General features: G+C 60.8%; 59 protein-coding genes and 1 other RNA gene (1 of these 60 only partly in view). 28 read left to right on the top strand and 32 right to left on the bottom strand.

Features of this window, described 5'->3' with window-relative positions:
* Positions 1-5 precede the first annotated feature (5 nt).
* Positions 6-476 carry a response regulator gene (locus tag AMC99_RS04295; RefSeq protein WP_061923242.1) on the top strand — a complete coding sequence of 157 codons (471 nt, stop codon included), beginning with the start codon at positions 6-8 and terminating at the stop codon, positions 474-476.
* Here AMC99_RS04295 and AMC99_RS04290 read toward each other — a convergent pair.
* Genes AMC99_RS04290 through otsB form a run of 3 tightly spaced genes read right to left on the bottom strand, consistent with a single transcriptional unit; the run spans position 467 to position 4,376 of the window.
* A complete protein-coding gene (locus tag AMC99_RS04290) occupies positions 467-1,858 on the bottom strand; it encodes an alpha,alpha-trehalose-phosphate synthase (UDP-forming) (protein WP_061923239.1) in 1,392 nt (463 codons plus the stop codon). The two genes, AMC99_RS04295 and AMC99_RS04290, sit on opposite strands and share 10 nt — an antisense overlap.
* Complete coding sequence (locus tag AMC99_RS04285) at positions 1,855-3,648, bottom strand: glycoside hydrolase family 15 protein (RefSeq protein ID WP_061923236.1); 1,794 nt, start codon at positions 3,646-3,648, stop codon at positions 1,855-1,857. Before AMC99_RS04285 ends, AMC99_RS04290 begins: the two co-directional genes overlap by 4 nt.
* The gene (gene otsB / locus AMC99_RS04280) at positions 3,645-4,376 is read right to left on the bottom strand and encodes a trehalose-phosphatase (protein ID WP_061923233.1); all 732 of its coding nucleotides are present in this window, start codon (positions 4,374-4,376) and stop codon (positions 3,645-3,647) included. Before otsB ends, AMC99_RS04285 begins: the two co-directional genes overlap by 4 nt.
* Positions 4,377-4,589: 213 nt before the next feature.
* Here otsB and cysD point away from each other — a divergent pair, with 213 nt between their 5' ends.
* From cysD to AMC99_RS04260, 4 genes are read left to right on the top strand one after another with little or no spacing between them, the layout of a single operon-like run.
* Positions 4,590-5,504 carry a sulfate adenylyltransferase subunit CysD gene (cysD, locus tag AMC99_RS04275; RefSeq protein WP_061923231.1) on the top strand — a complete coding sequence of 305 codons (915 nt, stop codon included), beginning with the start codon at positions 4,590-4,592 and terminating at the stop codon, positions 5,502-5,504.
* Complete coding sequence (cysN, locus tag AMC99_RS04270; protein WP_061923228.1) at positions 5,504-7,423, top strand: sulfate adenylyltransferase subunit CysN; 1,920 nt, start codon at positions 5,504-5,506, stop codon at positions 7,421-7,423. The genes cysD and cysN overlap by 1 nt, the downstream gene beginning before the upstream one ends.
* A 23-nt stretch (positions 7,424-7,446) precedes the next feature.
* Positions 7,447-7,668 (top strand): DUF2061 domain-containing protein, encoded by a 222-nt coding sequence (locus tag AMC99_RS04265; RefSeq protein WP_061923225.1) that lies wholly within the window; start codon positions 7,447-7,449, stop codon positions 7,666-7,668.
* 13 nt (positions 7,669-7,681) lie between these two features.
* On the top strand, positions 7,682-8,422 hold the full coding sequence (locus AMC99_RS04260) for a 3'(2'),5'-bisphosphate nucleotidase CysQ (protein WP_061927708.1): 741 nt from the start codon (positions 7,682-7,684) through the stop codon (positions 8,420-8,422).
* A gap of 6 nt (positions 8,423-8,428) precedes the next feature.
* Here the strand turns inward: AMC99_RS04260 and AMC99_RS04255 are convergent, their stop codons facing one another.
* The 4 genes from AMC99_RS04255 to AMC99_RS04240 are packed head-to-tail and all read right to left on the bottom strand — an operon-like array spanning position 8,429 to position 11,348.
* Entirely contained in the window at positions 8,429-8,788 is a 360-nt protein-coding gene (locus AMC99_RS04255) for a DUF2794 domain-containing protein (protein ID WP_061923222.1), read from the bottom strand.
* Positions 8,788-9,492: a serine O-acetyltransferase EpsC gene (epsC, locus tag AMC99_RS04250; protein ID WP_061923220.1), complete on the bottom strand. Its 705-nt coding sequence runs from the start codon at positions 9,490-9,492 to the stop codon at positions 8,788-8,790. Before epsC ends, AMC99_RS04255 begins: the two co-directional genes overlap by 1 nt.
* 26 nt (positions 9,493-9,518) lie before the next feature.
* On the bottom strand, positions 9,519-10,127 hold the full coding sequence (locus tag AMC99_RS04245) for an HdaA/DnaA family protein (RefSeq protein ID WP_061923216.1): 609 nt from the start codon (positions 10,125-10,127) through the stop codon (positions 9,519-9,521).
* A gap of 12 nt (positions 10,128-10,139) precedes the next feature.
* The gene (locus AMC99_RS04240; protein ID WP_232301507.1) at positions 10,140-11,348 is read right to left on the bottom strand and encodes a heavy-metal-associated domain-containing protein; all 1,209 of its coding nucleotides are present in this window, start codon (positions 11,346-11,348) and stop codon (positions 10,140-10,142) included.
* Positions 11,349-11,489: 141 nt separating this feature from the next.
* Between AMC99_RS04240 and purM the strand changes: the two genes are divergently transcribed.
* The 3 genes from purM to AMC99_RS04225 are packed head-to-tail and all read left to right on the top strand — an operon-like array spanning position 11,490 to position 14,755.
* Entirely contained in the window at positions 11,490-12,587 is a 1,098-nt protein-coding gene (gene purM / locus AMC99_RS04235) for a phosphoribosylformylglycinamidine cyclo-ligase (RefSeq protein ID WP_061923210.1), read from the top strand.
* Positions 12,580-13,545 (top strand): phosphoribosylglycinamide formyltransferase, encoded by a 966-nt coding sequence (gene purN, locus AMC99_RS04230; protein WP_083440085.1) that lies wholly within the window; start codon positions 12,580-12,582, stop codon positions 13,543-13,545. Before purM ends, purN begins: the two co-directional genes overlap by 8 nt.
* A gap of 4 nt (positions 13,546-13,549) precedes the next feature.
* A complete protein-coding gene (locus AMC99_RS04225; RefSeq protein ID WP_061923207.1) occupies positions 13,550-14,755 on the top strand; it encodes a sulfotransferase in 1,206 nt (401 codons plus the stop codon).
* Between the two features lie 4 nt (positions 14,756-14,759).
* Here the strand turns inward: AMC99_RS04225 and mddA are convergent, their stop codons facing one another.
* The 6 genes from mddA to AMC99_RS04200 form a co-directional block, all read right to left on the bottom strand.
* Complete coding sequence (gene mddA / locus AMC99_RS04220) at positions 14,760-15,482, bottom strand: methanethiol S-methyltransferase (protein WP_232301506.1); 723 nt, start codon at positions 15,480-15,482, stop codon at positions 14,760-14,762.
* Between the two features lie 176 nt (positions 15,483-15,658).
* On the bottom strand, positions 15,659-16,081 hold the full coding sequence (gene ndk / locus AMC99_RS04215) for a nucleoside-diphosphate kinase (RefSeq protein WP_061923202.1): 423 nt from the start codon (positions 16,079-16,081) through the stop codon (positions 15,659-15,661).
* A gap of 105 nt (positions 16,082-16,186) precedes the next feature.
* Positions 16,187-16,702, bottom strand: coding sequence for a hypothetical protein (locus AMC99_RS04210; RefSeq protein WP_061923199.1), 516 nt, complete (start codon positions 16,700-16,702; stop codon positions 16,187-16,189).
* 93 nt (positions 16,703-16,795) lie between these two features.
* Positions 16,796-17,239 carry a DNA polymerase III subunit chi gene (locus AMC99_RS04205; RefSeq protein WP_061923196.1) on the bottom strand — a complete coding sequence of 148 codons (444 nt, stop codon included), beginning with the start codon at positions 17,237-17,239 and terminating at the stop codon, positions 16,796-16,798.
* Positions 17,236-17,403, bottom strand: a complete 168-nt coding sequence (locus AMC99_RS13850) for a DUF2256 domain-containing protein (RefSeq protein ID WP_083440084.1) — start codon at positions 17,401-17,403, stop codon at positions 17,236-17,238. The genes AMC99_RS04205 and AMC99_RS13850 overlap by 4 nt, the downstream gene beginning before the upstream one ends.
* An 8-nt stretch (positions 17,404-17,411) precedes the next feature.
* Entirely contained in the window at positions 17,412-18,872 is a 1,461-nt protein-coding gene (locus AMC99_RS04200; protein ID WP_061923192.1) for a leucyl aminopeptidase, read from the bottom strand.
* A gap of 113 nt (positions 18,873-18,985) precedes the next feature.
* Between AMC99_RS04200 and AMC99_RS04195 the strand changes: the two genes are divergently transcribed.
* The 4 genes from AMC99_RS04195 to rsmA all read left to right on the top strand — a co-directional run bounded on the left by AMC99_RS04195 (position 18,986) and on the right by rsmA (position 24,619).
* Positions 18,986-21,259 (top strand): LPS-assembly protein LptD, encoded by a 2,274-nt coding sequence (locus AMC99_RS04195; protein ID WP_061923189.1) that lies wholly within the window; start codon positions 18,986-18,988, stop codon positions 21,257-21,259.
* Between the two features lie 165 nt (positions 21,260-21,424).
* Entirely contained in the window at positions 21,425-22,771 is a 1,347-nt protein-coding gene (locus tag AMC99_RS04190) for a peptidylprolyl isomerase (protein WP_061923186.1), read from the top strand.
* Positions 22,771-23,799, top strand: coding sequence for a 4-hydroxythreonine-4-phosphate dehydrogenase PdxA (pdxA, locus tag AMC99_RS04185; RefSeq protein ID WP_061923183.1), 1,029 nt, complete (start codon positions 22,771-22,773; stop codon positions 23,797-23,799). Before AMC99_RS04190 ends, pdxA begins: the two co-directional genes overlap by 1 nt.
* Entirely contained in the window at positions 23,792-24,619 is an 828-nt protein-coding gene (rsmA, locus tag AMC99_RS04180; RefSeq protein WP_061923180.1) for a 16S rRNA (adenine(1518)-N(6)/adenine(1519)-N(6))-dimethyltransferase RsmA, read from the top strand. Before pdxA ends, rsmA begins: the two co-directional genes overlap by 8 nt.
* Here rsmA and AMC99_RS04175 read toward each other — a convergent pair.
* Together AMC99_RS04175 and AMC99_RS04170 are read right to left on the bottom strand one after the other, a co-directional pair.
* Positions 24,606-25,196, bottom strand: coding sequence for a hypothetical protein (locus AMC99_RS04175; protein ID WP_061923177.1), 591 nt, complete (start codon positions 25,194-25,196; stop codon positions 24,606-24,608). The genes rsmA and AMC99_RS04175 overlap by 14 nt on opposite strands.
* A 42-nt stretch (positions 25,197-25,238) precedes the next feature.
* Positions 25,239-27,335, bottom strand: coding sequence for a malate synthase G (locus AMC99_RS04170; RefSeq protein WP_061923174.1), 2,097 nt, complete (start codon positions 27,333-27,335; stop codon positions 25,239-25,241).
* Between the two features lie 172 nt (positions 27,336-27,507).
* Here AMC99_RS04170 and AMC99_RS04165 point away from each other — a divergent pair, with 172 nt between their 5' ends.
* The 5 genes from AMC99_RS04165 (at position 27,508) to AMC99_RS04145 (ending at position 31,700) form a co-directional block, all read left to right on the top strand.
* Positions 27,508-28,716, top strand: a complete 1,209-nt coding sequence (locus tag AMC99_RS04165; RefSeq protein WP_061923171.1) for a hydrolase — start codon at positions 27,508-27,510, stop codon at positions 28,714-28,716.
* Positions 28,713-29,729: an arginine N-succinyltransferase gene (locus tag AMC99_RS04160; protein ID WP_061923168.1), complete on the top strand. Its 1,017-nt coding sequence runs from the start codon at positions 28,713-28,715 to the stop codon at positions 29,727-29,729. Before AMC99_RS04165 ends, AMC99_RS04160 begins: the two co-directional genes overlap by 4 nt.
* The gene (locus AMC99_RS04155; RefSeq protein ID WP_061923165.1) at positions 29,726-30,982 is read left to right on the top strand and encodes an N-succinylarginine dihydrolase; all 1,257 of its coding nucleotides are present in this window, start codon (positions 29,726-29,728) and stop codon (positions 30,980-30,982) included. The genes AMC99_RS04160 and AMC99_RS04155 overlap by 4 nt, the downstream gene beginning before the upstream one ends.
* Before the next feature lie 133 nt (positions 30,983-31,115).
* Positions 31,116-31,373 (top strand): hypothetical protein, encoded by a 258-nt coding sequence (locus tag AMC99_RS04150; protein WP_061923162.1) that lies wholly within the window; start codon positions 31,116-31,118, stop codon positions 31,371-31,373.
* 87 nt (positions 31,374-31,460) lie between these two features.
* Positions 31,461-31,700: a hypothetical protein gene (locus tag AMC99_RS04145; protein ID WP_157058248.1), complete on the top strand. Its 240-nt coding sequence runs from the start codon at positions 31,461-31,463 to the stop codon at positions 31,698-31,700.
* 44 nt (positions 31,701-31,744) lie between these two features.
* Here AMC99_RS04145 and ssrA read toward each other — a convergent pair.
* Together ssrA and mscL are read right to left on the bottom strand one after the other, a co-directional pair.
* Positions 31,745-32,090: a transfer-messenger RNA gene (gene ssrA, locus AMC99_RS04140) on the bottom strand.
* Positions 32,091-32,115: 25 nt separating this feature from the next.
* Positions 32,116-32,589 carry a large conductance mechanosensitive channel protein MscL gene (gene mscL / locus AMC99_RS04135; RefSeq protein ID WP_061923157.1) on the bottom strand — a complete coding sequence of 158 codons (474 nt, stop codon included), beginning with the start codon at positions 32,587-32,589 and terminating at the stop codon, positions 32,116-32,118.
* Positions 32,590-32,749: 160 nt separating this feature from the next.
* On the opposite strand from mscL, the gene AMC99_RS04130 reads away from it, so the two are divergent.
* From AMC99_RS04130 to AMC99_RS04110, 5 genes are read left to right on the top strand one after another with little or no spacing between them, the layout of a single operon-like run.
* Entirely contained in the window at positions 32,750-33,370 is a 621-nt protein-coding gene (locus AMC99_RS04130; protein WP_061923155.1) for a LemA family protein, read from the top strand.
* Between the two features lie 8 nt (positions 33,371-33,378).
* Positions 33,379-34,194, top strand: coding sequence for a TPM domain-containing protein (locus tag AMC99_RS04125; protein ID WP_061923153.1), 816 nt, complete (start codon positions 33,379-33,381; stop codon positions 34,192-34,194).
* Positions 34,194-34,871, top strand: a complete 678-nt coding sequence (locus AMC99_RS04120; protein ID WP_061923151.1) for a TPM domain-containing protein — start codon at positions 34,194-34,196, stop codon at positions 34,869-34,871. The genes AMC99_RS04125 and AMC99_RS04120 overlap by 1 nt, the downstream gene beginning before the upstream one ends.
* A gap of 10 nt (positions 34,872-34,881) precedes the next feature.
* Complete coding sequence (locus AMC99_RS04115) at positions 34,882-35,424, top strand: NUDIX hydrolase (protein WP_061923148.1); 543 nt, start codon at positions 34,882-34,884, stop codon at positions 35,422-35,424.
* Positions 35,425-35,426: 2 nt separating this feature from the next.
* On the top strand, positions 35,427-36,209 hold the full coding sequence (locus tag AMC99_RS04110) for an SDR family oxidoreductase (protein ID WP_061923145.1): 783 nt from the start codon (positions 35,427-35,429) through the stop codon (positions 36,207-36,209).
* 120 nt (positions 36,210-36,329) lie between these two features.
* Here the strand turns inward: AMC99_RS04110 and AMC99_RS04105 are convergent, their stop codons facing one another.
* From AMC99_RS04105 to AMC99_RS14260, 3 genes are read right to left on the bottom strand one after another with little or no spacing between them, the layout of a single operon-like run.
* Positions 36,330-36,545: a PspC domain-containing protein gene (locus AMC99_RS04105; RefSeq protein WP_061923142.1), complete on the bottom strand. Its 216-nt coding sequence runs from the start codon at positions 36,543-36,545 to the stop codon at positions 36,330-36,332.
* Positions 36,542-36,664 (bottom strand): recombination protein F, encoded by a 123-nt coding sequence (locus tag AMC99_RS14085; RefSeq protein ID WP_198143568.1) that lies wholly within the window; start codon positions 36,662-36,664, stop codon positions 36,542-36,544. The genes AMC99_RS04105 and AMC99_RS14085 overlap by 4 nt, the downstream gene beginning before the upstream one ends.
* 35 nt (positions 36,665-36,699) lie before the next feature.
* Positions 36,700-36,822 carry a hypothetical protein gene (locus AMC99_RS14260; RefSeq protein WP_257719955.1) on the bottom strand — a complete coding sequence of 41 codons (123 nt, stop codon included), beginning with the start codon at positions 36,820-36,822 and terminating at the stop codon, positions 36,700-36,702.
* A gap of 229 nt (positions 36,823-37,051) precedes the next feature.
* Between AMC99_RS14260 and recF the strand changes: the two genes are divergently transcribed.
* On the top strand, positions 37,052-38,128 hold the full coding sequence (recF, locus tag AMC99_RS04100; protein WP_061923139.1) for a DNA replication/repair protein RecF: 1,077 nt from the start codon (positions 37,052-37,054) through the stop codon (positions 38,126-38,128).
* Between the two features lie 3 nt (positions 38,129-38,131).
* Here recF and AMC99_RS04095 read toward each other — a convergent pair whose 3' ends face one another.
* Positions 38,132-38,824: an arylesterase gene (locus tag AMC99_RS04095; protein WP_061923136.1), complete on the bottom strand. Its 693-nt coding sequence runs from the start codon at positions 38,822-38,824 to the stop codon at positions 38,132-38,134.
* A gap of 47 nt (positions 38,825-38,871) precedes the next feature.
* Between AMC99_RS04095 and AMC99_RS04090 the strand changes: the two genes are divergently transcribed.
* Complete coding sequence (locus AMC99_RS04090; protein WP_061923133.1) at positions 38,872-39,567, top strand: ABC transporter ATP-binding protein; 696 nt, start codon at positions 38,872-38,874, stop codon at positions 39,565-39,567.
* The gene (locus AMC99_RS04085; RefSeq protein WP_061923130.1) at positions 39,564-42,095 is read left to right on the top strand and encodes an ABC transporter permease; all 2,532 of its coding nucleotides are present in this window, start codon (positions 39,564-39,566) and stop codon (positions 42,093-42,095) included. The genes AMC99_RS04090 and AMC99_RS04085 overlap by 4 nt, the downstream gene beginning before the upstream one ends.
* Positions 42,096-42,100: 5 nt before the next feature.
* Here the strand turns inward: AMC99_RS04085 and AMC99_RS04080 are convergent, their stop codons facing one another.
* Positions 42,101-42,556 carry a DUF805 domain-containing protein gene (locus tag AMC99_RS04080; RefSeq protein ID WP_061923125.1) on the bottom strand — a complete coding sequence of 152 codons (456 nt, stop codon included), beginning with the start codon at positions 42,554-42,556 and terminating at the stop codon, positions 42,101-42,103.
* A gap of 116 nt (positions 42,557-42,672) precedes the next feature.
* Positions 42,673-45,267 carry a TonB-dependent receptor gene (locus tag AMC99_RS04075; protein ID WP_061923118.1) on the bottom strand — a complete coding sequence of 865 codons (2,595 nt, stop codon included), beginning with the start codon at positions 45,265-45,267 and terminating at the stop codon, positions 42,673-42,675.
* A gap of 261 nt (positions 45,268-45,528) precedes the next feature.
* Between AMC99_RS04075 and typA the strand changes: the two genes are divergently transcribed.
* The gene (typA, locus tag AMC99_RS04070) at positions 45,529-47,349 is read left to right on the top strand and encodes a translational GTPase TypA (protein ID WP_061923114.1); all 1,821 of its coding nucleotides are present in this window, start codon (positions 45,529-45,531) and stop codon (positions 47,347-47,349) included.
* A 57-nt stretch (positions 47,350-47,406) separates the two neighbouring features.
* Here typA and AMC99_RS04065 read toward each other — a convergent pair whose 3' ends face one another.
* From AMC99_RS04065 to AMC99_RS04055, 3 genes are read right to left on the bottom strand one after another with little or no spacing between them, the layout of a single operon-like run.
* Positions 47,407-48,042, bottom strand: a complete 636-nt coding sequence (locus AMC99_RS04065) for a TadE/TadG family type IV pilus assembly protein (protein ID WP_061923111.1) — start codon at positions 48,040-48,042, stop codon at positions 47,407-47,409.
* The gene (locus AMC99_RS04060; RefSeq protein WP_061923108.1) at positions 48,039-48,668 is read right to left on the bottom strand and encodes a TadE/TadG family type IV pilus assembly protein; all 630 of its coding nucleotides are present in this window, start codon (positions 48,666-48,668) and stop codon (positions 48,039-48,041) included. The genes AMC99_RS04065 and AMC99_RS04060 overlap by 4 nt, the downstream gene beginning before the upstream one ends.
* Positions 48,665-50,188: a TadE/TadG family type IV pilus assembly protein gene (locus AMC99_RS04055; protein WP_061923105.1), complete on the bottom strand. Its 1,524-nt coding sequence runs from the start codon at positions 50,186-50,188 to the stop codon at positions 48,665-48,667. Before AMC99_RS04055 ends, AMC99_RS04060 begins: the two co-directional genes overlap by 4 nt.
* 292 nt (positions 50,189-50,480) lie before the next feature.
* On the opposite strand from AMC99_RS04055, the gene AMC99_RS04050 reads away from it, so the two are divergent.
* Entirely contained in the window at positions 50,481-50,858 is a 378-nt protein-coding gene (locus AMC99_RS04050; RefSeq protein WP_061923102.1) for a VOC family protein, read from the top strand.
* On the opposite strand, the gene AMC99_RS04045 is transcribed toward AMC99_RS04050, so the two are convergent.
* Positions 50,855-51,532 carry an SdpI family protein gene (locus AMC99_RS04045; RefSeq protein WP_061923098.1) on the bottom strand — a complete coding sequence of 226 codons (678 nt, stop codon included), beginning with the start codon at positions 51,530-51,532 and terminating at the stop codon, positions 50,855-50,857. The two genes, AMC99_RS04050 and AMC99_RS04045, sit on opposite strands and share 4 nt — an antisense overlap.
* Positions 51,529-51,834: a metalloregulator ArsR/SmtB family transcription factor gene (locus AMC99_RS04040; protein WP_061923095.1), complete on the bottom strand. Its 306-nt coding sequence runs from the start codon at positions 51,832-51,834 to the stop codon at positions 51,529-51,531. The genes AMC99_RS04045 and AMC99_RS04040 overlap by 4 nt, the downstream gene beginning before the upstream one ends.
* A gap of 146 nt (positions 51,835-51,980) precedes the next feature.
* Here AMC99_RS04040 and AMC99_RS04035 point away from each other — a divergent pair, with 146 nt between their 5' ends.
* Positions 51,981-52,661, top strand: a complete 681-nt coding sequence (locus AMC99_RS04035; RefSeq protein WP_061923092.1) for an extensin family protein — start codon at positions 51,981-51,983, stop codon at positions 52,659-52,661.
* A 37-nt stretch (positions 52,662-52,698) separates the two neighbouring features.
* Here the strand turns inward: AMC99_RS04035 and AMC99_RS04030 are convergent, their stop codons facing one another.
* The 4 genes from AMC99_RS04030 to AMC99_RS04015 form a co-directional block, all read right to left on the bottom strand.
* Positions 52,699-53,316, bottom strand: a complete 618-nt coding sequence (locus tag AMC99_RS04030) for a response regulator transcription factor (protein ID WP_061927704.1) — start codon at positions 53,314-53,316, stop codon at positions 52,699-52,701.
* 178 nt (positions 53,317-53,494) lie between these two features.
* Positions 53,495-54,238: a proteasome-type protease gene (locus AMC99_RS04025; RefSeq protein WP_061923089.1), complete on the bottom strand. Its 744-nt coding sequence runs from the start codon at positions 54,236-54,238 to the stop codon at positions 53,495-53,497.
* Position 54,239: 1 nt separating this feature from the next.
* On the bottom strand, positions 54,240-55,055 hold the full coding sequence (locus AMC99_RS04020; protein ID WP_061923086.1) for a transglutaminase family protein: 816 nt from the start codon (positions 55,053-55,055) through the stop codon (positions 54,240-54,242).
* Positions 55,055-55,259 carry the 3' portion of an alpha-E domain-containing protein gene (locus AMC99_RS04015; protein WP_061923083.1) on the bottom strand. 740 nt of this gene lie beyond the right edge of the window, so only the last 205 of its 945 coding nucleotides appear in the window; its start codon lies beyond the right edge, outside the window; the stop codon is at positions 55,055-55,057. Before AMC99_RS04015 ends, AMC99_RS04020 begins: the two co-directional genes overlap by 1 nt.

Here is a 55,259-nt window from a genome sequence, read left to right as displayed (position 1 = left end):
AAGCCATGGCCAGTATCCTGATCGCAGATGACGACGAACTCGTCGCATCCCTGGCGTCCGATGCCCTGATTGCTGCCGGGCATGCTTGCGGGTGGGTGACCGACGGGCTGCAGGCCGAGCGAACGATAGACTGGCGGCGCCCGGACCTGTTGTTGCTGGACCAGGACATGCCGAACATGTCGGGTGCAACCCTGCTACGACGCTTGCGGACATCATCGAAGCACTACGACCTGCCGATCATTATGTTTACCGCGATGAGCGGCGAGCGCGACGAAGAACAGGCGCTTTATGCCGGTGCACAGGAATATGTCCGCAAACCCTTCAGGGCGGAAACCCTGATCAGGGCAGTCGAGCACGTTTTGATGAAACGCCGGCATCGTCCCCGACACGAAGACCTGCGAACGGTGCTGGAAAAGAGCGCCGGGACCTGGCGCGATCCGGAAGAAGAAATCCGCTCCGATCGTCGCTACGTCTGATCGCCGGCTGCTGCCAGGTCGTCGCAGAAGCGTCGTGTCCAGTCCTGAACGTTGTCGTCCCGGATCGTGCCAATCATTGCCTCGTAACGCGCTTTCCGCTCTTCCAACGGCATGTCGAGCGCCACACGGATCGCGTGGCTCAGATCGTCCGGACTATGCGGATTGACCAGCACCGCATCGCCCAATTGCTGCGCGGCACCTGCGAAACGGGAAAGGATCAGCACTCCGGGATCTTCCGGATTTTGCGCGGCCACATACTCCTTCGCCACAAGGTTCATCCCGTCGCGCAGCGGCGTGACGAGGCCAATCTTCGATGCGTTGAAAAATCCGTAGAGTTCGGCATGCGAATAGCCGCGGTTGACGTAGCGGATCGGCACGAGATCGACCTCGGAACGCGCACCGTTGATCTGCCCCGTCTTCTGTTCGAGCAGGTTGCGAATCTTCTGGTAGCTCTCGACGTCCTCCCGGCTGGGCGGAGCAACCTGGATATAGACGAGGTCGCGAACACGCCCCGGATTCTGGTCGAAAAAGCGCCCGATTCCGTCGATCCGTTCAGGTAATCCCTTGGAATAGTCGAGCCGGTCGACGCCGATCATGGCGATCCTTCGCCGGGTTGATGACAGCAGCCGTTGCGCTGCCTGCCGCGCTTCGCCCGTATTACCCTGATCCTGGAAATGGTCCCAGTCGATACCGATGGGATAGGCGCGAGCGACGGTCGTTCGCCCCTCCAGCGTCACTGTCCCGGTCGCGTCATCGACTTCTGCTCCGAGTTCCTTGCGGCAGTAATGCAGGAAGCTTTCAAGCCATTCCCCGGTCTGGAAACCGATGAGGTCGTATTCCAGCATCGTACGCACCAGCCGCTCATGAAACGGGAGCGAGACGAACAGGCGGGTCGGTGGCCACGGAATATGCAGGAAAAAGCCGATACGGTTCTTGAGGCCGCGAGACCTCAGTCGCTCGCCAAGGGGGAGCAAATGATAATCGTGCACCCAAACCAGATCGTCTTCCTCGATCAGCGGGGTGACACATTCGGCAAAGCGCTCGTTCACGCGCTCGTAGCCTTTGCCCGTCTCGCGTTCGTATTCGGTCAGGTCGAGCCGGTAATGAAACAGCGGCCAGAGCGTCGAATTGGCATAGCCATTGTAATATTCGTCCACGTCGCGCTTCGACAGGTCGATCGTCGCAGTGGTTACTCCATCGTTCCGCTGCAGGTTGATATTTCCCGTGCGGTCATCGCTCTCCTGTCCCGACCATCCGAACCAGAGACCGCCGTATTTCTTGAGGGCGGAATTGAGAGCGCCGGCAAGGCCGCCTTGCGCTCCGGCTGCGCCGCGTGCCTTTGGCACTGCAACGCGGTTCGAGATGACGACGAGGCGTTCTATCGGACTTCACTCCATGGTTTGGACAGCAGGCCGGCGCAATTGATGACGCCGACGAGCGAATATGTCTGGGGGAAGTTGCCCCACAACTCACCCGTTTCGTAATCGAGGTCTTCGCTGAGAAGACCCGATTGGGTCGTGTGGCTCAGCATGGTGCAGAACAGTTTGCGCGCTTCGGCATCGCGACCCGCGAGGTGCAGCGCCTCGATCAACCAGAATGTGCAGACGTTGAATGCGGTTTCGGGCGCGCCGAAATCATCCTCGGCCGCGTAGCGGAGCATGTGATCACCGCGTCGCAGATGCTCTTCCACGGCTGCGAAAGTGGACTGGAACCGGTCGTTGTCGGGCGAAAGGAAGCGCAGCTCGACCATCTGGAGCAGGCTGGCATCGAGATAATCGCTTTCGAAGCTGGCACCATAGTGCCCGCCCTCTTCGCCGTTTTCGACCCAGGCTTCGGCCTCGATCTTGGCCCGGACAGCATCCGCGCGTTCGCGCCAAAGCTTCGCACGCTCTTCCTTGCCCAGCCACTCTGCCGTCATGGCAAGACGGTCGCACGCAGCCCAGCTCATGACGGCGGAATAGGTATGAACTTCCTGACGGGTGCGGAATTCCCACAGCCCGGCATCCGGCTGGTCATGCATTGCCCACGCCATTTCTCCGACCTGCTCCAGGCTTTCGAAATCGCGCTCGTCCGCCATGCGCAGCAGTCGGCGATCGATGAAAGCTTGCACGGTCGGCAGAACGATCTGCCCATAACAGTCATGCTGGATCTGCTTGTAGGCGGCATTGCCGACACGCACCGGCCCCATGCCGCGATAGCCGGCAAGATAGGCTGCCGTGGTTTCGTTCAATTCGCTTTCGCCCATGACCGAATAGAGCGGCTGTATCTGGCCGCCTTTGGCAGAATCGACGATATTGCGAAGATATGCGAGATACTTCTCGAGAACGTCGAGCGCGCCAAGCCGGTTGAGTGCCTGGACCGTGTAATAGGAATCGCGGATCCAGCAGTATCGATAGTCCCAATTGCGTTCCGAATGCGGAGCTTCCGGGATGGAAGTCGTCAAGGCAGCAACAATGGCGCCGGTTTCCTCGTGCTGGCAAAGCTTGAGAGTGATCGCGCAGCGGATAACCTCGTCCTGCCATTCGACGGGCGTCGCAAGCCCCCTCACCCATTGCTGCCAGTACTTGCGGGTCGCCTGTTCCATGCGGCGGATCTCTTCCCGCAGGTTACCCATGAAAGGCTCGTCAGGACCGAGGAAGAAATGCGTGTCCTCTTCGATGCGGAACGTGCGCTGTTCGAGGATATAGCCGACCGGGGCATCGGTGCTAAGCCGCAGTGTCTGCCCGCTTACGAGATAGCGAATGTGGTTCGTGCCGTTCGTCGTATCCGCCAGCGATGCGCCGTAATTGTTCATCGGCCGCAACACCACGCGGATGCGCGGGTTACCCGAGATCGGGCGAACGATTCGACCGATACCGACCGGGCGGTACATCCGCCCCTTGTTCTCGTAGCGCGGACAAAAATCCAGCACCTCGACACAGCTTCCGTCTTCCGCTTCCAGCCGCGTCACGAGGATCGGCGTGTTGCGGATATACTCCTGTGAAGAGCTGACCTGACCTTCCAGCTCGAAACGCCAGATGCCGGCATCGCGATGGCTCGAATTAAGAAGAGAACAGAATACAGGATCGCCATCGACACGCGGGACGCAACCCCAGACGATCGCGCCGGTCCTGTCGACCAGCATGCTGACCTGGCAGTTCCCAATCGGCCAGAGCTCAAGGTCGGATTTCATATTTGCAGCCACTCGTGCAGGTCCCCCACGCTCGAAAGTCGATAGCGCGCCTGTGTCGGCGTGCGCTGTCCTATCTGAATGCCGAAGCCCCCCAATTGGTTGCACGCGGCAAATCCATCCTCGTCCGTCACATCGTCTCCCACGAAGATCGCGGTCTTCCCTGCGAAAGGTTCGCGGCCTGCCAACAGTTCCACCGCTCCGCCCTTGTCGATGCCCGGACGAACGATCTCGATCACGCACTTGCCGCTTTTGGTGGCAAGCTGGTGCTTGCCTGCCAGATCTTCTGCGAACTTTCGGACCTCGGCCTCAGCCTCAGGCTTGGCGCGGTAATGGAGCGCTGCCCCGTGCGTTTTCCTTTCGTACAGGATCCCGGCACGCTTCGCATAATCGGCGAGCCCGTCTTTCACTTCACTAGGCAGTGCTGTCGTCTCGCGCAGGACAGCGCCTTTTGCAGACAGGACGTGGCCGCCGTGAGACCCTGCCAGATGAACGCTGACGTCCCCCAGGAATGAAGTCAGATTATCGATCGACCGGCCGGTTACGATGGCCAGAGCACCGTCCAGCCTGCGCGCCAGTTCCTCCAGCGATTTGCCGAGCAGTTCGGGGACTGCAATAGCGTCTGGACCGCTTGCAATCCCTACAAGTGTTCCGTCGAAATCGAGGAACAGCGCAATTTCGCCCAATTCCTTGAGCGCTGGCGGAGCTGGAAGATTGCTGCGTTGCAACATCAACCACAGGCATAGCGCGTTTGCGACGCGGCGCAACCGCAGAGCCCATGCAATCGTATACCGGCTTCCGATTGTTCACTAGGTGGCATAAAGCTGCCATGCCGTGCTTGAAAGAGAGCATTGCTTCCCCCATTAGGCCCCCCCTGCCATTTCGCCCATTTAGTATGGCTCGGTCGACAACACCGGCAAACCTATCAGAGACGACGCAAAGACATGAATGCTCCCCTGACTCACCTGCAAAGGCTTGAAGCCGAAAGCATCCACATCATGCGTGAGGTCGTGGCCGAAGCCGAAAATCCGGTAATGCTCTATTCGATCGGCAAGGATTCAGCCGTGATGCTGCACCTCGCCAAGAAGGCATTCTATCCGTCGCCGCCGCCCTTCCCGCTCCTCCATGTCGATACGACGTGGAAGTTCAAGGACATGTATGACCTTCGCGAAAAGAGCGCGAAGGATGCCGGAATGGAATTGCTGGTTCACCACAATCCCGAAGCCGAGGAACGCGGCATCAACCCGTTCGACCACGGTCCGCTGCATACCGACATGTGGAAGACTGAAGGGCTGAAGCAGGCGCTCGACAAATACGGTTTCGACGCTGCGTTCGGCGGCGCCCGCCGCGATGAGGAGAAGAGCCGGGCCAAGGAGCGCATCTTCTCATTCCGTACCGCTAGCCATGGCTGGGACCCGAAGAGCCAGCGCCCCGAGCTGTGGAACCTCTACAATGCTCGCAAGAAGAAGGGTGAAAGCATCCGTGTCTTTCCCCTGTCCAACTGGACCGAGCTCGACATCTGGCAGTACATCCATCTCGAGAATATCGAGATCGTCCCGCTCTATTATTCAGCCAGGCGCCCGACCTTCGAATATGAAGGCGGGCTGTTCATGGCCGACGATATCGAGCGCCTCGAAAAGGTCATGGGCAAGCGCCCGGAGATCGTCGAACGATCGATCCGTTTCCGCACGCTGGGCTGTTTCCCGCTGACCGGCGCCGTCGAGAGCGAAGCCGCCACCTTGCCCGAAATCATCCAGGAAATGCTGCTGACCACCACTTCCGAACGACAGGGCCGCGTGATCGACAAGGATTCCGGAGACGGTTCGATGGAGAAGAAGAAGCAGGAGGGCTACTTCTGATGACCGATCCCATCTACAAGACCGATGCGCTGATCGCCGATGACATCGAAGCTTATCTCGACCAGCACCAGCACAAGACGATGCTGCGTTTCATCACCTGTGGCAGCGTCGACGACGGCAAGTCGACCCTGATCGGTCGGCTGCTCTACGACAGCAAGATGATCTTTGAAGATCAGCTCGCCGCTCTGGAAAACGATAGCAAGCGCGTCGGCACACAGGGCCAGGAAATCGATTTCGCACTACTGGTGGATGGTCTTGCCGCAGAGCGCGAACAGGGCATCACGATCGATGTCGCCTATCGCTTTTTCTCGACGGAGAAGCGCAAGTTCATCGTCGCCGACTGCCCGGGCCACGAGCAGTACACACGCAATATGGTCACCGGCGCATCGACCGCCGATCTCGCCGTCATCCTGATCGATGCCCGCAAGGGCGTGCTCGTCCAGACGCGGCGCCACAGCTACCTTTGCCACCTGCTCGGGATCAGGAATATCGTCCTGGCGGTGAACAAGATGGACCTGATCGACTACGACCAGGCTCGCTACGATGCGATCGTCGCCGAGTACGAAACCTTTGCGAAGGGTATCGGCATCGAAAGCTTCACCGCCATGCCGATTTCCGGGTTCAAGGGCGACAATATCACGGCGAATTCGCCAAATACCCGGTGGTATGAAGGCGCACCCTTGGTGCAGCATCTGGAAGCGGTAGAGATCAATGCCGCGCATGATGCCGAAAAGCCTTTCCGCATGCCGGTCCAATGGGTCAATCGACCCAATCTGGACTTCCGCGGGTTCAGCGGACTGGTTGCGAGCGGCACGGTTCGCGCCGGGGACAGCATCCGAGTACTGCCTTCAGGACATACCAGCACGGTCAAGTCGGTTGTCGCCTATGGCGGTGACCTGGACATGGCACAGGCCGGCCAGTCGGTAACGATCTGCCTCGAAGACGAGATCGATTGCTCGCGAGGCAATGTTATTGCTGTTGCCGATGCTCCGCCCGAGGTATCCGACCAGTTTGAAGCGACAATCGTCTGGATGGACGAAGAAGCGCTGCTGCCCGGGCGCGGCTACTGGATGAAACTTGCCAGCCAGACCGTCTCCGCGACGGTCGCCGAACCCAAATACGAAATCAACATCAACAACGTCGGCGGTCCGGGAGATCATTTGGCCGCAAAGACCCTCGAACTCAATTCTATCGGTGTTGCCGAAGTAACGACAGACAGGCCGGTGGTTTTCGAGCCTTATGCGGACAATCGCGCGCTGGGCGGCTTTATCCTGATCGACAAGATTACCAACCGCACGGTCGGTGCAGGCATGCTGCATTTCAGCTTGCGGCGCGCCCAGAACGTGCACTGGCAGGCGACCTCGATCGACCGCGACGAACATGCCAATCTCAAGAATCAGAAGCCCAAGGTGCTGTGGTTCACCGGGCTCTCCGGCTCGGGTAAATCGACAATAGCCAACGAGGTCGAGCTGGCGCTTAACGCCATGAACCGCCACACCTTCCTGCTCGACGGCGACAATATCCGTCACGGATTGAACAAGGATCTCGGCTTCACCGATGCCGACAGGATCGAGAATATCCGCCGTATCGGTGAGGTCGCAAAGCTGATGGCCGATGCCGGCCTGATCGTTCTGACCGCATTTATCAGTCCGTTCCGGGCAGAACGCCAGATGGTCCGCGACATGCTGCCCGAAGGAGAGTTCGTCGAGATCTTCGTCGACACCCCACTGGAGGTCGCCGAAGCCCGCGATGTGAAGGGCCTCTACAAGAAAGCGCGCGAGGGCAAGCTCAAGAATTTCACCGGGATCGACAGCCCTTACGAACCGCCGGAAAGGCCCGATATCACGGTCAATACTGTGGAGATGACTCCGTCAGAAGCGGCGCAATACATCGTCAGCAAGATTGCACCTCTCAAATAGACCCTTTTTTCAAGGATTAACGGATGTTGCTTTTCAACGGCCGAGAGGCACATTCACGCTCTTTCGCCAAGGCGGTGAGCTGGCGCATTCTTGGCAGCATCGATACATTCATCCTGAGCTGGCTTTTCACCGATGATGTAAAGGCTGCCGGGGCCATCGCTGTGACCGAAGTCCTGACAAAGATGGTCCTGTACTATCTGCACGAACGAGCCTGGTCATCGATCAGCTGGGGCATAGGGAAATAACCAAGGAAAAATGATGACCGACGCCGAACTCGCAGCGCACCTCGCCCGATGTGCGGGGATTATCCTGACCCAGGTCCGTGACAGCGGAATGTTCGAGGGTAAGGCGCTGGGCAAGGCGGGCGACGCCACGGCAAACGAGTTCCTGTGCCATGCCCTCAGGATGCAGCGACCCGATGACGGCCTGCTGTCGGAAGAAGAAAAAGACTATTCCTCCCGGCTGGAACAGTCGCGGGTCTGGATTGTCGATCCGGTCGACGGCACCCGCGAATATGGTGAAGAGCGCACCGACTGGGCGGTTCATGTCGCCCTGGCCATCGATGGCAAGCCCGAAGTCGGAGCGGTCGCATTGCCGGGTCTCGACCTAGTTCTTCGATCAGATGCTCCCGCAAGCCTTCCATCTCCTGCCGAAAAACCCCGCCTGGTCGTCAGCCGTACCCGTCCAGCCAAGGAGGCCGTCGAAGTCGCCAATCGCATCGGCGGCGAGCTCGTACCGATGGGAAGCGCCGGGGCAAAGGCAATGGCGGTCGTTCGCGGCGAAGCAGAGATATACCTGCATTCGGGCGGCCAGTACGAATGGGACAGCTGCGCGCCGGTCGCCGTGGCGCTCGCCCATGGCCTCCATTGTTCACGTATCGATGGATCGCCGTTGGTCTATAACCAGGCCGACACCTACATGCCCGACCTGCTGATCTGTCGGCCTGAATGGGCGGAGCGCGTTTTGAAGGAAGTCGCTGATATCGACCGGACCGACTAAGCGCGGTCAGGCAGACTTGATTAAACGCCGCTCGATCGGGGCGAGCACTCCCGGCAATTCATGCCCGCGCTTCAAAACCTGCCCGTGTTCGCCAAATAGCGTCCACATCCCCTGCCTATTTCGCAAGGCCGGGCGCTTCTCGATCCTCGCCTGAGGCCGTTCCGCTGCGCGCCGGAACGCTGCGAAGACGGCAACATCTTGGTTGAAATCCATCGCGTAGTCGCGCCACTCACCGGCAGCAACCATACGTCCATACAGATCTAGGATCCGCTGCAGTTCGTCGCGGGCAAATCCGACCTGGTTGGGCGCGCGCCCGGGAAACGCAATGATGGAACCGGTCTGGCCAGTCCCGTTGCCATTCACCATCAGTCGTCAGTCCCGCTGCGACGGGCCGCAACGCCGGCATCGGCTGCCGTTTGCGCTTTCAGTGCCTCGAACTCTTCGCGAAGCGCCTTAAGCTCGGCATCCAGCTTTTCTACGCAATCCCGACTGGGCTGGCACGGATCGTCGCAAGGCGTTCCGTAGGGAATGAATTCCTTGATCCAGTCTTCTGCGGGCACCAGCGTCGATCGCGCCTTGAGCCCGATCATCGTCGCGCCTTCGGGCACATCGTCGGTGACAACGGCATTTGCGCCGATGCGCGCGCGGTCGCCAACGGTAATCGGTCCGATGATCTGGGCACCGGAGCCGATGATGACGTTATCCCGAATGGTGGGATGCCTTTTGCCCCCCTTGCCGTTCGTGGGGTTGGTGCCGCCCAGCGTGACGCATTGGTAGATCGTGACATTGTCGCCGATCTCGACCGTCTCACCGATGACGGTGAACCCATGGTCGATGAAGAAGTTCTTCCCGATAGTCGCGCCGGGATGGATATCGATCGCGGTCAGGAAGCGAGAGATATGGTTCACCAGGCGCGCAAGGAAATAGAGCTTAGCTTCGAAGAGCCAGTGCGCAATTCGGTGGAAGAACAGCGCCCAGGCACCTGGATATAAAAGGATTTCCCAACGGGAACGCGGCGCAGGATCGCGCGCCCTTATGGAGTCCAGATAGGCGATGAGGCCTTGAAACATGTCAGTTTTCTCCCACCAATCGGCGGTCAAAGCAAGCGTTGCTGCTCGGGCCCCTGAATCTGATCGAGGGCATCGCGCCATACCGACATGGTGGCGGGCGTCTTGCGTTCAAGGCTCAGGCGATCGATCACCTCCACCAATCGCTCGATACCGGAGAAGCTACGCTCTATGCGCGGCACGAGATAGGCTGTCGCACCTTCGGAGAGCGACAGGCCGCGTTGTGCGGCCATCGACTCGATCAATTGCGCGACCATGTCATCGTCGGGCGTCCCGATTTCGAGCTGCAGCGAACCACCCAGGCGCGATCTCAGATCGGGCAACGAAATGTCCCAGGGCTGGCGGTTCGAAATGAGCAAGAGCGGCTCGCCGCTTTCCTGTGCCGCATTCCAGCGATGGAAGAGGTCGGTTTCGTCCTCTCTTTCCGCGTCGTCGATGACGGCAACACCCTGACCCGATGCCCATTTGCCGATCAAGCTTTTGCCAGAACGGTCGGGGCCGGTCAGCACCGCCGTTCGGAACGGCCATGCAGCGTGGTCCATCAGCGCCTCGTAAATGGCACGATTGGCATTGCCGATGACAATCGATTCAGGGTCCGATCGACCGCGAAGGTCCAAAGGTAAAGCGATCTGCGACACGGGATCGCGATCCTAGCGGGAAATGGCGAGCGCGTTGCTGCCTTGTGTCACGCTGAAGCCCCGTTGACGCAGGGCAGACGCGAGTTGCTCGAGCGAACCGCCATAGGTGACGCGCATGACGGAAGTTCCACCGATCGCAAGGCTGCTCGTCACTGCGCCGCGCACACCGGCCGTCGAACGCACCGCAGCGAGCGTCTGGTCGATGGTACCGGCATCGGGACTTGCGAACTGGACGACATATGACGCCAGAACGGCCGGTTGATCCGGTGTCTCGCTCGGTGAAGGAGTATCAGGATTTTCCGAAGCCCCCGCTTCAATCGCTGCTTCGCGGCGCTGCATTGCCCGTCCGATCTCGATCAGCCTTTGCAGACCGGGATCCATCGTGCCGCCAGCGCCAAGGCTCAAGGTCGGGTCGGGACGCAGCTTTCCGTCAGCAAGCGCCTTCTCGAAAATCCCGTCAAAGCGCTGCACTGCCTGCGCGAGCATCTGCGGAAGTTCCGCCGGATTGTCCGCCGTCAGCTTGAACCCGTCGAGATAAGTGCTGTCGGGGCCATAGCGCGCCATGAAGGTTCCTTCGACCGGACCACCCGGCCACTGATAATGGAGATCCGCAATAGGCACGATGACGTCCGCTGCGGCAAACTGGTCGAGCACTGCGCGCCACCACGTACGGCTGCGCCTGCCTGTCTGGCCATAGGTCAGCAGAAGCGATTCGCCGCCGCTGCCAGCGGGGCGAACGTAATCGATCTGACTCGTCCCCGGATTGAATTCGGCCCAGGCGCGCTGCCACGGGTTGCGGACCTCGTACATGGTCGCAGTGCCTGCACTCATGGTGACAGGCAGCACCAGCATGGGTGCCGAGCGGCGCCCTTGCGATTCTCCGCCGAGATAGCGTGACGAACGGGCACGGTCGAAAATGACACCCAGCTTCGCGATGTAGCGCTTCGGGCCGATCCGTTCCTGTTCGATGACAATCGCAGACACGAGGCTTTCGAGCTGGCTATCCGAAATCTCCGGGCCTTTCAGCTTCTCCCAAGCCTTTCTCTGTGCCTCTCTCCACCCGTTTTCGCGCGCTTCTTCAGCTGTGTCGCCGCTTGCATCGACTTCGATGCCGGTCACGTCGATGTCGCTGCTGGAAGCAACGGGAGCGATACCGCGATCACCTTCTACCTGTGCCCAGACGACGGCGACCACGCCAGCCAGAAAGCCGAGCGCAAGCACCCACCGAAGCAGTCGGGAGGCAGGCTGCGAAGGTGCGAGAGCCGGTCGGGAGAGGGAAAAAGACAGAGCCATGGGGGAAAACCAGCAGCCTTTTGCCGAAATGCTCGTGCGATTCCAAGCGCTATTGCCTAAGGGATCGGCATGAGCGGCAATAATTCTTCGTACACCTATGCCGATGCCGGCGTTTCGATCGAGGCGGGCAACGCCCTCGTCAAGGCAATCGGCCCGTTGGTGAAGGCGACATCGCGCCCCGGTGCAGACAGCGAGATCGGCGGTTTCGGCGGCTTTTTCGATCCAAAGGCAGCAGGTTTCAAGGATCCGCTGCTGGTCGCCGCCAACGATGGCGTCGGCACCAAGCTGAAGCTCGCGATCGATTTCGACAAGCATGACACGGTCGGCATCGACCTTGTCGCGATGTGCGTCAACGACCTCATCGTCCAAGGCGCAGAGCCGCTGTTTTTCCTCGACTATTTCGCCACCGGCAAGCTCGAGAACGGTGTGGCCGAGCGCGTGATCGCTGGCATTGCCGATGGCTGCAAACAGGCAGGCTGCGCCTTGATCGGTGGTGAAACGGCTGAAATGCCCGGCATGTATGCGGCTGGCGATTACGACCTGGCCGGTTTCTGTGTCGGAGCCGTCGAGCGCGGCGAACAATTGACCGGCGACAAGGTGAAACCTGGCCAGGTGCTTATCGGCCTCGCATCATCGGGCGTCCATTCAAATGGCTATTCGCTCGTCCGCAGGCTGGCGGCGGACAAGGGTTGGAAGCTCGACCGCCCCGCCCTGTTCGATCAGGAGCGCATTCTGGTCGATGCGCTCATCGAGCCCACCAGGATTTACGTCAAAAGCCTGCTTCCCGTCATCCGCTCGGGCCGGATTGCGGCACTTGCGCACATTACCGGCGGCGGCTTGCTCGAGAATATCCCGCGAGTCCTGCCGGAAGGTTCGCATGCCGTAGTCGATGCCGCTGGCTGGGAGCAGCCACGGTTGATGGCATTTCTACAGGCGCAGGGAAATATTGAGCCAGTCGAGATGGCCCGAACCTTCAACTGCGGCGTGGGCATGGTGCTCGTCGTCGACGCTGACGACGTCGAAGGCGTCGCGGCCGACCTCGAAGGTGCTGGTGAGACTGTGGTCCGCGTGGGTGAGATCACTGAAGGCGAACGCGGGTGCACCGTTCGCGGCCCGCAAGGATGCTGGAGCGCGACTTCCGATTGGGAGGCCACGCACCTTGCCTGACAAGGCGAAGATCGCGGTATTCATTTCGGGTAGCGGCACGAACATGGCCGCGCTGTTATATGCCAGCCGCATGGCCGATGCCGCTTACGAGATCGTGCTGGTTGCATCCAACAACCCCGAAGCCGGCGGCCTTTCGCTCGCTCAAGCTGAAGGCATCGAGACTTTCAGCCTGCCGCACAAGGGCATGAGCCGCGCGGACCACGATTCCGCGATGGAGCAAGCGGTGAAGGATGCGGGCGCCGAATATATCGTGCTCGCAGGATACATGCGCATTCTCGGCGCCGAATTCGTGGACCGGTGGGCTGGCCGGATGCTCAACATCCATCCTTCGCTACTGCCGAAATACAAGGGGCTGGACACCCACGCCCGTGCCATTGCGGCGGGCGACAAGTTCGGCGGAGTGAGCGTCCACATCGTGACGCCCGAGCTCGACGATGGTGAAATCCTCGGACAACTAAAGGTTGCTATCCAGCCCGGCGACACGCCTGAAGCGCTTGCCTCGCGGGTGCTGTTTGCCGAACACCAGCTGTATTCGCGCACGCTCAACGACTACGTCTCGCGCGAACGAGATCCGGCGTATCTGCTCGACAAGGTGAGGCAACTTGCGCTCGCCCTTCCGGAAACGCACGAGCGGGAAAGCCACGGCTCGCCCGGCTGGCGCGCCGGCAGCGAAAAATCGGGCAAGTACTTCGCCTATTTCAACGACCAGCATCATGGCAGCGAGCATATCGCGCTGCTCGTGAAAACGGGCAGCATGGACGAATTGCTCGGCCTCGTCGAAGCGCAGCCGCACGCATATTTCAAACCGGCCTATTACGGCGCCAGTGGTTGGATCGGGATCATTCTCAACCGATCGGGAGTGGATTGGGACCATGTGTCGGATTGGCTCGAACGAAGCTGGCGCAGCGTTGCTCCCAAGAGCGCGACGAAACTGATCGACGCCGCTGACGAGTTCTGACCAGATGGCATCGGTCGCACCGTCAAGACCGCATCCCCTGGCAAGAGCGCCGCTTGTCGATCGGCTGGCGCGTTTTCTGGACCACGGTTGGGACAAGGGCTGGATTCCCCCTCCTCCGCTCGATCCTGAAGAATTGATCAGGCGCGGCTCGAAGGGGTTTCGCGCTGAGGACGAGACTTTCGGCAGGTCGCCAGAAAATGTCGAGGACTTCAGGCTCCGGCTCGAGAAGCTTTGCGATGCGGTGGGTAGCGAAGCGCGGCTCAATGCAGTCGGGCGGGCTTTCGCCTACGGCCTGTTGACCCGCGCCATACAGCAGCGCTTCGCGCTGGGAGCGTTGTGGCGAAAGCGGCCAGACTTGCTTTCGACACCGATTGCCCCACCCATCATTGTCGCCGGACAGATGCGCAGCGGCACGACGCGCATTCACAGGTTGCTTGCGGCAGATCCGGCGCATAGTGCGACCCGCTTCTGCGACAGCTGGCATCCTGTCCCCGAACGTCCGGATCTTCGCCCGTTGAGGGGCGGATTCAAGCTGTTCATGGCGAGGAAGCTCGACCCCTGGATCGACTCGCTGCATCCGTTCGGAGCCGCGCGCGCGGACGAGGAGCTCGGATGGCTTGCCAGCGCGCTCGACCATTCTGCTTATGAGGCGCAATGGCATATCCCGTCATATGTCGCTTTCAGCGAAGCACGCGATCCGACGCCGGTCTATCGTGAATTCGAGCGGATATTGCGAACCGATGCGGCGCAGCACGGAAATGCCGACAGACCCCGGGTGCTGAAGGTCCCGCAGTTTACCGAGGACCTTATGGTTCTGTTGGACAGGTTTCCAAACGCCAAGCTCGTCGTTTCGAAGCGCTGCAGCGAAGAAACCTTGCGCAGTTCGGTTTCGCTCGTCGCAAACCAGATGGTTATCCAGTCGGACGAAGTCGATCTCGACCGGATCGAGAACGAATGGCGACGCAAGATCGCTTTACGGCAGCGCCGGTTGGAGCAAGCCCTATCGACCTTTGACGGAACGGTCGCCGAAATCGATTTCGACCGCCTCGGTGAAGATTGGCAGGCCGAGATGAAGCGGCTTTATGACGAACTAGGGCTGCCGCTCGGTGCAGTAGCGCTCAATGCCATGCGCGCAGAAATGGACCGAAGCGAAAATGGGCAGCACAAGGCGCATGCCGCCCATCTCGCCGGCTTCGCGTCTCAGGCTTGATAGGTCAGCCCTGTTTGCCGATGCCCGGGATGATCTTGCCCACTTGCTTGCGGTATTCGGCATATTCGTTCCCGAATACCCTCAGCAGGTCCTTTTCCTCGTAAGCGATGCCGACAAGGATGTAGGCAGTGAAGCCGACTGCAGCGAGCAGATGGCTGTAGGTCATGTCGGGTGTTGCCCAGAACGCGATGAAGAAGCCCGTGTAGAGCGGGTGTCGAACCGACTTGTAGAACAGCGGCGTTCGCATCCGCGGCGGGGCAGCTTCCTTTCCGCGCAGGTGCAGCCACGCCTGTTGCAGGCCGAAGAGTTCGAAATGGTTGAGTAGCCAGGTCGAGATGAACAAGATGGCCCAGCCAAGCCAGAACATGCCCCACAGGATCATCCGCCCCGTTTCGTTCTGCACCGACCAGACCGTCCCCTCGATCGGGCTCCAGAAACGGAACAGGATGAACAGTACGGCGATCGTGGCGAGCAGATAGACACTGCGTTCAAGCACCGGCGAGACCACCTTGGTCCAGCCGTCCTTGAACGATTGCCTGGCCATCGCGGAGTGTTGAATTCCAAACAGTGCGATCAGTGCGATATCGACCAGTGCCGCTGTCGCAGGCGCCATTGCCGGCCCCTTGTCGACATGCGTAGGCATGAAGTCGAAACCGCCGACCCAGCCGACAAGATACAGAAATGTAGCGAAAAACGCGAAGTAGCAGCCTACCGCGAATAACATCATCAAAGCGCGCATATTTCCCTCCCCCGGAAACAGCGACCCTTTGCCAGTCCCCATCCATACACGAAATTGCCGGATTTGCCGAATCCGTGGCTGCGGGACACGTTCGCTGGGACAAAAGAAAAACCCCGTCGCATCGCTGCGACGGGGCTCTCTAGCTCTAGATGAGGCGCGGCGGCTCAGCCGACGATTTCATCCTTGTCGAAGAAGAAATCGATTTCGATGGCAGCGTTTTCGTCGCTGTCCGAACCGTGAACGGAGTTCGCTTCGATCGATTCCGCAAAGGTCTTGCGGATCGTGCCGTCTGCAGCATCGGCAGGGTTGGTGGCGCCCATGATGTCGCGATTGCGCTTCACGGCGTCTTCACCTTCGAGAACCTGGACGACAACCGGACCCGAGGTCATGAAATCGACGAGTTCGCCGAAGAAGGGGCGTTCCTTGTGAACGGCGTAGAAACCTTCTGCCTGGTCCTTGGTCATGTGGATGCGCTTCGATGCGACGACGCGAAGGCCGGCATCTTCGAGCATTTTCGTGACTGCGCCGGTCAGGTTGCGGCGGGTGGCATCGGGCTTGATGATCGAAAAGGTGCGGGTAACCGCCATGTTCGTTTCCTTGATTGAAAAACTGATGTGGGGGAATTGCGCGCGCCGATAGCGCTGCGCGCCTGCAACCGCAAGCCCCGACAGCGATGACGAACCGGGTGGACGCTACTTGGAGAGCTGTTTGCCCACCATCAGTTGCGCGGTAGTCTTGCTGCCTTCGCGGTTGGCGTTGAGGGTAAAGCTCTGCCCGGTCTTGTCCGAACCGCCGATCATCATGCCATCGTTGACGTTCAGTTCGAGCTCGATCTCGATACCCGCTGCCTCGGCCTGCTTGCGGTAATATTCGACCAGTTCGACAGGTTCTGCCCCGCTTTCGAAAGTGAGCAGTGCTCCCTTCGTGTCGCCTTGGGAAAAGGTGGTATTGGAAACCACTTCGGATCCGGGATAAACCGCAAATCCATTGGGAAGGTCGATCGCCACGTTCTTGCCCGAGCGCATGACCGCAGTGCCGTCATCCGTCTCTATCCTCGCGGTCGTTTCACCGGTCGCCTGGTCGATTTCATAGGTTCCCTGCTCGCCGTCCTCGGTTTCGAAGGATCCGGACTTTTCGGACCCGCAGGCCGAAAGAAACAGCGACAGGCCAATTATCGAAGTTGAAAAAAGACAGGTTGCAGCGCGCATTGGCGAACTCTCCAAGCGATTGATTTGATGCAACCGAAGGGCTTTTCGCAGCCTTGTCTTGTTGGTTTCTCTAAAACGGTGGCTCGACGAAGACTAGGCGCCGGCGCGCCATTTTCCACGCTCGTCCTGCTTGTGTATTTCGCGCTGAACCTGATCGTTACCGTCAAGCTCGCGCCACAAATTTCGAGCGGCTTCGGTCTCGTCAGGACCGAACAGGAGCAGAGCACGCTCGAATTGCAGTGCCTCGTCGCGCCATTTCCCGTCCGCCATGATGACGATCTTGGCAGCATTCAGGGCACCTGCACTGTCAGACAACAGGATGGGTTGGCGGTCGGGCCCTGGTTGCGTGACATCGCCATTGGCAAGGAATTCCTCTGCCCCGCTGCGCCACATCTCGCGGCTCAGTATCTTGCGGTGTTCCACATCGGCGCTGACGACCAGCAAGCACTCGCCAAGCTCGGCCACCTTGCGGGCAAGCATGGCGACGACCCGTTCCACCGGATCGCGGCTGAGCTGGTAGAAATCCACACGGGTCATCCGCCGGTCCCCTCTGCCTTCGCTGGTTTATTACGCCGGCAACGATCGGAGCAATAGCGCACCTCGTCCCAGTCGCGCTCCCATTTCTTTCGCCAGGTGAAAGGAAGCCCGCACGCGGCGCAGATCTTCGATGGAAGATCGGACTTGCGACGCATGCGGGCCATTGATCTGTTCAACCCTTGACGGTGGTCCGGATGAAATCGTCCAGCAGGCGTGTGCCGAACCCTGTGGCACCCTTGTCCCAGGTGTGTCCCGGCTTGTCCGCCCAGACCATTCCCGCAATGTCGAGGTGCGCCCAAGGGGTGCCATTCTCGATGAAGCGCTGGAGGAATTGCGCTGCCGTGATCGAGCCTGCACCCTTGGGACCGATATTCTGCATGTCGGCGATCGGGCTGTTGATCATCTTGTCATATGCCGGCGACAGCGGGAAACGCCACAGCTTGTCGCCTGTGCGCTTGCCTGCGTCGAGCAGGTCGCCGGCCAGGCTGTCATCATTCGAGAACAGGCCGCCATGTTCGCTTCCCAGCGAAATGATCATCGCGCCAGTGAGGGTCGCCAGATCGACGATGCGGGCCGGCTTGAACTCACGCTGGACCCAGGTGAGCACGTCGCAAAGGACCAAGCGGCCTTCCGCGTCGGTGTTCAGCACCTCGATGGTCTGGCCGGACATCGACGTAACGATATCGCCAGGGCGCATTGCCTTGCCGTCGGGCATATTTTCGACCAGGCCGACAACGCCGACGACGTTCGCCTTGGCCTTGCGCTTTACGAGTGCAAGCATGGCGCCGACGACTGCACCCGAACCGCCCATATCCCACTTCATGTCGCCCATGCCCGGACCGGGCTTCAGCGAAATGCCGCCGGTGTCGAATGTCACGCCCTTGCCGACGAAAGCGATGGGCGCATCGGAAGGATTGCCGCCCATCCACTTGATCGCGAGGATACGCGAAGGCTGCTCGCTGCCCTGCCCAACGCCGAGCAGCGCGCCCATGCCCAGCTCTTCCATCTGGTCGTCATCGAGCACGACGAGCTCGGCACCGGTTCCGGCAAATGCCTTCTCGCAGCGATGCACGAAGCTGACCGGATAAAGCTTGTTGGCGGGTTCGGCGACCAGGTCGCGCGTAAACTCTACACCTTCTGCAAGAGCAGTCGCATCGACGAGGGCTTCGTCCGTACCCTTTGGCGCGTTCACAACGATGACGCTCGAAAGCGACTTCTTCTGCTCTTCTTTCAGCTTGGTGCGGTAGGCATCGTGACGCCAGCTGCGAAGACGCAGACCAAGCAGTACCGCGCCGGCATCGCTTGCGCTTAGCCCTGCCTGGCCAAGATCGAGGATCATCGACGCTTCGCCCGAACAGAGATATTTCGCAGCCAGTGCCGCGCCTGCTTTTTCAAGATTGAGCTTGCGGTCCTTAGACTTCGCATCGCCTGCGCCAGCGAGCGCGACACGGGTCAGCTTGCCGCCTTCCGCGCTGAAACCTTCGAACGTCTGTCCTGCGCGCCCCTTGAAGCGGGCTGCGTCCGCGCCATCGGTGATGGCGCCGTCGAGTCCCGTCGGCCTCACGCCTTCGTTCACCACGATGGCATGGAGGCGAATGTCGCCGGGCTTGGTGTCGCTAATCTGGATTTGCATGAAGTCTCCGCATACTATGCTCTGGTACGGCAGATGCGGACGTATCCGCGCAGCTTAACCTACCGCTTCCAATGGCGATTGCGATTAGGCGCGAGCGGTGCAATAGGCAACCCATGCTCCCCGACAGCCAACCCTCGAAGCAGGCAGTTCCTTATCGCTTGCAGGCCGTTGCTTTAGCCGCGTTCGTCATCGTAGCGCCGCATTCGGCATTGGCTCAGTCAGGGACGGACATCGCCAGCCAGGATGCGGCCGACAACCCGGTTACCGCCGAAGACGCGCAGGGCACCCGCTCGATCGATTTCGAAGCCGACGAGCTCGCCTATGACAGCGAGGCGGATGTCGTCACGGCAAGCGGGAATGTCGTTCTGCGCAGCGAGGACCGCTCGGTAAGGGCCGACAAGGTTACCTGGAACCGCGAAGGCGGGACGATCCTGGCCACCGGCAACGTCCGCTTCGTCGACGAGCGTGGCAACCAGCTCTACACCGAAAGCGTCGAACTGACCGACACTTTCGAGACCGGCGCAATGGAAGAATTGCTGCTCGCCCTGCGCGCTGGCGGTCGTCTGGCGGCACGATCGGGCGAACGCGGCGAAGACGGTACGGTCATCTTGAAAGACGCCGCCTACAGCGCCTGCGTCGTGCAGAACGCCGACGGATGCGACAAGAAACCCAGCTGGCGCATAACGGCAGATCGGGTCACCTACGACCCCGAACAAAACCGCATCCGCTTCAAGGGCGCGATGCTAGAGTTGTTTGGCGCACGCATACTCCCGCTTCCGGGCCTTGCCGTGCGGAGCGACGGCAGCGCGACTTCGGGTTTTCTGGTCCCCGACCTTCGTTTCTCCGAATCCAACGGGATCGAGATCAGCGGCAGCTATTACATGCGCTTTGCCGAAAACAAGGACCTAACGCTCGGCGCATATCTCTATTCTCAGGCGAACCCGATGGTGTCGGCCGAATGGAGGCATCTGACCGACAAGGGCGCCTATCAGGTCACCGGTTACGCCACGCATAGCAGCCGCATTTCGGATTTCACCGGTGTCGCGACGAGCGAAGCCGACCCCCGCGGCTATCTGTTCACGAATGGCCGGTTCCAGTTTTCGCCCGAATGGAGCCTCACCGGCTCCATCAGGCTGGCAAGCGATCGGACATTCCTGCGCCGTTACGACATCAGCCGCGACGACAGGCTTCGCTCGACCATCAACCTCGAGCGGATAGACCGGGATTCCTATTTCTCGGTCTCGGGATGGGCCACGCAGACGCTGCGGCTGGATGCGGATCAGGGACAGGTTCCCCTCGCCCTTCCGATCATCGATTATCGTCGCCGCTTGGCCGATCCGGTTTTCGGCGGCACGGTCGAATTGCACGCCAACAGCCTGAGCATCGTCCGCAGCGAAGGCCAGGATACGCAGCGCGCCTTTGCAGGAGCGAGGTGGGACATGCGCCGCCTGACCGGCATGGGGCAGGTCGTCACCTTGACAGGCCTCGTGCGCGGCGACGTCTATCACACTGATGAAACAGGGCTGACTTCGACCGCGATCTATCGCGGCAACCCGGGCTGGGAGACACGTGGCGTCGCGCTGGGTGCAGTCGACGTCGAATGGCCTTTCGTCGGAGAAGCGTTTGGCGGAACGCAGGTGTTCAAACCGCGCATCCAGCTTGTCGCATCTCCATCGATCAAGAATTTGGCGATCCCGAACGAGGATGCGCGCGCAATCGATCTGGAAGATTCGAACCTCTTCGCGCTCAACCGTTTCCCTGGCTACGACCGGCTCGAAGACGGGGTCAGGTTGACCTACGGTTTTGACTGGGAGCTTTTCCGTCCCGGCTGGCGCATCAAGTCCACGATCGGTCAGTCCTACCGCTTCGACAAGGATTCGACGATCCTGCCCGATGGCACCGGGCTGTCGGAGCGCGTTTCTGACTTCGTCGGGCGAACAGAGGTCCGTTTCCGCGACTTCGTCAAATTCACGCACCGCTTCCGTCTCGACAAGGACAATCTGGCGATCCGGCGGAACGAATTCGATGCGACGGTGGGCAACCGGCGCACCTACGCCGAAATCGGATATTTGCGCCTCAACCGCGACATTTCGACGGTGGAGGACTTGCAGGACCGCGAGGAATTGCGGGTTGCCGCGCGTATCGCTTTTGCCGAATACTGGTCGGTGTTCGGTGCCGGCGTATTCAACCTGACCGACCGCGAGGAAGACCCCAGCTTCAACTCCGACGGCTTCGAACCGATCCGCACCCGTCTGGGCGTGGCATACCAGGATGACTGCCTGGAATTCGGCGCAACATGGCGGCGCGATTTCGCCACCGCGGGCGATGCCGAACGCGGCGATACTTTCCAGCTGTTCTTCTCTCTTCGCAATCTCGGCGTGCGCTAGTCGGCGCGCGGCGGGCAAAACCCCCTGAATTCAGCAGCGCAGGCGTTGGCTAAGCCGAACAAACACGCTATTCGCCGCCCGCGAAACTCAGGAAATGTTCAGCCGGTCATTGGCATCGGCTCGACCAACCCGGCGCAATTGGCGCGCTGTAAATGGATTGAACGCGTGACACGTAAGATTTTTTCGACCTGCCTTGCTTCATTCGCCGCGATTGCGACCGTGCTTGCTCCTGTCAGTGTGGCGGCCCAGGCGACTGCCCCGATGGGCGACCCGCTGGCACTGCCCTCCGATCTGACGATCTTCGGCAAGGATGATCCGAACGTTCGCACCGCGACCGCCATCGTCAATGGACATGTCATCACCGGCACGGACGTGGAACAACGCCTCGCTCTCCTGCTCGCCGCTTCCCAGAACGAAGTATCGGCCGAAGAAATGCAGCAACTGCGCATGCAGGTGCTCCGCAACCTGATCGACGAGACGCTTCAGATCCAGGAGGCGAAGGCCCAGGAAATTGAAGTCCAGCAACCGGAAATCGACCAGGCTTTCGCTCGTGTCGCGGCGCAGAATTTCGGCGACAATCCCGACGGCATGAACAAGTATCTCGCCTCGATCGGATCCTCGGTTGGTTCGCTCAAGCGCCAGATCGAAGGCGAACTGGCATGGCAGCGGCTGCTCAGCCGCAATGTCGTTCCTTTCGTGAATGTCTCCGAAGAAGAAGTTCGCGACGTCATGAAACGGCTCGAGGAATCGCGCGGCACCGAGGAATACCGGCTTGGGGAAATCTTCCTCTCGGCGAATAGCGAAAACGCCGAGTCGGTCGGACAGAATGCCGTCCGCATTGTCGAGCAGCTCCGCCAGGGCGGCAGCTTCCTCGCCTATGCCCGCCAGTTCTCCGAAGCGACCACCGCTGCGACCGGCGGCGATCTGGGCTGGATTCGCCTGCCCCAGTTGCGTTCGCCCCAGCTCGAGGAAATCGTGCGCGGGATGGAACCCGGCCAACTCGTGGGCCCTGTCGAAATTCCCGGCGGCTTCTGGATCGTTTACCTGATCGACAAGCGGCAGGTCCTGATGGCCGATCCGCGCGATGCCGTGCTCAGCCTGAAGCAGATCTCGATCGAATTCCCAGCTGGGGTGACCCAGGAACAGGCAACGCAGAGGGTCCAGAACTTCACTGCCGGCGTCCAGACGATCAGGGGATGCGGCGATGCTGAAACCGCAGCCGCTCGCATTGGTGCCAGCGTCGTGACCAACGACCAGATTCGCGCCCGTTCGCTTCCCGACCAGCTGCAAACTCTCGTCCTAAACCTGCAGGTTGGTCAGACAACGCCCCCGTTCGGTTCGGTGGAAGAAGGCGTTCGCGTTCTGATGCTGTGCGGCCGCGACGATCCTGTTGCGCAGGGTGGCCCCAGCTTCGACCAGATGATGTCTGAAATCGAAGACGAACGCGTCAGCAAGCGCGCCCAGCGTTACCTCCGCGACCTGCGCAACGACGCCTATATCGAATACAATTGATGCCCAACCCTCCCCTCGATGCACCGATCGCAATTTCGATCGGTGACCCGGCGGGGATCGGACCGGAACTGATTGCCGAGGCCTGGTTGCAACGCAGCCGGGCCTCGCTCTTTCCGTTTGCCGTGATCGGTGGGCATGAAGTGCTTGCGGCAGCGGCACGTGAGCGCGGCATCGACGTGCCACTCGCACCCATCTCCGATTTTTCGCAAGCCTTCGACACATTCGACGAAGCACTTCCGGTCCTGGCCGGGTTAGACGCACGGTATCATCCCGGCCATCCGGACGAAGCGGGTGCCGCGCTTGCGCTGGGGTCACTTCAGCATGCAACCAAGCTGGCCATTTCAGGCGCAGCATCTGCCCTGGTCACGGCTCCGATTGCGAAGGCTGAACTGGCGAAAATCGGCTTCGGATATCCGGGACAGACAGAGTTTCTTGCCGCAGCCTGCGATTTGCCGGCACGCGATGCCGTCATGATGCTGGCCGGAACATCGCTCCGCACAGTGCCTGTCACTATCCATTGCGCTCTGGCCGAGGTTCCCGGCCTCCTGAGCATCGACCTGATCCGTCACAAGGTTGCGATCACTGCACGCGCCCTCGCACGCGATTTCGGCATCGAGCATCCCCACCTCGCCATTGCCGGTCTCAACCCCCACGCCGGTGAAGGCGGGAGGTTCGGAAACGAGGAGTCCACGATCATCGAACCCGCCATAGCCGCGCTGCGCGAGGAAGGTTTGGATGTTTCGGGCCCCTATCCCGGGGATGCTCTGTTCACTCCTCGCGCCCGCAGCCAGTTCCATGCTGCGATTTGCATGTATCACGACCAAGCGTTGATCCCGCTGAAAGCGCTCGAGTTCGATGAAGGCGTCAACGTAACGCTTGGCCTGCCGATTGTCCGGACCTCACCAGATCATGGGACCGCCTTCGACATCGCCGGCAAGGGACTTGCCAGCCCCGATGCGTTCATCGCGGCGGTCCGTATGGCGGGCGAATGTGCCTACCGCCGAGAGGCGCGACACAGACATGGCTGAACTGCCACCCTTACGGGAAGTCATCGCACGTCACGGGTTGAGCGCATCCAAAGCACTCGGCCAGAACTTCCTCTTCGACGCGCAATTGCTCGACCGGATCGCGGCGATACCGGGCGATCTTGCGGACAAGGCTGTCCTGGAAATCGGCCCCGGCCCCGGAGGCCTTACCCGCGCATTGCTCAAGGCAGGGGCCAGGGTCACCGCTATCGAAATGGACAAGCGCTGCCTGCCCGCGCTCGCCGAACTCGGTGATGCATATCCCGGCCGCCTGAACGTCATCCAGGGCGATGCCCTCAAGCTCGACCACGCAGAAATCATGAACGGCGAATCCTTCGCCGTGCTTTCGAACCTGCCCTACAATGTCGGGACTGCCCTTTTCGTGCGCTGGCTAGGAGGTGAAGCTTGGCCGCCGCTCTGGACCAGCCTGACCCTGATGTTCCAGCAGGAGGTCGCCCAGCGCATCGTCGCGCAGCCCGACACATCGGCATACGGCCGATTAGCGGTACTCGCCCAGTGGAGAGCGCGCGCGAAGCTGGCGATGAAGGTTCACCGCAGCGCCTTTACCCCGCCTCCCAAGGTGATGAGCGCGATCGTCCATGTCGAGCCTGCCGCGATGCCGGAGGGCGTAAGCGCCCGCATGCTCGAGCGGCTGACCGAGGCCGCATTCGGGCAGCGCCGCAAGATGCTCCGCCAGAGCCTGAAATCGGTGCCAGGCGCTCTCGAAGCACTCGAATGCCTAGGAATAGATCCTCAAAGGCGCGCCGAGACTGTCTCTGTCGATGAATTCGTGTCGCTGGCACGGGAACTCAGCGCCGGGTAATTCCCCTCAATCGCCAGACGACATCGGCGAACTGAGCGAGGAAATCTTCTTCCAACGCCAGAGCCTTTTCGGCCATTGCTGCCGCTCCATTCGGGTCCTTCCCTGTCTCATGCAGGATGAGCGCGTAACCGGCATTATACATCAGCACCATGTCAGGGGCGGTGTCCGGCGGCTGGCCAATACCATGCAGGATATCGAGCGCAGGCAGGTAGTGCTTCTCCGACATGTAGCGCGCTGCCAGAAATGCAAACTGGATGGGCGAACCGACATAGAGCGCCTGTCCGTCGCCTTTGTCGGAGATACCTTCCAGGTATTCGTCCAGCGCTTTCTCATATCCGCCCGAGGCAAACCTCGCGCGTGACGCTGCCATCCGCGCACGCGCATCATCGAAATTGTCAGTCCGGGTCTCGAAATAGAAATCCACCAGCCGGAGCGCGACTTCGGGAAAGCTTTCAGCGAGGGTCAGCGCCTGAATGACGATATACTGGTCACGCTGCGCCCGGGCGCGCCGCAGCTTTTCGAAGAAGAACGCTTCGATCTCATCGTTCCATTCGGTTTGACGATACCAGTCGGCCATTGCGGCAGGCTATCCGGGTGACGGCCCGCCGAAAAGCAAAAATCAGTCCGCTTTCTTCACCTGGCGCCAATGGTGGAGCAACGGCTCGGTATAGCCGCTCGGCTGTTGGACGCCCTTGAAGACGAGGTCTTTTGCAGCCTGAAAGGCAGGGTGATCCTCGTTGCCGACCAGCGGCTCGTAGAACGGGTCGCCGGCGTTCTGCTCGTCGACCTTGGCCGCCATCCGGCGGAGGCTGTCCATCACCTGCTCTTCGGAAACGACGCCGTGCAGCAGCCAGTTGGCCATGTGCTGGCTGGAAATGCGCAGGGTCGCGCGGTCTTCCATCAGTCCTACATCGTTGATGTCCGGAACCTTCGAACAGCCGACGCCCTGGTCGATCCAGCGAACGACGTAGCCGAGCAAGCCCTGCGCGTTATTGTCGAGTTCCTCGCGCAGTTCGTCCTCCGACCAGTTCACGCCCTTGGCCAGGGGAATGGTCAGAAGGTCATCGAGCGGCGGGATTTCGCCGAGCCCCTTCTGGACCTCGAACACGTCTGTCTGGTGGTAATGCAGCGCGTGGAGCGTTGCAGCGGTCGGCGAAGGGACCCATGCCGTATTTGCGCCTGCGTTGAGATGGCCGATTTTTTCGACCATCATCTGTTTCATCAGGTCGGGAGCGGCCCACATGCCCTTGCCGATTTGCGCGCGGCCCGAAAGACCATGCTTCAGGCCGATTGCCACATTGCGCTTTTCGTATGCCTGCAGCCAGGCAGAGCTTTTCATCTCGCCCTTGCGGACCATAGGACCGGCCTGCATCGAGGTGTGAATTTCATCGCCTGTGCGATCGAGGAAGCCAGTGTTGATGAATACGACCCTGTCGCGGACCGCCTCGATACACGCACCAAGATTGGCGCTCGTCCGGCGTTCTTCGTCCATGACGCCAACCTTGATAGTATGGCGAGGCAGGCCGAGCAGATCCTCGACCGCGTCGAAGAGGTCGTTGGTGAATGCGCATTCTTCAGGCCCGTGCATCTTGGGCTTCACGATGTAGATGCTGCCGCAGCGCGAATTGCCGTATTTTGCATGGCCTTCGACGTCGAGCGTGCTGATGGCTGAGGTGAACACCGCGTCCATGATCCCTTCGGGAATTTCGCCGCCATCAGCCAGAGTGATTGCCGGATTGGTCATCAGATGGCCGACATTGCGCACGAACAGCAGGCTGCGTCCGGGCAGGCTGTGTGTCGAACCGTCCGCCGCCGTATAGGTCTTGTCGGCAGCAAGCGTCCGGGTCATCTGCCGGCCGCCCTTTTCGAAGGAATCGCTCAAATCGCCGCGGATAACGCCCAGCCAGTTTGTGTAAGCGAGCAGCTTGTCTTCCGCATCGACCGCAGCGACCGAATCCTCGCAGTCGCAGATAGTGGTCAGGGCAGCTTCGACGACGATATCGCTGATGCCGGCCTTGTCCGTCCGACCGACGGGTTGCTCGCGATCGAATTGCACTTCGATGTGAAGACCGTTGTCCTTGAACAACAGGCCTTTTTCCGTCTTTCCGACATACTGGCTTTCGTCCTGCAGCTTGCCGTCGTTCTCGTCGGCTAGGTCGGCCCAGCTCTGGTCAACCAGTGGCAGCGCTTGGTCGAGGAACTCGCGGCCGCGCGCGATAACCGCGGCCCCACGTTCCTCGTCATAGCCGCCGGGGCGTGCCGGCGGCGCATCGAGCGCATCGGTGCCATAGAACGCGTCGTAGAGGCTGCCCCAGCGTGCATTGGCGGCGTTAAGGAGAAAACGCGCATTAAGAATGGGTACGACGAGCTGCGGCCCGGCCATGGTCGCAATTTCCGGATCGACGTTCCGGCTCCCGATGGTGAAATCACCCGGTTCAGGGACGAGATAACCGATCTCGCGGAGGAAATCCTGGTATTCGCCCTGGTCGATCGGTTTGCCGCGACGCTCCGTATGCCAAGCATCGATCTGCGCCTGAAGGTCGTCGCGTTTTGCAAGAAGCGCGCGATTGCGCGGTACGAAATCGGCTAGAAGATCTGCGAAACCCTGCCAGAAACCGGCCTGATCGCGGCCAAGCGGCACGAGAACTTCGTTTTCGATAAAGTTGGCCAGTTTGGCATCGACGGTGATGCCCGAACGAGTGACGGTATCGCTCACAGATTCCTCGCGTGTTAAGTCCTGCCAAGCAGCAAGGGACAATTGAAACTCGGGTTTCCCGGGGAGGAATTAGCCCGCCTATGACCAAACACCTGCGCGATTGCAACCGGGCAGGTCACAAACGTCCGTGACGGGTTGGACTTGGCCTCGCCCGCGTCTAAGGCGGTTGCGAATGAAACTGGATGCCACTCAAGAAAAGCTTGTCGAGCCGATCGACCAGGAAGCGATGCTGGCGCATGCCAGGTCGTGGAGCGCGATCAACACCGGGACAGCCAACCTCGATGGGCTGGCGCAGATGGCGCAAGCGCTGGCGAGCGAGTTTTCCGTCCTGCCCGGCGAAGTCGAACTAATAGATCCCGCTCCGGTTAGCGCCATCGACCCCGACGGTACGGAGGTCGAGCGCAAGTTCGGCCAGCACATGGTGCTGCGCGTCAGGCCGGAAGCAGAGCGACGCCTGCTCTTCACCGGCCACATGGATACGGTTTTCCCGAAAGATCACCCGTTTCAGCAGCAGCAATGGGTCGACGACGCGGTTTTGAACGGTCCCGGCCTTGCCGACATGAAGGGCGGTATTGCCGTGATCCTTCACGCGCTTAAGGCCTTCGAACAATCCGAATATGCCGGGCGCATCGGCTATGACGTCCTCATCAATTCCGACGAAGAGACAGGCTCGCTGGCCTCCGCACCGCTGATCGAACAGCTGGCCAAGGGCAAATATGCGGCGCTGACCTACGAGCCGTCCGCCCTGCCCGACGGTACGCTGGCGCATGCTCGCGGCGGCAGTGGCAATTACTCGCTGACAATCACCGGCAAGAGCGCCCATGCCGGACGCAACCCGCAGGATGGACGCAATGCCATCGTGGCCGCGGCAGCGCTGGTCCTTGGCCTCAAGCAACTGCAGAGCGACGAATGTCCGGTCAATCCGGCAAAGATCGACGGCGGTGCCGCCAACAACGTCGTGCCGGATCATGCCGTGCTCCGTTTCAACATTCGGCCCAAGAGCCCCGACGCGGCCGATGCATTCGAAAGCGGCCTTGCCCGGCTGATCGGCGAAGTCCAGCAATCGCACGAGGTCTCGATCCATCGCCACGGGGGGATTACCCGCCCTCCGAAGCCTGTCGATCGGCGCGCGCAGAAACTGTTCGACCTGGTGCGCGATTGCGGGGCGACGCTGGGCCAGGAGATTGGCTGGCAGTCCACCGGTGGCGTTTGCGACGGCAACAATATCGCCGCGACAGGCGTCCCTGTCGTCGACACGATGGGCGTGCGGGGCGGTGCAATCCATAGCCCCCAGGAATTCATGATCGTTTCGTCTTTGTGGGAACGCGCCGCGCTGTCGGCGCTGGTGCTCCACAAGCTTGCTTCGGAGGATGTGTTTTGACCTTTCGCCTGCGCGCGGCCCGCGCCGACGACCTTGAACCGCTGTACGAGATGGCGAAGCTCACCGGCGGTGGCTTCACCAACCTGCCACCCGACCGCAATGCGCTTTCGGGCAAGCTTGGCCGTGCGAGTGCAGCCTTCGCCAACGAAACCGACGAGATTTGCGACGAACAGTTCGTCCTGATCCTGGAAAACGCGCAGACCGGGGCAATCCGCGGAACCTGCCAGCTGATGACGCAGGTCGGCCAGCAGTGGCCGTTCTATTCATATCGGTTGAACACACTGACGCAGTATAGCCAGGAACTCGACCGCACGGTCCGCGCCGAGATGCTGAGCCTGGTGACAGACCTCGAAGGGTCAAGCGAAGTCGGGGGCCTGTTCCTGCATCCCAACGAAAGGGCAGGCGGCCTTGGCCTGCTGCTCGCGCGCAGCCGTTACCTGTTCATCGCGATGCACCGCGCGCGCTTTGCGGACCGTGTGCTGGCCGAACTCCGCGGCATCATCGACGAACGCGGCGGCTCACCCTTCTGGGATGGCGTCGCCGGGCGCTTCTTCGGGATGAATTTCCAGGAAGCCGACTATTTCAACGCCATCAATGGCAACCAGTTCATTGCCGACCTGATGCCGAAGCACCCGGTCTATGTCGCAATGCTTGACGACGATGCGCGCAGCGTGATCGGCGTACCGCATCCGACCGGACGCGCAGCCATGCGGATGCTCGAGAACGAGGGTTTCCATTACGACGGCTATGTCGACATCTTCGACGGCGGCCCGACCATGGTGGCGCGCACCGATGAGGTGGTGAGCGTCAAGAATTCCGAGCAGCGGACCATTTCGGGTATCGAAACGACCGAGGGCGAACGCGCAATCATCGCCACGGGCAAACTCGCGACTTTCCGGGCCTGTTACGGCGCTCGCAAGCTCAACGAAGACGGTACCATTTCCATTGACGCGCAAGCTGCCGACATCCTCGACGTGAAGGGCGGCGACACCGTGTGGAGCGTTGCACGATGAGCGAACTGGTAGAGATCAATTTCGACGGGATTGTCGGCCCCAGCCACAACTACGCCGGCCTAAGCCTCGGCAATCTCGCGGCGACAGCGCATAAGGGCGATACTTCGTATCCGCGCGCGGCTGCGCTGCAGGGTCTGGCAAAGATGCGCGCCAATATGGCTCGCGGCCTTGCCCAGGGCTATCTACTGCCCCTGCCTCGCCCCAACTGGCACCTGTCTAAAGCCCTCGCGCTCGACGAGACCGCACCTCCCGAACTGGTTGCCGCTGCCTGGTCGGCGAGCTCCATGTGGACGGCGAATGCGGCAACGGTGAGCCCGGCTCCCGATACCGGCGACGGGCGTTGCCATCTCACTCCGGCAAACCTTGTCACCATGGTCCACCGCGCACAGGAATGGCCCGATACCAAGCGGCAACTCGAGGTCGCTTTCGGCAACCGGGAACATTTCGCGGTTCACGATGCCGTCCCGCCGACTTTCGGCGACGAAGGTGCGGCAAACCACATGCGGCTGTGCAGCAAGCATGACCAGGCAGGTGTCGAGGTTTTCGTTTACGGTCGGCCGGGCGGCAAGTTTCCTGCACGCCAGCACGAACAGGCCAGCCGGGCAGTCGCCCGCGCTCATGGCCTTGCTCCCGAACGTGCGGTCTTCATCGAACAGAGCCCGATCGCGATCGAAGCCGGCGCGTTTCACAACGACGTCGTTGCGGTCGCAAACGAAGACGTGGTGTTTGCGCACGAACTCGCCTTTGCCGACCGGCAGGGCGCCTATGATGCGATGCGGGCGGCCTTCCCCGCACTGCAGGTCGTGGAAGTGCCTGATAGTGCAGTCAGCCTTGCAGAGGCGATCCGCAGCTATCTGTTCAACGCCCAGCTTGTCACCATTCCAGGCGGTGGGGGCATGGCCCTCGTCGTTCCGGAAGAATGCCGCGAAAGCGCTGCCGTCTGGGGCTGGCTGGAACAGATGCTGGCTGGCAACGGACCCATTCGCGAAGTCTGGCCGGTAGATGTCCGACAATCGATGGCCAATGGTGGCGGTCCTGCATGCTTGCGCCTGCGCGTGGTGGCTGATCCGGCGACCGTCGATCAGCGCTTCATCCTCGACGAGGAGAAGGCAGACCGGATCGAGGCTGTCATCGACAAGTACTGGCCCGAGAAAATCGATGTCTGGCAAATCGGCGACGGCGATCTTGCAGCGCAGGTGATCGAAGCACGAAATGCGCTTCTATCTGTCCTGAATCTGGACGAACTCATCTGATTTCGGCGCCTAAGGGTTAACAAACTGGACACCTTTTGCGGCCTCGGTAGTATTACCGGGACGTTAAGTTCATTCCGACCTGCCGGTTCGATTGGTACCCGGCCCGCAGATCTGGATGCCGCCAGGTGATTGGATGCTAAACAAGATACGCAGGCTGTTTGTGATCAAGACGCGCTTCGAAGCGTATCTGATCATCTACGCCCTTGCTCTTGGTGCAATGACCCGCGGCGCGCACTACACCCTGCAATACCCCGGCTGGGGCGGCTATCTCCTGTGGGCTGCCACTGCCGGCGCGGTATTCCTGGGTGGCGCGAAAATCCTCGACGCTATTCGCTACGAGCAGGAAGCGAAGGCGAAGGCCGAAGCAGAGGTTAACCCGCAAGAGGCCTGAGCTTCCCGCCGCTCGGCAAAAGACCCTGATATTGCGCAAACCAGCCGCATCCGGCAGGATCGTACTTGTTCAAACGGGGCAGGTATTATGGAACGTCACGGCGCTTTGGTCGGTTGGGGTCATCACGACATGGGCAACCGCGTCATGCTGAAACTGCAAAGCTTTCACTCGCTCGAAGAGAAGGAGCAGGACGGCGAGCCCGACCAGTTCCGCTTCATCATGAGCAAGCAGCAGGCCGCCGTGCTCGGCAATTACCTGATGGAAATTTCCGGCCAGACGGCCGCGACCCAAGGTCAGCGAAGCCTGTTCCGGCGATTGTTCGGATAGGAAAGAAGGTGGGGGTTTCTGTTGCTAGCTACCCCCGGAGCCCCGGAATCCGCTTCTGTTGCCCGGTGGGTCCAACCGCGCTTTAGCTTTGTAAATTCAGGCCGTTAGGCCATCGAATTACGCTGCGAGAGCGAGTGCTTCGTTATCGTTGGCACTTGTGTGTTTTGAACAGTTTTACGGGGTACTCAGCCCGGGCGAAAACACTGCCTTTCAGCACACGTCGATCCTAGTTCGGCCCCGTCATAAACCCCCGTTTTCACGGGGCTTTGTGGTGGAGCCGCCGGGTACTGCCCCCGGGTCCGTTGTACCTATTACACAGCGCAGTTTATCGCCATATCCCGCAAAAACGGGCGAGGCCTATATAGGCTCCGCCCGCTTAATGTGAAGTGAAGTACGTGTTTTAATTGGCGGCAGGTCAGCCCATCGGGCCGTTCTGCGGAGCGCCCGGAGCTCCCGATTTCAGGGCATCGCGGATTTCCGCCAGCAGTTCGACCTCGGTCGGACCAGCAGCTTCGGCGGGTGCTTCCTCTTCCTTCTTTTCGAACTGCGCCGTTACCTTGTTCGCGTAACGAACGAGCAGGAAGATGATGAAAGCAAGGATCACGAAATTGAACGCTGCGGTGATGAATGCGCCATAGCCGATCATTGCTGCGCCGGCTTCCTTGAGGGCGGCGTAATCGGTCATCGACCCTTCGTATCCCTCGGGTGCGCTGAGCAGGATGAAATACTGACTGAAATCGGCACCGCCGAAGATCCAGCCGACAAAAGGCATGATCAGATCGTCGGTCATCGAGCCTACGATCGTCGCAAATGCGCCGCCGATAATCACAGCGACCGCGAGTTCCATCACGTTACCCTTGGCAATGAAATCCCTGAATTCTGACAGCATTGAATGTCCCTTCCCACCGTTGAAGTCAGCCGCAGGAATACACGGTTAACAGCGCTTGCCAAGGATAGTTGGGACATTCGTAAGTTCTTGAAATGTCACTGCGGTGTGCTATCTATATAATACAGATTTGCAGACCCCCTGCACTCCAAGGGAGAATTCGATGAATTGGAAATCCGTGCGCCGTTTCGGCGTTGTCGTTCTTGCCTCGATCGGACTTGCAGCATGCGGCATCAACTCGGTCCCTGCGGCCGAAGAAAATGCCAAGGCAAAATGGGCAGACGTTCAGGCAGCCTTCCAGGCCCGCGCCAATCTCATTCCCAACCTTGCAGAAGTGGCACAGGGTGCGGCCGAACAGGAACGCGGCATCCTGACCGATGTGGTCGAAGCACGTGCCAAGGCGACCAGCATCCAGCTTTCAGCGGACGATCTGAACGATCCGGCAAAGATGGCGGAATTCCAGGCTGCCCAGGGCCAGCTGGGCCAGGGGATCGGCCGACTGCTGGCGAATTTCGAAGCCTATCCGCAGCTCCAGTCGATCGCGAACTACCAGATGCTGCAGAGCCAGCTCGAAGGTTCGGAAAACAAGATCCGGATCGCGATCAAGGATTATAACGAGGCCGTGCGCCAGTATAACACCACGATCCGTACCTTCCCGGACACGATCGGTGCCAACATCATCCACGGTGCCGAACCGATGGTTCCTTATGAAGCCGTGACGCCGGGTGCCGAAGTTGCTCCCGAACTCGACATGACGCCGAACAGCTCGACCCAGGCCGAGTAAAAAACCCGATGCGTCAGATCGCTTTCCTGTTCGCCATGCTGGCGGCGCTTCTCGCGTCGCCGGCATTGGCCGCGCCGGACTTTCCGGAACTTAGCGGCCGGGTGGTCGACAATGCCGACCTTCTATCCCCGGCACAGGAGGCGGAACTCACGTCGAAACTCAAAGCGCTGGAAACACAGTCGCAGCGGCAATTCGTCGTGGCGACCATTCCCGACCTCGAGGGCTACGACATCTCCGACTACGGCTATCAGCTTGGCCGCGAGTGGGGCATCGGCGATGCAGAACGCAATGACGGCGCCCTGCTGATTGTCGCCCCCAATGAACGCAAGGTGCGGATCGAGGTCGGGTACGGTCTCGAACCTGTCCTGACCGACGGACTTTCAGGCCTGATCGTCCAGCAGCAGATCCTGCCGCGCTTCAGAGATGGAGACATGGCAGGCGGGATCATTGCTGGCGCCAATGCAGTGGTCCAGCAACTCCAGCTGCCCGACGAGGAAGCACAGCGCATCGCGCAGGAAGCCAATCAGAAGCGCGAGAGTGACGGAGGATTTCCGGTCGGCGCACTGATCTGGATCGTCTTCATCCTGATCTTCTTCATCCTTCCCATGTTGCGTGGCGGACGCCGCCGCCGTCGTTTCGGCGGCGCTGTTGGCGACATCATCCTGTGGGAAGTCGGATCGGCCATCGCGCGCAGCGCGATGAATGGCGGCAACGATTGGGGCGGCAGAAGCTCCGGCGGTTTCGGCGGTGGTTTCGGCGGAGGCGGTGGCTTTTCCGGCGGTGGCGGTAGTTTCGGTGGCGGCGGCGCCTCGGGAGGCTGGTAATGGCAAGATACCTCGACGATACCGGCCACGCGATCGTTTCAAGCGCGGTTGCACAGGCCGAACTGGAAACGTCCGGCGAAATCGTGACCGTGCTTGCCGACCGCTCGGACGGCTATACTGACGTCGCGCTATGGTGGTCCATCGCCGCGGCCTTCACCGCCATGTCGGCGATGACGCTGTTCCCCGAATTCTATCTCGACAAGCTGACCTGGCTGATGGGCGGCTGGAGCCATGATTGGACCAACGGCGAATTGTTCGGCCTGATCACCGGAGTCGGATTTCTCAAGTTCATCGGGATGATGCTGATCCAGCAATGGCAGCCGCTCAAGTTCTGGCTGGTACCGGGACCGGTCAAGCGCACGCGCGTGCGCGAACAGGCGATCAAGCATTTCAAGGTGGGTGCGGAACGTCGGACGCACGGCCGCACCGGCATTCTCCTCTACCTTTCGATGCGCGAACACCGCGCGGAAATCGTTGCCGACGAACCGATCGCGCTGAAGGTCCCTGCCGAAGTCTGGGGCGAGGCCATGGCCGACATGCTGGGCGAGATCAAACAGGGCCACATTGCCCAAGGGCTGGCTGCCGGGGTGCGCGATGTCGGCAAGGTTCTCAGCGAGCACTTCCCGCGCAGCGAAGATGACCAGAACGAGTTGCCTGACCGCCTGATCGAAGTCTAACGCACTCCGAATGAGCGATCCTGATGCCGAAAAGCCGGAGGAAATCGTCTGGCAGGGCAAATTCATCACGACGAAGCGACGCGGCCGCTGGGAATATGTCGGCCGTTCACGCAACATCCGCGCAGCCGTCATCCTCGCGGTCGAAGACGGTCATGTCCTGCTGGTCGAACAATATCGCGTCCCGCTGGGCAGAAATTGCCTCGAATTGCCGGCGGGGCTGATCGGCGACGATGAAGGCGCAGATGGTGAAAGCGATCTCGACGCGGCCGGGCGCGAACTGGAGGAAGAGACCGGGTACCGCGCAGCACGGCTCGAAAACCTCGGTACTTATTATTCCTCGCCGGGCATGGTCAGCGAAAGCTTCACCCTCGTGCGCGCATCGCAGCTGGCGAAGGTCGGCAAAGGTGGTGGAACCGATAGCGAGGACATCACCGTCCACCGCGTCGACCTCTCCTACCTCGAACAATTCATTGCAGCAAAGCGTGAGGAAGGTTGCGGGATCGACGTCCGGCTGCTCTTGCTGCGCGGACACGAAATTCTAGCGGGAGAGTAAAAATGGCAGGACGGGTAGCGGGCAAGCTGGCCCTGGTTACGGGCGCGGCACAGGGACTTGGCGCAGCGCACTCGCGGCGTCTCGCCGAAGAAGGCGCCCGCGTGCTTTGCACCGACATCAACGGCGAAGGGGCTGAAGCGACCGCTGCCGCCATCAATGCCGATCTCGGCGACGGCACCGCCTATGGCATCCAGCATGACGTCACCGATCCTGCTGCGTGGGAGGCTGCCGTCGATGCGGCACGCGAAAACCTCGGCGGGCTCAACGTACTCGTCAACAATGCCGGGATCGGCGTCGGCGGCAATATCGAAACCTGCACGTTTGAGGACTGGCAGAAATGCTTTTCGGTCAATGTCGATTCGATCTTTCACGGTTGCCAGAAGGCGCTGCCCTTGATGCGCGAACACGCGCCGGGATCGATCATCAACATTTCAAGCATCGCCGGCCTGATCGCCAGCGACACCATGCCTGCGTATAATGCGTCCAAGGCTGCGGTATGGATGCTGTCGAAATCGATCGCGCTGCATTGTGCGAAGAACAACATGCAGATCCGCTGCAATTCGGTGCACCCGACATTCGTGGATACGCCGATCCTGGATGGAACGGCCAAGCATCACAATCTCGACAAGGGCGTGCTGCTAGACAAGCTGGCGCGTCAGATACCGCTGAAATTCGTGGGTGAACCGAACGATATCGCCAATGCGGTCCTGTATCTCGCCAGCGACGAAAGCCGCTTCATGACCGGAGCCGAACTCAAGCTGGACGGCGGCATATCGGCGATGTGACCTGCCCCGGGACGCGGACGGCAGATACGAAAGAGGGGCCGCTTGGGCCCCTCCCGGTTTGTTCGACAATGGAGGCGCGGCTGCTCCGTAAACCGGGATGCAGTTGACAGGTGCCGCGCCTTAGTCTGCGATCAGTGCGATCGCGAGATAGATCAGGATGAACGATCCGAAACCGATCAACGTGCCGGCTACGAAGCCGAGGCGGACGATCATTGGGTTGATCCCGAAATAGTTGGCAATCCCGGCGCATACGCCGAACACCTTGCCGTTGCGGCGGTCGAGCTCGAAGCTTTTGCTGGGCGGACCGCTGCGGTCGTTCTTTGCTACCTTGTTCATGCCATTGCTCCCAGGCTGGGCATTGCAGGGACGATCGCGGTGGCTAGGAAGACCGCCGAGATGGCAATTGCGGAAACGGCGGCGGCGAGGCGGCTACCATTGTCCAGAAGAGCAAACATCGAATTATTCCTTTCTTGAGTAATCTGGTTGGCGATCAAGCGAACAGCGTGGGGCTGGCAGGGATGATCGCGGTTGCGAAAAACATTGCCGAGATGGCGAAAGCGGTGACGGCGGCGAAGAAGCGGCTGCCGGTGTTCGAATTGCTAAGCATGGTCATTTTTCCTCATTCGTTTTGTCCTTCAGGCCCTTCCCTCCGGACACAAAAATGATTGCATAGGCCGTGCCAAAACACGGAAATCGCAGAATTCTGCGGTTTTCTGAACATTCATTCATGAAGCACTTGTTCATCAAAACGAAAGGTTGGGAAATTTTCCCAACATTCAGGATCAGTGGATTCCGCGCGCATTTCCGTGGCCTCGCGGCCCAGTTTTGCTAGGGCGGTGGCAATGGCGCTCGACCGCATCTCGCTCTACAATTTCCGCAATCATGCGGCGAACGAACTTGCCGATACGCGCCAGTTCAACCTGCTCGTGGGCGAGAACGGGGCAGGAAAGACAAACGTGCTGGAGGCGCTATCCCTCCTGGCGCCGGGGCGTGGCCTGCGGCGGGCCTCGCTCGAAGAAATGGTTGGACCTGCAACGGCATCGGGCTTCGCCATAGGCGCCAGCCTCAACGAACAGGGCCATGAAAGCGCCAGGCTCGGCACATACGTAGAGGGTGAGCGACCGGGCCGCCGGCTAGTCCGTATCAACGGGGCGGAAGCGAGCGCCACTAGTTTGGGCGAGTGGCTCGCCATGGGCTGGCTGACTCCTGCCATGGATCGCCTGTTCACGGATTCCGCCGGGGCGCGCCGGCGCCATATCGACCGCATGGCCCTCGCCCTCGACCCTGCCCATGCGCGCAATGTGACGCGGTTCGAAGCAGCCTTGCGCGAACGCAACAAGCTGCTCGAAAGCGGCGGCGACGCCACTTGGCTCGCCGCGATCGAAGTGCAGGTCGCCGAACACGGCGAACGGGTTGCCAGCGGGCGTTCGCTCCTCGTCAGCGCACTGGGCGATGAACTATCCACCCTCCCCGACCAGCCCTTTGCGCGGCCGCTACTGACCTACCGTGCCGGCGGACCGATGGAATTCGAAGCGCTGAGGGAAGAGTTCCGGCGCCAGAGAGGCCGAGACCGCGCCGCCGGTCGTGCATTGTCCGGCCCCCATCGCGACGAGCTGGAAGTGGTCATGGCCGGATCGGGGCAAGCTGCTGCGGTCTGTTCGACCGGCGAACAAAAAGCGATGCTGATCGCCATGACACTTGCTCATGCTTCGCTTGCCGCCGAAGGCCGACCAGGCGTGCTTCTGCTCGATGAAGTTGCCGCGCACCTCGATCCTGTCCGCCGCGGCGCATTGTTCGACCGGCTTCGTCAGGGCCGCGCACAGGTCTGGCTGACCGGCACGGAGAGCGGCCCGTTCTCGGAAATCCTCGGCGAAGCGGCGGTATGGCAGGTGGCGGGCGGAAAACTCACCCGCCTCTAGGCATCAATCGAGCGCTTCTTCGACTTCGTCGACCGTATCCTCGACAATCAGGTCGATCCCCTGGGGGGTCGGATGGATCCGGTCATTCTGGAAAAGGCCCGGATCGGTATAGATCGCTTCGAGGAAGAACGGCACGAGATCCGCCCCGTATTCCTTGGCGAGCGCCGGATAGAGGCCGTCGAATTGCGCGGTGAATTCGCCTCCATAATTCGGTGGAGACCTCATCCCCATCAGCAGCACATCGATGTCCCGCTTCTTCAACTCGTCGAGCATTGCCTCGAAATTGGCCCTCGTTTCGGCAGGAGGCAGGCCGCGCAGCAAATCGTTACCGCCCAGTTCCAGGATCACGAGGTCCGGCTTTTCCTTCTGCGCGTCGAGCGTGAAGGCAAGCCGCTGCCGACCTGCAGCCGAAGTATCGCCCGATACGCCGGCATTCACTACATTGGCGTTGAAGCCACGCGCCCTCAGGGCATCTTCCAGGCGTGCGGGATAACTCTCTGATTTCTCTACGCCATAGCCTGCAAAAAGGCTGTCGCCGAAGGCGAGGATGTCGACCTCGGGAGCGTCTGCGGGAACTGCCCGCTCGGATTCAGGGTTGATAGCCGCGCCATCCTTGCCGGGCTCTTCCGAATTGCAGCCCACAAGGGCGAACGCCAAAATCAACGCCAACAGTTTCGACCAGCTGCCAACAGCCATCTGCAAGTCTCCTTGTTTACCCCCCATGCCTATGCCATCGAGGCCTCGTGACAAACCCTTCTCTCGCAATTTCCGCCCGTAACCTGAAACTCACCCTCGGCAGCGATGCCGCGCCGGTCGAAATCCTGCGCGGGATCGATCTCGATATCGCCGATGGAGAGATCGTCGCCCTGCTGGGACCTTCCGGTTCGGGCAAGAGCTCGCTCATGGCAGTCCTGTCGGGGCTCGAGCGCGCAACGTCAGGTTCGTTGACGGTCGCTGGTGCCGACTTTTCGACCCTCGATGAAGATGCACTGGCGCAGGCACGGCGCGGGCGTATCGGGATCGTCCTGCAGGCGTTCCATCTTTTGCCGACCATGACCGCAGCCGAAAACGTCGCGACGCCAATGGAACTTGCAGGCGAAATCGAGGGCGTTCGCGACCGGGCCGAAACGGAACTGACCGCAGTCGGGCTCGGCCACAGGCTCCACCATTATCCCACCCAGCTTTCGGGCGGCGAGCAACAGCGCGTCGCCATCGCTCGCGCCACGGCCCCGCGTCCTTCGCTCATCTTCGCGGACGAGCCCACAGGCAACCTCGATGCCGCGACCGGCCATGAAATCATCGACCTGCTCTTTTCCCGCCGCGCAGAGACGGGCGCGACCCTGCTCATCATCACCCATGATCCGGAACTTGCCGAACGCTGCGAGCGGGTGATCACCATGGCGGATGGCCAGATCGCCTCGGATACGGGCCGCCGATGAGTGAGGCGATCCCCGGCGGACTGAGCTGGAGCGGGGCATGGCGGATCGCGAAGCGCGATCTCCACGTCCGGTTCAAGGGCCTGCGCCTGCTGCTGGTCTGCATCTTCCTCGGCACGGCAGCTCTCGCTGCCATCGGCACGCTCAGCTCCGCCATCGAACGGGAGCTGTCTTCACGCGGGCAGGAACTGCTTGGCGGCGATCTCGAGGTCGAAGTCTGGCAACGCGACCTCAGTGCGGAAGAAAAAGCCGCGCTGGGCGAATACGGGGCAATCTCTGGCGGAACCCGTCTGCAAGCCATGGCGACGGTCGAGGAAGCCGCCGCACCGATCGAATTGAAGGCCGTCGATGCAGCATGGCCCCTGTACGGAACGCTGAAACTGGCGAGCGGTGCTGAAGCAGGCGCCCCCACCGGAAACGATGCGTGGCTCGCCCAGGGGGCGCTCGACAGGCTCGACATCTCTGTCGGCGATAGCTTCAGGATCGGGTCGGTCACATTGCGCGCGGCCGGCGTCATTGCCGACGAGCCTGACCGCCTGTCGGAGGGGTTCCAGCTAGGCCCGACGGTCATCGTCGCCGAAGACATACCGGCCAAGGCCGGCCTGCTTGCTCCCGGGTCGATGTATCAGAGCAAGTACCGCGTCGCGTTCGATGCGACCCGCGATCCGGAAACTGTGCAGGAAGCCATTGCGGAGCGTTTTCCCGATGCCGGTTTCGATTTTCGAACGCGTGACCGCGCCTCACCCGGTGCCGATCGCTTTGTCAGCCAGATGAGCGATTTCCTGACGCTCGTCGGACTTGCCGCGCTGGTAATTGCCGGGATCGGCATCGGCGGCGGCGTTACCTCCTATCTCGAAGCCCGCCGCACCAGCATCGCCACGCTCAAGGTCCTGGGCGCCACGAGCCGCGACATCGGCAAGATCTACGCTCTCCAGATCGGCACCGCCGCCCTGGTCGGCAGCGTTGCAGGGCTGGCCGTCGGAATACTCGTCACCCCCCTTCTCGGCTCCGCACTGGAAGGGCTGTTGCCAGTGGAGACCGGCTTCGTGATCGAGCCCGGGCCGCTACTTCTTGCGGCGGCTTATGGCCTGCTCGTCGCTTTCTCTTTCGCAGCAACACCATTGCTTCGCGCCCGCAGCTTCCCGGCAATGGCCTTGATGCGTGCCAAGGTTGCGCCCCTTGCCCGGGATCGCCGCGCCCTTGCGTGGACGGCGGCAGGCGTAGTGGCGATCTGCGCCCTCGCCCTGCTCACGACTGCACAGCCCATGCTCTCCGGCGGTTTCCTGATCGGTGCAGCCGCCGCTCTCGCCCTGCTCGCCGCCATTTCTGCCGGGATACGCGCAATCACCCGCAAGCTGCCACGCCCTTCGAACCCGCTTGTCCGCGCCGCCCTCGCCAATTTGCATCGTCCCGGTGCACAGACGGGATCGCTGGTCACGGCACTCGGCTTCGGTCTCGCCAGCTTCGTCCTGCTTGCTGCAGTACAGAGCGCGATCGATGGAAATATCGAGAAACGCGTACCACAAGAGGCACCGGATTACTTCGTCCTGGATATCCCGCGCGACCGGGCCGACGAGTTCCGCTCGCTGGTCGCAGCGCGTGCCGATGATGCCCAGATCCGCACCGTTCCGGCGCTGCGCGGGGCGATCCTTGCCTATGGCCCGCAAGAAGAGATGATCCGCGTCGACGAGCTCGAGGAAATTCCCGAGGGCGCCTGGGCGCTGCGCGGCGAGCGCGGCCTTACCTATGCCGACGAACTGCCCCCGGGCAATGTCGTCACCGACGGGGCCTGGTGGCCGGCAGATTATACTGGCGAACCGCTGGTTTCGATCGACGAGGAATTCGCGCAGACGGTGGACCTCAAGGTCGGTGACTACATCACCATCGGCGTGCTTGGCGTGGAACGCAGTGCGCGCATCGCCAATCTGCGCCGGATCGACTGGGAAAGCATGGGCTTCAACTACGTGCTCGTGTTTTCGTCGAACACTTTGCAGGATGCGCCGCATAATTTGGCGGCAACGATCGAGCTCGATGACAATGCAGAAGCGGGCGCGCTGCTGCGCGACCTTGTCCGCGCTTTCCCATCAAGCTCGGTGATCGAGGTAGGCCAGGTGCTGACCGAGGCGCGTACCATCCTGGAGCAAGTCGGTCTCGCAACGCTCGCCGCAGCGTCGGTCGCAGTGCTCGCGGGGCTGGCCGTACTGCTCGGAGCGATCGCCGCTGCCAGGGCGTCGCGTGTTTACGATACGGTCGTGCTGCGTGTTCTGGGTGCAAGCCGCAGGCAGGTCCTGTCGATGCAACTGGCGGAATACGGGCTTCTCGCAACCGTCCTTGCGGTCGTTGCGCTGGGCCTCGGATCGAGCCTCGCATGGGTCATCGTGACCCAGCTGTTCGAATTCGACTGGCTACCCGACTGGGGCGAGGTATTTGCCGTACTCGGCCTTGGCCTGGCCCTAGTCGTCGGTTTTGCCGTTGCCGGCTCGCTCCCCTTGTTGAGAGCGAAACCGGCACAGGCATTGCGCGAATTGTAATCGGCTTATTCGAAGATGCTCGCGCTCGTCGGGTCTTTCGGGTCCGGGCCAAAGCGGTTTGGCCCAGGGGTGCCCGGCAGCGCCATGAGGACGATGAAGCCGATCACGATGATGAAGTTCAGCAACGGGATCAAGCTGCCGACGATCACGCCCAGATACCACCAGCCGGACATGTCGCGGTCGTGCAGCCGTCGCACAGACACCGCGATCGAAGGGATCAGCGTGATAAGCCCCCAGCCGAGCAGCAGCAGGCCGAAGCCTCCCATCAGCCAGCCAAATGCGGCACCAGAGCCGGGATCGGTTTCATTGAAGACCGTACCTGCTCCGCCTGAGGCGAATAACAGAACATAGATTGCCGAGGTCACAAGGATGTTGAGCAGAGCAAACATCCAGAATTCCTTGCGGCGGGACCTGCCCGAGAATTCGAAATAACGCTTAAACGGTAGAATCATGTACTCCATGAAAGTCACCCCTTTCCCTTGGCTCCTCCGCAAGCGACCATAATGTTGGCCGAACAGCAACAAAAAAGGGGCCGGTCGAAACCGGCCCCTTCTTTATTTCAACGCTTGAGTTCTGATCAGAACTTGTAGCGGGCCACCGCACCATAGGTACGCGGTGCGCTCGGGTAACCCGAAACCGTACCGGCCTGTGCAACGCCGTCGAACACAGTCACGATGTACTGGTCGTCGAGCAGGTTACGCGCCCAGACGCCCAGTTCGAAACCGCTGTCCATGGCGAAGGTCATGGATGCGTTCACCAGGTTCACTTCACGCTTGAAGCTGTTCGGGCCGAAGGTCGGCAGGCCGTTGTTGATCTTGGTGTTGCTCTCGTGGCTGTAGTCGAGACGCGTGATCAGGCGGTTGCCGCTGGCACCGAATTCATGCGTGTAGGTACCCGACGTCGCGATGTTCCATTCCGGAATGCCGCCCGGACGAACGCCGGTCAGATCGCCGACAGGGCTTTCTTCGAAGCTGTCGTAGATCGGGTCGAGGTAGGTGGTCGCGAAAGTGAACACCAGTTCCGGAGTAGGCGAAATGGTCGAAGCGAATTCGAAGCCCTTCACCGACTGCTGGCCGGCGTTGCTGAGCTGGAAGCCCGTGCCGGTGAACAGGAAGCTCTGGAAGCCCTTGATGGTCTGGTCGAACACAGCAAGGTTGAAGCTGAAGCCCGGCCACTGGCCCTTCAGGCCGATTTCATAGACTTCTGCTTCTTCCGGACCGGCGAAACGCGAACCGGTGGTCAGGTTCGTGGTTGCAAGGCCGGCGTTGATGATCGGCGAATCCGGAGCAAGGAAGGTCGAACGATAACCACCGACTGCGGGGATGAAATCCCCGTAGAGCGGACGGCTGTCACGCGACAGGTTGACCGAGCTCGCCTTGAAGCCGGTTGCGTAGCTGATGTACGCGCTGAGTTCCGGCAGGATGTTGTAGGCGGCGCGCAGCGTGTAGCTGAAGTCGTCGTCACGCGTCTTGCCATCTTCGACCGCATTCGGAATGGTCAGGAACGGCGGCTGGAACTGGAACGGCGTCAGGCCCAGGAACGGGTTGACGTTCGGGTTCGTGGCCAGTGCTGCAAGCTGCGCCTGCTGCAGTGCCGGGAGTGCCAGGAACTGGTCACGGGTCGTGACGGTACCGCCGGTCAGGTAATTGGTGATGAAGGCATCGACCACGTTCACGTTGGCGAGTTCGTCATAAGCGACGCCAGCCAGCGCGAAGTCCTTCTTGTCGTCGGTGTAGTTGAAACCGGCGGTCAGGACGAGGTCTTCGATCGGTTCGAAATCGACCGTACCGAAGATCGACCAGGACTTGTTGTCCATGCGATATTCTTCGCTGGTCAGCAGGCCTTCCGAGAAGATGCTGTTCTGCGGGAGGAAGAGACCGGCTTCGACAGCGTTGAAGCTGAAGGTCGGATCCTGCGTCGCAGCGCGGGCGAGCAGCGTGAAGAAGTTACGCGAATCCGCACCCGTCAGAAGGGCGCTGTCCTGCTTCACGGTTTCGTCGAAGTAGAAACCGCCGAGGAGGAAGTTGATCGGACCGTCGAAGTCCGAAGCAATGCGCAGTTCCTGCGTGAAGGTGTTCACGCGCTGGTCGCGGATTTCGTCCACGATGTCGGCGCTGGTGAAGTCGACGTCCTGGTTCACGTAGTTCTTCAGCTTGCGATAAGCCGTGATCGACGTGACCGAAATCGGACCGGTTGCCCAGTCGATCTGGGCCGAACCGCCGTAGTTGTCGACTTCGTTGACCGGAGCCTTGTTCAGGTAAGTGTCGTAGCTGAAGAAGTCGGTGCTGAGAGCGCCGCCGACGCCGAACACGGCCGGAGCCGTCGGACCAGCAACCAGCGTGCTGACGTTACAGCAGATTTCGTCGATCTTCGAATAATCGCCGCTCAGACGGACGCTGAGGTCGTTGTTCGGTTCGAACAGCAGCTGGCCACGAGCGGTCCAGCGATTGCGGTTCGACAGTTCCTGGTCGAGGTTGACGATGTTCGCATAACCGTCACGCTCGTTGTAGCTCCCGTCGATCGAGAAGGCGACCGTGTCGCTGAGCGGGCCGGTGACGTCACCCTTGATGCGGATGTCGTTGTAGTTGCCATAGCCGACTTCGAGCGAACCGCCGAAATCGAACTGCGGCTTGCGGGTCACGACCGAGATCACACCAGCCGAAGCGTTCTTGCCGAACAGGGTCGACTGCGGGCCGTTGAGGACTTCGATGCGCTGCACGTTTGCAAGGTCGTTGAGCGACGATGCCGAACGCGAACGGAACACGCCGTCGATGAAGACGCCAACCGACGGCTCGATGCCGAAGTTGTTGTCGCCGTTACCGAAGCCGCGGATGATGAAGGTCGACGACGACGAGTTCTGCAGCTGGCTGACGCGCAGCGACGGGTTGACCGTCTGCAGGTCGAGAACGTCGCGGATCTGGGCCTGTTCGAGCGTTTCGCCCGAGGTAACCGAAACCGAAATCGGCGTTTCCTGCAATGTCTGTTCGCGCTTGGTAGCGGTCACGATGATGACATTGCCAATGTCCTGCTCTTCGGTTTCCATTGCAGCGGCGTCTGCGTCTGCAAGGTCCTGTGCCTGGGCGGCGGCCGGAAGCGCAATGGCGACGGCTGCTGCGCCCGCCAGCAGCGCAAAGCGGGAAGTACCGGTAAAACCGGTCGAAATCGAACGCATGGGATCTCCTCTCAATAAAACTCCGCCAAGCGCACATCCCCATATGCATAAAGTGCCTGGCGGCCTGCGAGGGGGATTAGGGGAGCAATGGTTACTCTACAAGAAACAAAACCAAGAGATTCTTGCGACTTTCCACCCTGTTGCATCGCCGACACACCCCTGAATCCGCAGCAGCGCTTGCCGTAGGGACCTCCCCCTGCTAACCGCGCGCCGATTGTGCGGCGCAACAAGTCGTCGCCCCAGCTCTCTACAAGGTCCCTTATGTCCCGCTCACTCCGCAACGTGGCGATCATCGCCCACGTCGACCACGGCAAAACCACTCTCGTCGACCAGCTTTTCCGCCAGTCCGGCACCTTCCGCGAGAACCAGCGCGTCGAAGAGCGCGCGATGGACTCGAACGACCTGGAAAAGGAACGCGGGATCACGATTCTTGCGAAGTGCACCAGCGTCGAATGGAACGGCACGCGCATCAACATCGTCGACACCCCGGGACACGCCGACTTCGGCGCCGAAGTGGAACGTATCCTGAGCATGGTCGACGGCGTTATCCTGCTGGTCGATTCCGCCGAGGGCCCGATGCCGCAGACCAAGTTCGTCACCGGCAAGGCGCTCGCGCTGGGCCTGCGCCCCATCGTCGTCGTCAACAAGATCGACCGCAACGACGCCCGCCCGCAAGAGGTGCTCGACGAAGTGTTCGACCTGTTCGCATCGCTCGATGCCAATGACGACCAGCTCGATTTCCCCAGCCTGTGGGCTTCGGGCCGCGACGGTTACGCTAGCGACGACGAAACCGCACGCGACGGCAATCTCGAACCGCTGTTCCAGCTGATCGTCGACCACGTGCCGGCACCGGGCCTCGACACGGAAGCGCCCTTCAGCTTCCTCGCCACCCTGCTCGACCGCGACAACTTCATGGGCCGCGTGCTCACCGGCCGCGTCCAGTCGGGCAAGGTCAAGCTGAACGACCCGATCCATGCGCTCGACGCGGAAGGCAATGTGATCGAAGTCGGCCGTGCGACCAAGCTGCTCTCGTTCGACGGGCTCGACCGCGTGCCGGTCGAAAGCGCCGAGGCTGGCGACATCATCGCACTTGCAGGCCTCGAAAAGGCGACTGTTGCCAACACGATCGCCGATCCGTCCGTAAAGACGCCGATCGAAGCGCAGCCGATCGACCCGCCGACGCTGGCCATGCGCTTCGCCGTCAACGACAGCCCGCTCGCCGGGCGCGAAGGTAGCAAGGTGACCAGTCGCATGATCCGCGACCGCCTGTTCCGCGAAGCGGAAACCAACGTCGCCATCCGCATCACCGAAAGCGACGACAAGGACAGCTTCGAAGTCGCTGGCCGCGGCGAATTGCAGCTGGGCGTGCTCATCGAAACTATGCGCCGCGAAGGCTTCGAACTCGGCATCAGCCGTCCCCGCGTGCTGTTCCGCGAAGAAAACGGCCAGCGCATGGAACCGTTCGAAACCGTCGTCATCGACGTCGATGACGAGCATTCGGGCACGGTCGTCGAGAAGATGCAGCGCCGCAAGGCAGAACTGACCGAAATGCGCCCCTCGGGTTCGGGCAAGACCCGCATCACCTTCTCTGCCCCGTCGCGCGGCCTCATCGGCTACCACGGCGAATTCCTGTCCGACACGCGCGGCACGGGCATCATGAACCGCCTGTTCGAGAAGTACGACACCTATCGCGGCCCGATCGAAGGCCGCCAGAACGGCGTACTTATCTCGATGGTCCCGGGTGAAGCCGTTCCTTACGCGCTCAACGCGCTGGAAGATCGCGGCGAGCTGTTCATTCGTGGCGGTGCCAAAATCTACGAAGGCATGATCATCGGCGAAAACGCCAAGCCGGACGATCTCGAAGTGAACCCGATGAAGTCGAAACAGCTGACGAACTTCCGTTCGACCGGCAAGGACGACGCCATCCGCCTGACCCCGCCGCGCGTGATGACGCTGGAACAGGCGATCGCCTATATCGATGACGACGAAATGGTCGAAGTGACGCCGGAAAGCATCCGCCTGCGCAAGTCGATCCTCGATCCGCACGAACGCAAGAAGGCGCGCCGCAAGGCTGCCGAATAATCGGCCACGCCATCGACAAACGAAAAGGCCGGGGTGTCCGCCCCGGCCTTTTTGTTGTCAGCAGGTCAACTCGTCGAGGTCCTGTGTGTTCGTGATGTTGTTGTTCATGCGCCCGCGAACGTTGAACGCGCTTTCGTAGCGGATCTGCGGCGGTTCGAACCAACCGTATCCAACCATCGGCTGGTAGTCGTAGGTCGCCTCGACGAACATGACGGCGGTGCCTTCCATCGCCATGATCTGGCGACCGGCCTCGCCCAGACCGTCTTCGAGGGAATCGTCGGTCGCCCCATCGCCCTCCACGCCATAGGCAGGATCGATATCGAGGTCGCCCCAGCAACGCTGCCAGGTGATCACCTGGCCTGCATTGCCACCCCTGCGGCCATTGTGCTCGAGCGACGACAGCACGAGACGTCCGTGCTCCTTGAACTCGATGCCCTGCCCGATGACATTGGCGCCTGCAAAAACCTCGTACACGTGTGCTTCGTCGATGCCCGAGGTCGTACGGCCTGCGTTATCGGCAACCGTCATCGCAAGATTGCTTACGCGCATATAGGCAAGCGCCAGGTTGGACACTTCCAGTCCGACCAGGATCAGCACCAGAAACACCGGCGCGCCGATGGCAAATTCGACAAACGCAACGCCGCGATTGTCCTGGACGAATGCCCGCCAGCGGGATGCGAGATGCCGGATCATGACGGTGTTCCGCACAGCACTGCGGGTGTGCTCTGGCCGCCATAGGGCTGGTTACGGATGGCTGTTTCCAGCTCCATCTCGATCTTTTCCGGCACGTTGACGAAATTGTGCAGCGGCAGCAGCCGCGGCATTTCGATATTCGCCTGATAGAAGACGACGTCGCTTGCGCCGCCGGTGCCGGCAACGCCCGAATCCGTGTCGAATTCCTCGTTGCCATTCAGGTCTTCCCAGCAGTCGCCGTCTTCTTCGTCGAACATGCCGTTCCCGTTGACGTCGGTCATCAGCGTTTCGGGACTTCCGATATCGGAGAAGTCGAAATAGCTGCGCGTGGTCACGGTGATCGTTGCATCATAGGCGATCGAACCGGCGATCTCGCGCACCAGGTTCTCGACCTGCTCGTCCACGGTATCACCGCCGTATGCCATGTCGGGGTCTTCCACCGCGGCGAGACGCGCAGCATCGTTGAGCGCACCCTGCATCAGGCTGCGGGTATATTGCTGATACCCGAATTCGATCCCGCCAAGGATCATGGCGAACAGCGGCAGCGCAAGCAGGCCGAACTCGACGATCGTCGCGCCCTGCTCGTCACCGCGCAGGCGACGCAGGTGTTTGCCCAGCCCGATCACTTCGTCAGCCTCAGGTTGCCGATGCCCTGCCCGATCTCGGTGAACTTGTCCTCGAGGTCGGAGCCATCGCTTTCGTAGTAATGCGAAGCGCTGGTGGCGCAGTTGACGTAAGTGTCGTTACGCAGCGTATCGAGCGCGACGACCCAGATCGTCATGCCCATCGATTTTGCCAGCGTGCACATGTTGGAAAATCGCTGGTTATGTTTGGCCACCAGGTCGGTGTAGTTCATCCAGCGTTCCCGGGCGACGCCGTCACCCTCCACCCGGTGGGTATAAGCCTCGATGCCATAGGCGGTGTAGTGACCGCCGGTGTTGTACATCTGGCCATCGGTAAAGAAGATCAGGTGCACGTTGACGGGCCAGTCGTCGAGCGTCTTGGGATTGTTACCGTCCCACATGCCATCTCGCGATGCGAGGCGAAGGCCCCAGAGCATGCCGATATCGGCAACAGTACCGCCTTCGACGCGGGTGCTGACCTCGTTGACGGCAGTGTTGAACGCGTCTTCGTCGGCATAGGTCGCGAACTGTTTCGATTCCGAAACACATGCCTCGAACCACCAGCCTTCCTGGCGTTCGGGCTCGTAGCGACCGAACTGCGTGTCTTCGTCGCTGCCGTTCTTCGGCTCTTCGTTGACGTCATTGAGCGTGACCGTGGTTCCGATCACGAATTCGCCATCGTCATAGTCATTGCCCCAGGCCGGACGCTCCTCGATGCAGCCTTCGCCGCTGGTGCGGAAACCCTGGATGATGGCATTATTGGCGGACGCTCCGTTGTGGCCGTTGTTCCACCATGAATCGCGCGGGGAAACTTCCTTCATCCCGCTGAAACGCCAGACGCCACGGTTGAAGTTTCCATCGACCATGTACTGCTTGCGCACGATGTCGTTGTTCTTCATCTGGCGCGCGACGTTGACCGTTTGCGAGAACGGGACGAAGCCATAACGCGTAACGGAACTGCTGGCACCGCCGTCGGACAATGCACGATACAGGCCGCCGGTCGCATCGCGGAGCAGTTGAACCTTGGACGTGCCGCCGCCCCATGACGGCTCGTTGAGCATCGAGCTGGTCATGTCGAGCACGAGCATCACGTCGTTGTGACCCATGTCACGCTTCGCATCGCAGCTGACCGAAATCGGCATCTGGTCGTAACCGAACACGAACATCACCGTTGTCGGCACGGTGCCGCTGGCAGTGCCGAGCAGCTTGGCCGGGTCGTCGGGATCCTGCGTCACATCGAAATCGGCATCGTCGACGCCATTGGTGCCGTTCGGGAAGTTGAAGTTGAAGAACTTGTTCGCTTCCGACTGCGCGTCGCTGCCGAAATCGGTACCGATCATGGCAAGACGTCCTGCAAGAACAGCTGCGTCGCAGGCGTTCTGCATCTTGCTACGCGCCATGTAGGTAATGCTCGCGTCGACGCCGCTCCCGATCATCATCAGGATCGGGACCAGGGCGGCCGCAAACATCATCAGCGCGTTACCGGCAGTGTCGCTGGCCAAATTGCGCAAAAATCGATTCATCGTGACTTCTCCGTGCACGATGGGCGATCTACGCAGGTTTCCCTAATGAGCTGTAAAGGACGCAAAGCCGCCGTAGCCGCCAGCTTGGGCCCGATGCGTGGTTCCGGCCATGCCGCAGGCGCGCGTTAATCATTGAAGGCCGTTGAAATCACCCACTTAAGCGGCGCTACCCTCGGCACGGGACTGCCCGGAAACTGGTTAATACGGCTACAAGAAATGCGAAAATAATTTCCGAAAATGCGTGAAAACCGGATCCGAGCGGTCTAGCACCCCTGCCAGAGGGGGAATTTTCATGGCCAAGGTGACCGGACTGGGCGGCGTGTTTTACACCGTCGACGATCCTGAAAAGACACGGGAATGGTACCGCGAGGTGCTGGGTATCGATGGCCCTTACGGTCCGCAGCTCGCATGGGCGGAAGAGACCAAACCCAACCCCTATTCGCTGATCAGCCATTTCGCCGATAACGAGTATCTCAAGCCCGGCAAACGCGGCTTCATGATCAACCTGCGCGTCGACGATCTCGACGAATTCGTTGGCGAGCTGAAAGCCAAGGGCGTGAAAGTGCTCGACAGCGTCGACGAAGGTTATGGCAAGTTTGCCTGGCTGCTCGACCCCAACGGAGTGAAGATCGAGCTGTGGGAACAGGTGGCGAGCGAGCTTCCGTCCTAATCTGCGGAACCGTTGGAAGAGGCGCGCTTCTTCCGTTCCCAGTGCAGCCAGCTGTACACGTAAGGCACAATGACCATGATCGCGAATACGGCGATCAGCACGGTTGCGGTCACCTCGGCGTCAAGCGGCAGGAAGCCCGCAACCACGACGCCAAGGCCAGCCAGCATCATCAGCTTTCCGGCAAGCCGGTGCGTTGCGATCCAGTTATCCGTATCGATGATTGCCCACGGGGTGCGCACACCGACGAAGAAGCCCGGGCGGCTTTTCGGAAGCGCATTCCCGATCGCCATCAGCAGTACGCCGGTGCCCACCAGTACGGTCTTGACCGGAATGTTCACCCCATAGGCGGGAAGCCCGATGGTCAGCGCGAGCAGGGTCATCAGGAACAGCAGTCCGATCCAGCTGGCACGCAAGACAGGAGCCGATCCTTCGAGTTTGTCCTGCAGTGGCTCGATGCGCGGGATCACGGCGAAGATGCCGGTGATGAACAGGATCAGCGCTGGCGGCATCAGAAGCGCCTGCAAGGCCGGACTAGTCCGGTCCACCTCGCCCGCAGCGTTCCAGTGCGTCGGCAGCATGGCGCCTTCCGGCAATCGCCCGGCTGTTACGAAGGCAAAGATTGCAAGAGCGATCGCCAATGCGAGCGACAGGAGGGCCAGCCCCTTGATCTTCATTTCAATTCTCCGGTTGCACCGTCTTCGCCCTCGTCACCTGCCGGTGCATCGGAAAAGCGGTTCATGAAGCCCATCACGGCTTCTTCCAACGTCGACATGTTGAGCGTGTAGGTGATCGTTCCGCCCTGGCTGTCGCCCTTGATCAGGCCCGCGGCCTTCAGCTTCGCAAAGTGGCCGGACATGGTCGGCTTCGAGACGGGGAAATGATCCGCCAGGTCACCGGCAGACATTCCTCCACGCTTCAGAAGCTCGAGAACTTCCCTGCGAATGGGATGGGACAAGGCATCGAAAACACCGCTCATAGGTATTTAGCTAAATTCCTAAATGATTCGTGTCAAGCACATCCGGGCACGGCGTAAATCCCCACTCGCCGCCGGCCCCGTGCAAACTGACGAACCAGTGTTTCGCCTTAGGGATTTGTTAACCATGATTGGCGAGTATCCGAATCATGACCCGTCTGTTTTTCCTCGCGATCTCGACACTGGCACTCGCCGGCTGCGGAATGGTGCCGACGGGATCAGACAGTTCGAGCCAGGCATCGACTGCCCGCGTGCCGCAATCGGCACCGCGCCCTGTCGCAGTCAGCCAAGAAGCACAGATGTGCCTTGCCGGTCTGAACCAGTCCGGCAGCAGCTTTTCCCCGCTGCCAGACAAATATTACGGTGCAGGATGCAGCGCGATCAATTCGGTCCAGCTTTCCGCCGTTCGTGGTGACAGGTCGGAATTCGGCCTGAGCAATCTCGGCCCCGTAACTTGCCCGACTGCGCAGACCCTGTCCGAATGGGCGAGGTACGGCGTCGACCGTGCCGCCCGCCAGATCCTTGGCAGCCCTCTTGCCCGTATCGAGACCATGGGCAGCTATTCATGCCGCAATGTCGCGGGCACGACCCGCCGGTCTGCCCATGCGCAGGCGGCTGCGGTCGATATCGCTGCTTTCGTCCTGGCCGATGGCAGGCGGATAAGCGTGAAATCGGATTGGGACGACGGCGACAGCAAGACCCGCCAGTTCCTGCGCATTGTCCACGGCAGCGCGTGCAAGCGGTTCGGGACCGTGCTCGGCCCCGAATACAACGCCGCCCACCGCGATCACTTCCACCTCGAAGCCGGCAACGGCAGCTTCTGCCGCTGAGCATGTCAGCGGGGGAGATTGTTCCCCCTGCCCTGGTCTAGACTGCCTTTGCCTCGATCTGGGCTTCCAGTTTCAGCCTCACCGCTTCTGCCGCATGGCGAGCGCCCAGCTTCGACATCATGTTTGCCCGGTGGATCTCCACCGTTCGCGGACTGATCTCGAGCTCGCGCGCGATCGCCTTGTTGCTGCTGCCTTCTGCCAGCCAGTCCAGTACCTCGCGTTCGCGGCGCGAAAGGTTGGAGATACGGTTGCGCGCCTCGATCATGCGCCTGCGCGCTTCGCCGAACATGGCCGCTTCGGCCTCGATCCGCGACAGGCACCGTTCGAACCGGTCCGGATCGAGCGGCAGTGAAAGATAATCGAGGGCGCCAGCCTTGATCGCTTCGACGATGCGGCCGGGCCGTGGCTGCGTATCGAATGCGATCAGAGGCAGCCAGATGCCGAGGCGGCCGAGCCGCTCCAGTATCGTCGCGACGCCCCCGTCCTCCACCGCGTCGCGGGCAACGACTATGCCTTCTCGCGGTGGATGGACCGATAGTTCCCCGATGTCTCCATAAACCTCGGCGTGGTGACCAAGGTCGTATCCTGCACGGGCGAGTTCGGCACGCGTGCGGCTCGAACTGTCGATGAAATGGAGGATGGCTTTCTTTGTCATGCAAGAATGCTGCGCCAACAAACGCACATCATCACGCGACATCGCAGCCGATATGGAGCAATGTTTCGCTAACAATTCCGCGAGTTAGGCGTAATTCTGCGCCGGATCGAACATCCGAAACGAACCATTTTTAAGTATTGCTGCCTGAGGATTTACCCCTAACCCAGCCGGGCGCCCGCTATTCGGAGTAGAAACTGTAGTCAGGCAGCGAATGGAACGCGTTCTTCAGCGCGTCCCCCCAGCTAGACGAGATCGCGTTGAAATAGGGGTCGTCGAGCGACACGCGATGTTCATGTTTGGGTGCAAACCCGTCGCGTTCGATCACCATGACGTCGAGCGGAAGGCCGACGGACAGGTTCGCTTTTAGCGTTGAATCGAACGACACCATCAGCAGTTTCACCGCGTCTTCGAAACTCATGTCGCGGTCGTATCCGCGCAGGATGATCGGGCGGCCGTATTTGGTTTCGCCAATCTGGAAGAACGGCGTGTCCCAGCTTGCCTCGATGAAATTGCCTTCGGGATAGACCATGAACAGGCGCGGCTCCATTCCCGCGATCTGACCGGCAACGATCATGGAGGCGGTGAAGCGCCCCTTGCCCTTCTCGCCATTGGCGCTCTGCCGACCCTCGATCGTCGTGCGAAGGAGCTTGCCGATCTCGGTCGCCACCTGAAACATGGTCGGCGCCTTGAGCAAGGAATTGTCACGCTCGTCCGGAGCCTTTGTGCGTTCTTCGAGCTGGCTGACAACCGCCTGCGTCGTGGCGAGATTGCCGGCGGTCATGACTGCAATCATGCGATCACCCGGCACGTTCCAGTGGTACATTTTCCGGAACACGGAAATGTTGTCGACGCCCGAATTGGTCCTCGTGTCGCTCATCAGGACCAGGCCCCGATCAAGCATCAATCCTACGCAATATGTCATTTTATTGTTGATCAACCTGTTGTTGTTCGACCGCGATGTCGACCGTCAGCATTTCCTCGGTCGCGCCGAAGCTGATGCCGGTGACCGGCGCAGCATCGCGGTAATCCCGCCCTGTTGCCACACGCACATAGCGCGGATCGGGGCTAATTCCATTCGATATGTCGAAGCCGACCCAGCCGAGCCCTTCGATATGCGCTTCCGCCCAGGCGTGCGTCGCTTCCTGTTCGATGCGGTCGTCCATCATCAGGTATCCGCTGACGTATCGCGCCGGAATATCGGCGGCACGCGCTGCGCCGATGAAGATATGGGCGTGGTCCTGGCAGACGCCATAACCGTTCTCGACCGCCTTTTCCGCCGTCGTATCGACACCGGTCCGTCCGGTTTCGTAAGTCACGCGCTCGCGGATCAGCGCAGACAGAGCGTGGAGATATTCCAGCTTGTCCCCTTCGGAATCGAGTTCGCGCATCATGGCCCGCATGTGAGGCCCGGGCTTCGTCAGCTTGGTCTGCGCAAGGAAGCTCCAGAGCGGCAAATGCCCTGAATGCTTGCCGATCACGCCGGCATTGTCTTCCGTATCGACAGTGCCGCGGCAGGTGATGACCACCTCGGTCGCGCCGCTATCGACTGCGACAAGCGTCACCGTGTTGCAGTTCTGGTCCTCGTAATGGAGTTCCTCATGCGCGTTCTGGTATTCCATTTCCCAGTTCAGGATCGTCTGGCCCTGCGTTTCCTTGGGCGTCAGGCGAAGCCGCTGAAGCGCGTGCATCACCGGCTCCTTGAAGGAATATCTGGTCGTATGGCGGACAGAGAGGCGCATCAGGCGAGGAACCTGTAATCATCGGCGATGGCATTGCCGATCGCAGCGTTGCGGCGGGTAAAGTCGGACAGGAATTCGTGCAGGCCCTGTTCGAAGATATCGTCGACCGTCACTTCGTTGATGTGGGTGTCGGCCTCGCGCATCAGGGCATTGGATTCCACTTCCGCCCCGTGGATCCGGGCCAGCGCGGCCAGCTGTTCGCGC

The sequence above is a fragment of the Altererythrobacter epoxidivorans genome (assembly GCF_001281485.1).
GTDB classification, from domain to species: Bacteria; Pseudomonadota; Alphaproteobacteria; order Sphingomonadales; family Sphingomonadaceae; genus Erythrobacter; species Erythrobacter epoxidivorans.
Note: the sequence above shows the minus strand (reverse complement) of the source record. Positions and strands in the feature narration are given on the sequence as shown.

Coding starts and splice junctions, on each gene's coding strand:
- AMC99_RS04255 (WP_061923222.1), bottom strand. CDS start 8,788: ATGGTGAATGGCAACGGGACTGGCCAGACCGGTTCCATCATTGCGTTT.
- typA (WP_061923114.1), top strand. CDS start 45,529: ATGTCCCGCTCACTCCGCAACGTGGCGATCATCGCCCACGTCGACCAC.
- epsC (WP_061923220.1), bottom strand. CDS start 9,492: ATGTTTCAAGGCCTCATCGCCTATCTGGACTCCATAAGGGCGCGCGAT.
- AMC99_RS04040 (WP_061923095.1), bottom strand. CDS start 51,834: ATGAGCGGTGTTTTCGATGCCTTGTCCCATCCCATTCGCAGGGAAGTT.
- AMC99_RS04155 (WP_061923165.1), top strand. CDS start 29,726: ATGAGCGAACTGGTAGAGATCAATTTCGACGGGATTGTCGGCCCCAGC.
- AMC99_RS04225 (WP_061923207.1), top strand. CDS start 13,550: ATGGCATCGGTCGCACCGTCAAGACCGCATCCCCTGGCAAGAGCGCCG.
- AMC99_RS04025 (WP_061923089.1), bottom strand. CDS start 54,238: ATGACATATTGCGTAGGATTGATGCTTGATCGGGGCCTGGTCCTGATG.
- AMC99_RS04115 (WP_061923148.1), top strand. CDS start 34,882: ATGAGCGATCCTGATGCCGAAAAGCCGGAGGAAATCGTCTGGCAGGGC.
- AMC99_RS04080 (WP_061923125.1), bottom strand. CDS start 42,556: ATGGAGTACATGATTCTACCGTTTAAGCGTTATTTCGAATTCTCGGGC.
- AMC99_RS04075 (WP_061923118.1), bottom strand. CDS start 45,267: ATGCGTTCGATTTCGACCGGTTTTACCGGTACTTCCCGCTTTGCGCTG.
- AMC99_RS04035 (WP_061923092.1), top strand. CDS start 51,981: ATGACCCGTCTGTTTTTCCTCGCGATCTCGACACTGGCACTCGCCGGC.
- AMC99_RS04045 (WP_061923098.1), bottom strand. CDS start 51,532: ATGAAGATCAAGGGGCTGGCCCTCCTGTCGCTCGCATTGGCGATCGCT.
- AMC99_RS14085 (WP_198143568.1), bottom strand. CDS start 36,664: ATGTTTGCTCTTCTGGACAATGGTAGCCGCCTCGCCGCCGCCGTTTCC.
- AMC99_RS04175 (WP_061923177.1), bottom strand. CDS start 25,196: ATGGCCGACTGGTATCGTCAAACCGAATGGAACGATGAGATCGAAGCG.
- AMC99_RS04110 (WP_061923145.1), top strand. CDS start 35,427: ATGGCAGGACGGGTAGCGGGCAAGCTGGCCCTGGTTACGGGCGCGGCA.
- AMC99_RS04055 (WP_061923105.1), bottom strand. CDS start 50,188: ATGAATCGATTTTTGCGCAATTTGGCCAGCGACACTGCCGGTAACGCG.
- AMC99_RS04200 (WP_061923192.1), bottom strand. CDS start 18,872: ATGCAAATCCAGATTAGCGACACCAAGCCCGGCGACATTCGCCTCCAT.
- pdxA (WP_061923183.1), top strand. CDS start 22,771: ATGCCCAACCCTCCCCTCGATGCACCGATCGCAATTTCGATCGGTGAC.
- AMC99_RS04085 (WP_061923130.1), top strand. CDS start 39,564: ATGAGTGAGGCGATCCCCGGCGGACTGAGCTGGAGCGGGGCATGGCGG.
- AMC99_RS04095 (WP_061923136.1), bottom strand. CDS start 38,824: ATGGCTGTTGGCAGCTGGTCGAAACTGTTGGCGTTGATTTTGGCGTTC.
- recF (WP_061923139.1), top strand. CDS start 37,052: ATGGCGCTCGACCGCATCTCGCTCTACAATTTCCGCAATCATGCGGCG.
- AMC99_RS13850 (WP_083440084.1), bottom strand. CDS start 17,403: ATGGCCCGCATGCGTCGCAAGTCCGATCTTCCATCGAAGATCTGCGCC.
- AMC99_RS04145 (WP_157058248.1), top strand. CDS start 31,461: ATGGAACGTCACGGCGCTTTGGTCGGTTGGGGTCATCACGACATGGGC.
- AMC99_RS04265 (WP_061923225.1), top strand. CDS start 7,447: ATGTTGCTTTTCAACGGCCGAGAGGCACATTCACGCTCTTTCGCCAAG.
- AMC99_RS04150 (WP_061923162.1), top strand. CDS start 31,116: ATGCTAAACAAGATACGCAGGCTGTTTGTGATCAAGACGCGCTTCGAA.
- purM (WP_061923210.1), top strand. CDS start 11,490: ATGAGCGGCAATAATTCTTCGTACACCTATGCCGATGCCGGCGTTTCG.
- AMC99_RS04210 (WP_061923199.1), bottom strand. CDS start 16,702: ATGCGCGCTGCAACCTGTCTTTTTTCAACTTCGATAATTGGCCTGTCG.
- AMC99_RS04295 (WP_061923242.1), top strand. CDS start 6: ATGGCCAGTATCCTGATCGCAGATGACGACGAACTCGTCGCATCCCTG.
- AMC99_RS04125 (WP_061923153.1), top strand. CDS start 33,379: ATGCGTCAGATCGCTTTCCTGTTCGCCATGCTGGCGGCGCTTCTCGCG.
- AMC99_RS04020 (WP_061923086.1), bottom strand. CDS start 55,055: ATGCGCCTCTCTGTCCGCCATACGACCAGATATTCCTTCAAGGAGCCG.
- rsmA (WP_061923180.1), top strand. CDS start 23,792: ATGGCTGAACTGCCACCCTTACGGGAAGTCATCGCACGTCACGGGTTG.
- AMC99_RS04065 (WP_061923111.1), bottom strand. CDS start 48,042: ATGATCCGGCATCTCGCATCCCGCTGGCGGGCATTCGTCCAGGACAAT.
- AMC99_RS14260 (WP_257719955.1), bottom strand. CDS start 36,822: ATGACCATGCTTAGCAATTCGAACACCGGCAGCCGCTTCTTCGCCGCC.
- cysN (WP_061923228.1), top strand. CDS start 5,504: ATGACCGATCCCATCTACAAGACCGATGCGCTGATCGCCGATGACATC.
- AMC99_RS04050 (WP_061923102.1), top strand. CDS start 50,481: ATGGCCAAGGTGACCGGACTGGGCGGCGTGTTTTACACCGTCGACGAT.
- ndk (WP_061923202.1), bottom strand. CDS start 16,081: ATGGCGGTTACCCGCACCTTTTCGATCATCAAGCCCGATGCCACCCGC.
- AMC99_RS04165 (WP_061923171.1), top strand. CDS start 27,508: ATGAAACTGGATGCCACTCAAGAAAAGCTTGTCGAGCCGATCGACCAG.
- mscL (WP_061923157.1), bottom strand. CDS start 32,589: ATGCTGTCAGAATTCAGGGATTTCATTGCCAAGGGTAACGTGATGGAA.
- cysD (WP_061923231.1), top strand. CDS start 4,590: ATGAATGCTCCCCTGACTCACCTGCAAAGGCTTGAAGCCGAAAGCATC.
- mddA (WP_232301506.1), bottom strand. CDS start 15,482: ATGATGTTATTCGCGGTAGGCTGCTACTTCGCGTTTTTCGCTACATTT.
- AMC99_RS04285 (WP_061923236.1), bottom strand. CDS start 3,648: ATGAAATCCGACCTTGAGCTCTGGCCGATTGGGAACTGCCAGGTCAGC.
- AMC99_RS04030 (WP_061927704.1), bottom strand. CDS start 53,316: ATGACAAAGAAAGCCATCCTCCATTTCATCGACAGTTCGAGCCGCACG.
- AMC99_RS04130 (WP_061923155.1), top strand. CDS start 32,750: ATGAATTGGAAATCCGTGCGCCGTTTCGGCGTTGTCGTTCTTGCCTCG.
- otsB (WP_061923233.1), bottom strand. CDS start 4,376: ATGTTGCAACGCAGCAATCTTCCAGCTCCGCCAGCGCTCAAGGAATTG.
- AMC99_RS04260 (WP_061927708.1), top strand. CDS start 7,682: ATGACCGACGCCGAACTCGCAGCGCACCTCGCCCGATGTGCGGGGATT.
- AMC99_RS04120 (WP_061923151.1), top strand. CDS start 34,194: ATGGCAAGATACCTCGACGATACCGGCCACGCGATCGTTTCAAGCGCG.
- AMC99_RS04105 (WP_061923142.1), bottom strand. CDS start 36,545: ATGAACAAGGTAGCAAAGAACGACCGCAGCGGTCCGCCCAGCAAAAGC.
- AMC99_RS04195 (WP_061923189.1), top strand. CDS start 18,986: ATGCTCCCCGACAGCCAACCCTCGAAGCAGGCAGTTCCTTATCGCTTG.
- AMC99_RS04205 (WP_061923196.1), bottom strand. CDS start 17,239: ATGACCCGTGTGGATTTCTACCAGCTCAGCCGCGATCCGGTGGAACGG.